The sequence below is a fragment of the Thermodesulfobacteriota bacterium genome, assembly GCA_040753795.1.
Taxonomy (GTDB): domain Bacteria; phylum Desulfobacterota; class Desulfobacteria; order Desulfobacterales; family Desulfosudaceae; genus JBFMDX01.
Map to the genome: position 1 here is coordinate 230687 of JBFMDX010000002.1, position 57671 is coordinate 288357.

General features: G+C 55.9%; 38 protein-coding genes (1 of these 38 cut by a window edge). 20 read left to right on the forward strand and 18 right to left on the reverse strand.

The genetic code is table 11. The features are described 5' to 3' along the window. The 6 genes in view from AB1724_03810 to AB1724_03835 are tightly spaced (at most 59 nt apart) and all read right to left on the reverse strand, a layout consistent with a single transcriptional unit that may run on beyond the window. On the reverse strand, positions 1-597 hold the start of the coding sequence (locus AB1724_03810) for a hypothetical protein (protein MEW6076917.1). 1197 nt of this gene lie to the left of the window's left edge; the window shows 597 of its 1794 coding nt (coding positions 1-597); it begins with the start codon at positions 595-597; its stop codon lies off the left edge, out of view. A gap of 9 nt (positions 598-606) precedes the next feature. Then, positions 607-1818, reverse strand: coding sequence for a DegT/DnrJ/EryC1/StrS family aminotransferase (locus AB1724_03815; protein ID MEW6076918.1), 1212 nt, complete (start codon positions 1816-1818; stop codon positions 607-609). Continuing rightward, a complete protein-coding gene (locus tag AB1724_03820; protein MEW6076919.1) occupies positions 1811-4444 on the reverse strand; it encodes a discoidin domain-containing protein in 2634 nt (877 codons plus the stop codon). The genes AB1724_03815 and AB1724_03820 overlap by 8 nt, the downstream gene beginning before the upstream one ends. A gap of 59 nt (positions 4445-4503) precedes the next feature. Beyond that, the gene (locus AB1724_03825) at positions 4504-6129 is read right to left on the reverse strand and encodes a hypothetical protein (protein ID MEW6076920.1); all 1626 of its coding nucleotides are present in this window, start codon (positions 6127-6129) and stop codon (positions 4504-4506) included. 42 nt (positions 6130-6171) lie between these two features. Further along, positions 6172-6903, reverse strand: coding sequence for a glycosyltransferase (locus AB1724_03830; protein ID MEW6076921.1), 732 nt, complete (start codon positions 6901-6903; stop codon positions 6172-6174). Next, positions 6890-8191, reverse strand: a complete 1302-nt coding sequence (locus AB1724_03835; GenBank protein MEW6076922.1) for a class I SAM-dependent methyltransferase — start codon at positions 8189-8191, stop codon at positions 6890-6892. The genes AB1724_03830 and AB1724_03835 overlap by 14 nt, the downstream gene beginning before the upstream one ends. A gap of 447 nt (positions 8192-8638) precedes the next feature. Between AB1724_03835 and AB1724_03840 the strand changes: the two genes are divergently transcribed. From AB1724_03840 to AB1724_03850, 3 genes are all read left to right on the forward strand, one after another. Continuing rightward, positions 8639-9334: a GNAT family N-acetyltransferase gene (locus tag AB1724_03840; protein MEW6076923.1), complete on the forward strand. Its 696-nt coding sequence runs from the start codon at positions 8639-8641 to the stop codon at positions 9332-9334. 12 nt (positions 9335-9346) lie between these two features. Further along, positions 9347-12121: a hypothetical protein gene (locus AB1724_03845; GenBank protein ID MEW6076924.1), complete on the forward strand. Its 2775-nt coding sequence runs from the start codon at positions 9347-9349 to the stop codon at positions 12119-12121. A gap of 153 nt (positions 12122-12274) precedes the next feature. Continuing rightward, positions 12275-13762 (forward strand): glycosyltransferase, encoded by a 1488-nt coding sequence (locus AB1724_03850; GenBank protein MEW6076925.1) that lies wholly within the window; start codon positions 12275-12277, stop codon positions 13760-13762. 49 nt (positions 13763-13811) lie between these two features. Here AB1724_03850 and AB1724_03855 read toward each other — a convergent pair whose 3' ends face one another. Next, positions 13812-15452: a hypothetical protein gene (locus AB1724_03855; protein ID MEW6076926.1), complete on the reverse strand. Its 1641-nt coding sequence runs from the start codon at positions 15450-15452 to the stop codon at positions 13812-13814. 232 nt (positions 15453-15684) lie between these two features. Here AB1724_03855 and AB1724_03860 point away from each other — a divergent pair, with 232 nt between their 5' ends. Next, on the forward strand, positions 15685-18099 hold the full coding sequence (locus tag AB1724_03860) for a hypothetical protein (GenBank protein MEW6076927.1): 2415 nt from the start codon (positions 15685-15687) through the stop codon (positions 18097-18099). Here AB1724_03860 and AB1724_03865 read toward each other — a convergent pair. Continuing rightward, positions 18050-20647 (reverse strand): discoidin domain-containing protein, encoded by a 2598-nt coding sequence (locus AB1724_03865; GenBank protein MEW6076928.1) that lies wholly within the window; start codon positions 20645-20647, stop codon positions 18050-18052. The two genes, AB1724_03860 and AB1724_03865, sit on opposite strands and share 50 nt — an antisense overlap. A gap of 287 nt (positions 20648-20934) precedes the next feature. Between AB1724_03865 and AB1724_03870 the strand changes: the two genes are divergently transcribed. Further along, positions 20935-22053: a DegT/DnrJ/EryC1/StrS family aminotransferase gene (locus AB1724_03870; protein ID MEW6076929.1), complete on the forward strand. Its 1119-nt coding sequence runs from the start codon at positions 20935-20937 to the stop codon at positions 22051-22053. Here AB1724_03870 and AB1724_03875 read toward each other — a convergent pair whose 3' ends face one another. From AB1724_03875 to AB1724_03885, 3 genes are all read right to left on the reverse strand, one after another. Then, positions 22054-22947, reverse strand: a complete 894-nt coding sequence (locus tag AB1724_03875; GenBank protein ID MEW6076930.1) for a glycosyltransferase — start codon at positions 22945-22947, stop codon at positions 22054-22056. A 1-nt stretch (position 22948) separates the two neighbouring features. After that, positions 22949-23959 (reverse strand): radical SAM protein, encoded by a 1011-nt coding sequence (locus AB1724_03880; GenBank protein MEW6076931.1) that lies wholly within the window; start codon positions 23957-23959, stop codon positions 22949-22951. Between the two features lie 64 nt (positions 23960-24023). Beyond that, complete coding sequence (locus AB1724_03885; protein MEW6076932.1) at positions 24024-25412, reverse strand: glycosyltransferase; 1389 nt, start codon at positions 25410-25412, stop codon at positions 24024-24026. Positions 25413-25645: 233 nt separating this feature from the next. Between AB1724_03885 and AB1724_03890 the strand changes: the two genes are divergently transcribed. After that, complete coding sequence (locus AB1724_03890) at positions 25646-26896, forward strand: IMP cyclohydrolase (protein ID MEW6076933.1); 1251 nt, start codon at positions 25646-25648, stop codon at positions 26894-26896. On the opposite strand, the gene AB1724_03895 is transcribed toward AB1724_03890, so the two are convergent. Beyond that, positions 26893-28893 (reverse strand): ribonuclease R family protein, encoded by a 2001-nt coding sequence (locus AB1724_03895; protein ID MEW6076934.1) that lies wholly within the window; start codon positions 28891-28893, stop codon positions 26893-26895. The two genes, AB1724_03890 and AB1724_03895, sit on opposite strands and share 4 nt — an antisense overlap. Positions 28894-29082: 189 nt before the next feature. Between AB1724_03895 and AB1724_03900 the strand changes: the two genes are divergently transcribed. The 6 genes from AB1724_03900 (at position 29083) to AB1724_03925 (ending at position 37432) form a co-directional block, all read left to right on the forward strand. After that, entirely contained in the window at positions 29083-29328 is a 246-nt protein-coding gene (locus AB1724_03900; GenBank protein MEW6076935.1) for a hypothetical protein, read from the forward strand. A 57-nt stretch (positions 29329-29385) separates the two neighbouring features. Beyond that, a complete protein-coding gene (locus AB1724_03905; GenBank protein MEW6076936.1) occupies positions 29386-30858 on the forward strand; it encodes an arylsulfotransferase family protein in 1473 nt (490 codons plus the stop codon). A 59-nt stretch (positions 30859-30917) separates the two neighbouring features. After that, positions 30918-32246 (forward strand): arylsulfotransferase family protein, encoded by a 1329-nt coding sequence (locus tag AB1724_03910; GenBank protein MEW6076937.1) that lies wholly within the window; start codon positions 30918-30920, stop codon positions 32244-32246. Positions 32247-32303: 57 nt separating this feature from the next. Next, complete coding sequence (locus tag AB1724_03915; GenBank protein MEW6076938.1) at positions 32304-33644, forward strand: FAD-dependent oxidoreductase; 1341 nt, start codon at positions 32304-32306, stop codon at positions 33642-33644. Positions 33645-33705: 61 nt separating this feature from the next. Continuing rightward, positions 33706-35448 carry an ABC transporter ATP-binding protein gene (locus AB1724_03920; protein MEW6076939.1) on the forward strand — a complete coding sequence of 581 codons (1743 nt, stop codon included), beginning with the start codon at positions 33706-33708 and terminating at the stop codon, positions 35446-35448. Beyond that, positions 35441-37432 carry an ABC transporter ATP-binding protein gene (locus AB1724_03925; protein MEW6076940.1) on the forward strand — a complete coding sequence of 664 codons (1992 nt, stop codon included), beginning with the start codon at positions 35441-35443 and terminating at the stop codon, positions 37430-37432. Before AB1724_03920 ends, AB1724_03925 begins: the two co-directional genes overlap by 8 nt. On the opposite strand, the gene AB1724_03930 is transcribed toward AB1724_03925, so the two are convergent. From AB1724_03930 to AB1724_03940, 3 genes are all read right to left on the reverse strand, one after another. After that, positions 37412-38428 carry an alpha/beta hydrolase gene (locus AB1724_03930; protein ID MEW6076941.1) on the reverse strand — a complete coding sequence of 339 codons (1017 nt, stop codon included), beginning with the start codon at positions 38426-38428 and terminating at the stop codon, positions 37412-37414. The genes AB1724_03925 and AB1724_03930 overlap by 21 nt on opposite strands. Before the next feature lie 56 nt (positions 38429-38484). Then, on the reverse strand, positions 38485-39330 hold the full coding sequence (locus tag AB1724_03935; protein ID MEW6076942.1) for a nitroreductase family protein: 846 nt from the start codon (positions 39328-39330) through the stop codon (positions 38485-38487). 90 nt (positions 39331-39420) lie between these two features. Then, positions 39421-41985 (reverse strand): ComEC/Rec2 family competence protein, encoded by a 2565-nt coding sequence (locus AB1724_03940; GenBank protein MEW6076943.1) that lies wholly within the window; start codon positions 41983-41985, stop codon positions 39421-39423. A 503-nt stretch (positions 41986-42488) separates the two neighbouring features. On the opposite strand from AB1724_03940, the gene AB1724_03945 reads away from it, so the two are divergent. The 6 genes from AB1724_03945 (at position 42489) to grxC (ending at position 51248) form a co-directional block, all read left to right on the forward strand. Then, complete coding sequence (locus tag AB1724_03945) at positions 42489-44012, forward strand: tetratricopeptide repeat protein (GenBank protein MEW6076944.1); 1524 nt, start codon at positions 42489-42491, stop codon at positions 44010-44012. A gap of 19 nt (positions 44013-44031) precedes the next feature. Then, on the forward strand, positions 44032-45015 hold the full coding sequence (locus AB1724_03950) for a FecR family protein (GenBank protein ID MEW6076945.1): 984 nt from the start codon (positions 44032-44034) through the stop codon (positions 45013-45015). 61 nt (positions 45016-45076) lie between these two features. Further along, positions 45077-48052, forward strand: a complete 2976-nt coding sequence (locus tag AB1724_03955) for a right-handed parallel beta-helix repeat-containing protein (GenBank protein ID MEW6076946.1) — start codon at positions 45077-45079, stop codon at positions 48050-48052. A 90-nt stretch (positions 48053-48142) separates the two neighbouring features. Then, the gene (gene asnB / locus AB1724_03960) at positions 48143-50035 is read left to right on the forward strand and encodes an asparagine synthase (glutamine-hydrolyzing) (GenBank protein MEW6076947.1); all 1893 of its coding nucleotides are present in this window, start codon (positions 48143-48145) and stop codon (positions 50033-50035) included. Positions 50036-50050: 15 nt separating this feature from the next. Continuing rightward, entirely contained in the window at positions 50051-50998 is a 948-nt protein-coding gene (locus AB1724_03965) for a hypothetical protein (protein ID MEW6076948.1), read from the forward strand. Then, positions 50982-51248: a glutaredoxin 3 gene (gene grxC / locus AB1724_03970; protein ID MEW6076949.1), complete on the forward strand. Its 267-nt coding sequence runs from the start codon at positions 50982-50984 to the stop codon at positions 51246-51248. The genes AB1724_03965 and grxC overlap by 17 nt, the downstream gene beginning before the upstream one ends. A gap of 118 nt (positions 51249-51366) precedes the next feature. On the opposite strand, the gene AB1724_03975 is transcribed toward grxC, so the two are convergent. Then, the gene (locus AB1724_03975; protein MEW6076950.1) at positions 51367-52143 is read right to left on the reverse strand and encodes a hypothetical protein; all 777 of its coding nucleotides are present in this window, start codon (positions 52141-52143) and stop codon (positions 51367-51369) included. Positions 52144-52372: 229 nt separating this feature from the next. Between AB1724_03975 and AB1724_03980 the strand changes: the two genes are divergently transcribed. Next, positions 52373-53113, forward strand: coding sequence for a PAS domain-containing protein (locus AB1724_03980; protein MEW6076951.1), 741 nt, complete (start codon positions 52373-52375; stop codon positions 53111-53113). Here AB1724_03980 and AB1724_03985 read toward each other — a convergent pair. Then, positions 53106-54281, reverse strand: a complete 1176-nt coding sequence (locus tag AB1724_03985) for a saccharopine dehydrogenase NADP-binding domain-containing protein (GenBank protein MEW6076952.1) — start codon at positions 54279-54281, stop codon at positions 53106-53108. The two genes, AB1724_03980 and AB1724_03985, sit on opposite strands and share 8 nt — an antisense overlap. 199 nt (positions 54282-54480) lie before the next feature. On the opposite strand from AB1724_03985, the gene AB1724_03990 reads away from it, so the two are divergent. Next, positions 54481-56241: an acyclic terpene utilization AtuA family protein gene (locus AB1724_03990; GenBank protein MEW6076953.1), complete on the forward strand. Its 1761-nt coding sequence runs from the start codon at positions 54481-54483 to the stop codon at positions 56239-56241. A 141-nt stretch (positions 56242-56382) separates the two neighbouring features. Here the strand turns inward: AB1724_03990 and AB1724_03995 are convergent, their stop codons facing one another. Then, a complete protein-coding gene (locus tag AB1724_03995) occupies positions 56383-57633 on the reverse strand; it encodes a DEAD/DEAH box helicase (protein ID MEW6076954.1) in 1251 nt (416 codons plus the stop codon). Positions 57634-57671: the final 38 nt, after the last annotated feature.

Consider the following 57671-nt stretch of genomic DNA (forward strand, 5'->3'; position numbering starts at 1 on the left):
GAAAAAACCTCCCCAGGCAAGGATAGGTATTTCGATCCGGCAGAACATGGCCATGGACATGAAGAAGGCCCAGAGGCCGAGGAATCGGTTTTGCCCCGACTGGAGGAACCGGAGAAAAAAATAAAGGGCATACAGGATGAACAGCAAAAACAGCGTGGAAGCGAAACTGTAGGGAAGAATGGCGTTGAAATTGTTGTTGTCGGCGTAATAGCCGAAAGCAAAGACCAGAAAGAAGACAATGACGGTCAGGGCGGAGACGGTCGCACTCAAAAACATCCGGGGAATCAGATAGACCGCCGCGGCGATCAGGAGGGTGGTGACGATGCCAAGGCCCGCCAGTGTATAAAGATGAACGCCGAATATTTTAAATAAAATCGCCTGCAGATATGGAGGGAAAAAGCCATATTCATAAAAGATATCGCGATAGAGGACATGCCCTTCCAGCAGTTTCATGGGTACCCAGAATTCCCGGAAGGTATCGACGATCAGGTCACCCCACTTCATCCATGTCCGGCTCAGCAGATAAAGAAAGCAGGCGCCCATGGCCGCCAGGGCGATGGAGAATTCATTTAAATGGCGGGGCAGTCTTTTTATCATTCTTCTATTTCAGCCATGATGACGGCCTGTAAACCGCTTCAGTACATCCAGCAGGTATTGCATTTCCTCAATGCCCAGACCGTCATGAACGCCGACATGGAGGCCGTTGTCACCGATATATTCAGCCTGGGGAAAGTCCCCGGGCGCGTGTCCGAGAAAAGCAAAACTGACGCATTGGGTGGGCATGGCTTCAAAAAGGGTCCGCGTTTCAATGCCGTTTTCCTCCAGATAACGCATCAGGTCGTTCCTTGAAAACGGCGCTTCTTTTCCGACAATGATGGGAATGGCATGGGGACCAATGCGTTCATCGGCCTGTTCACTGATGGTGGTCAGCCAGGGGTGAAACTGTTCAAAATGTTCCAGTACAAACATCAGATTGGCCCGGCGTTTTTCAAGTATGGCCGGATAGGCCTCCAGGCAACCGATTCCGAGAGCGGCCTCCAGCTCATTCATTTTGCTGGAGAACCCCGGCCGGCGGGTGACAAACCGGATATCCCGGCCTTCCCGGAACCGTTCCGGGCAATATCCCGAGGAGACATTCAGCCGGCACACCCGGCAGTCGCAGGCCCGGCCGTGGGAACGGAGTGAGCGCAGGATTTTCGCGTACGATTCGTTATCGGTCGTAACGATGCCGCCCTCGCCGGTGGTGACCAGATGGGCCACATACAGGCTGAAGGCCGCCATATCACCAATGGAGCCGGCGGTTTTCCCCTTGTAAAGGGCGCCGTGGGCCTGGGCGGCATCTTCGATGACGACAAGACCGTATCGATCGGCGATTTTCCTGATCGCGACCATGTCCGCCGGTTTGCCCATCAGATGAACCGGCATGATGGCGCGGGTTTTTTCGGTAATGACGGCTTCGATTTTTTCCGGATCAATATTAAGAGAGACCGGATCAATATCGACAAAAACCGGGGTGAACCCGGCGTGAATCACGGCATGACCGGTAGCGACAAAGGAAAGGGCCGGGATGATCACTTCGTCCCCCCGGCGGGCACCGAAATCATAAAGTACGGACAGGGCCAGGATATCGGCATCGGTGCCTGAAGAAACGGCAATGGCTTCCCTGACGCCGACCAGTTCAGCGAACCGCTCTTCAAAACGCCGCACCAGATTACCGCTGCTGATTCGTCCCGCGGCGAGCGCTTCGTCAATCAGGCGCCTGGATATATTCTGAATGGTGATGTTACCAAAGGGAAGATGCTTTTTCATTTCAGACATCGGGTCGATAAACCTCCACTTCGTTCAAAGACAGGATACATTCCCCGGACGCCTGGATGGTGATATGGCGGAGCGTTTCCGGAGGTGAAAACACAATTTCCATGGGCCCCCCATCACCTGCCCGCTCGACCCGGGCTTTCCGCCAGCGTTCTCCATCGTCGGATATGGACACGATCAGGGGCGGACCATTGAACCGGGGGCCGGAAAACCCGGTGTAAAGAACAATTTTCCCCACCGTTTCCGGCTGCCGCAGATCCACCCGCCACCAGGGGTTCCCTTCTTTATCGGTGAAGAAGCAGGAATCAACGCCTCGGCCGCCGTCAACCGCGTGCCGGCTGTTATAAAGATAAGGATAACCGGGCGCATGGCTGCTCATTTGCGTCGGTTTGCCGAAAGCAAGATTCACAGGGGTGCCCGGGGCCGGTGACTGCCATTCGTATCGCGTCCCGAGATTGTCGCCGGCGTAAAGGCTGGTATACCATATACCGAACAACCCGGCGGCGCATACCAGCGCCGCGGCAGCAACCCCCATCCCGCGCCGTACGCCGGCGGCTTTAATGCCGGCCAGACCGATGACCAGCGCAAAGGTCAAACAACTGGTCATCATCCCGTAAAACGCCGCGCTGCTCCAGTAACGGAATTCGATGGTATGCTCTCCCGGCGGTATCAGGACGGCCTGGGCCGCGCCATTGGCCCGGTATATCGTTGCCCTGTTTCCGTCCAGCCAGGATCGCCAGCGGCCGGAAAAGGGATAGGACAGGACAAAAAAGGATTCCCGGCAGGCCTGGGCGGAAAATATCAGCCGGTTATAAGAACTGTAGGTCAATGTGACCCGGTCGGATGTATTCAGGCAATTTCCCGGGTCGACCACTTCCGGGCCGGCGGTAAAATTTTCAACCATGACCTCGTCGGGTTTCCGGTCGCTGTTCAGCCGCGTATAGGCCGTCTCGGTATCGGCGACCGAATCGTATCGGCGGTAAAGGGACGCCAGGCGCGGCTCCATGAAATAGTTTTTGAGTTGCTCATCCACCACCCGGCTGCCGGCATGCTGGTTCAGGAAGAAAACCGGCTGAAAATTGATGGCTTCTTTTTTTTGCGCCAGGATCTGGTCACAGGTCGGTGTTTTTTCTTTATCGGCTATGGAGTAAGCCCCGTATCTGAAGAGTATCGTCAACTGGCAAATCGTAACCGCCGCCAGGAAAAAGCCTGACACTTTCCTATGGTCAAAGGCTGAGAAATACAGAAAAACGAGGAGGAGAGCGATCAGGCTGGCGGCCAGAAAGGCCGGTTCGAACCAGCCCGGAATGGGACGCAGGTTGTAAGGACAGCTGTAGTGAGGATTGACGAAAAGGCTGTCCGGAAGGCTGATATAGACGACGGTTATCACCAACGCGGCCATGGCCGCCCGCGTCATGGGATGAGGCTTGGGACTTTTGGCGGAAACAGGCGGATGGGGGCCATGCCCGCTCCCGGCTGCCCAGGCCAGGGTCATCATGAACAGAAGGGGCAGCATCAATGCGATGCGGACCGGGCCTCTCAAAGTCGAGGCCAGGGGAACATGTTGCCAGACCCAGGGATGGACCGGCGTACGGTTTCCCTGCATGTAAAGGGAGCAGAGGATGATGATGCCGAGGATGATCCAGATCACGGCCGGCACGCGGACCCGGAACAGCGTCAGGACAAAGGGGGCGACTACCGCCGCCAGGAAAAGCGGTGATCCGCCGAACATGGAAAACCCCGCCCCCAGGGGCCAGAAGAAATTATTGAAAAATCCGGGCAGCGTATCCGTCCACTGGGTGGACCACAGGTAGGGCTGATCGATTCGTCCGGAACTGTTTTTCATGTAATCCCAGAAAAATGGCCACAGGTAGTCGGACGAGAGCAGGATGCCCGCGGTAAGGAAAAGACCGGTTCGCCCCCAGAAGGAGACAATTTTGCTTACGGGTTTTTTCTCCGCGTCGGCAACCATGGCGTTATAAAGAAAGGGCAGCAGCATCGTGAAAAGGACTGACCCGATGGCGCCGAAAAAGACCATGGGAGCAAACCCGCTGGTGAGCAGCCAGTAGGCCGCGCCAATAATCAGTAGCGGCCCCTGACGCCGGGTCGTCTTCAGGAAGTAGCAGCCGATGGCGGAACAGAGGAGGAGCGTTCCGGTGTATGCCTCCAGAGCGATGACGTTCCAGAACAGGTCGAGCATCCGGAGGTTGTACACGGTGATCAGGGAGATGATGAAGGCCATGAAACGGCTTAAAGGCAGTCTGGCCAGAAATTGATACAGACAGAAATGACATAACGCCAGGATAATCAGCCGGAAAAGGGTCAGCCATTCCAGGGAGTAACCCTGCCAGAATCCCGGCATCAGGGAAGCCAGATAACCCAAGGGGTGATAGAGCTGGGCATGCGGGTAAGCGGATGACTGGCCGTAATAACAGGCGGGAGCGAAAAGGGGAAAGGCCCCGGTTTTGACGGAGAAGAGAAGATCGAGCTGGTGATAAATATGATAATTAATGTAATCGCTGCCCAGTGTCTGGTCGGAGACAAAAGGCGTCAGCCAGTAAAAAAAGAGAAAGGGCAACGCCAGCATGCCCGGCTTTATCAAGAACTGTGGCGTGAATACTTTTTTCACTGTCGGGCCCCTGATGATGGTTTAAAGCGGGCTCATGCGGCTTCGGCGATGCGTGTATATCATTTGTTCTGGCCGTTAATGGCAATATCGTACCAGAAGAACTTAAACCGGTCGCCCTCCAGAAAAGCGCCCAGGATGCGGGTTTTGTTTTCCCGGTTAAAAACAATCGGCGGATCAATCTCTTGTGACACCACGAAATCAAAAGTTTCGACGATGTTGCCGTTTATTACCAACTGACATTGAAGCAGTTTTGGCTTGACCAGATACGCAAGATGACGGCTGTCCGGGGAAAAACAGGGCCGGGAGATTTTAGGAGAGATCCCCTCATTTTCCTGGAATTCAACCGGATACGATTGTTCCTGGCCGTTTACCACCATCACCGCCTTGTTACCGCTCATCGCCTGATAAGCAAGGATCCTGGAATCCGGGCTGAAATAGGGCGGTCCGACAGAGTCATAAAATTTCTGGGGTTTTTCATCCAGTACCATGGCCCATAGCCCGTTCTGACCGATCCGGTAGGCAAGATGGCCCGAATCCGGACTGAAAGTCGGCTGGTCAATAAAATCATAGGCCTGGCCTGATGTTTCATTGTGGACCATCTGCATGGTTGCGCCAGCCGTCTTTTCGCTGACACCGGTATATGCATAATGTTTTGAATCCGGGCTGAAGACCACTGACGTGACCAGATTAAAAGGCGGGCCTGTCTTGCTTCCGATTACTACCTGGTATTTCCCCTGTTCCATTCTGGTAAATGCCAGTAATGACGAGTCCGGGCTGAAAGAAGGCTGGGTGATCTGGGGAATGATGGTGGCGAAAAGCCCTCCTTCATAAAATACGGTTTGAGGGGAGCAACTGCCGACAGGGATTACCCGACCGTTATGGACCACCAGGAATTCATCGTTTCGGATGGCGATGTAAGCCAGTTTTTTGGAATCAGGGCTCCAGGTCAGCCCTTCCGCCTTGTCGTACGGACCTTCTTCCCTGGCGCCGCGGATGACAAACTGCTTTTTGCCCCTGGTGGCAATATAAGCGACTGTTTTGCCGTCCGGGCTGAAAAGAATTTCCGTGATAGCGTCACAGGGAGAGGATTCCTGACCATTTACGATCAGCCGGACATTGTTTTCCGCGTTGTTTTTTGCCACGTAAACGATTTTTTTTGAATCCGGGCTGAAAACCGGGCCGAAAACAATATCGATCATATCATACGCTTTCATCCGGTTGCCGTTAAGCACCAGGTGCTGTTTGTCTTTGTCCTGGACGATGTAAGCGGTATACGAGCCATCCGGGCTGAAACGCAGGCAGCAGACGCTGTCATAGGCTGCTGACTCTTTCCCGTCGATAACGACAAAATGTTGATTCCCCCTGGCGGCTATATAGGCGGCCCGGTTCCGGGAAGGCGAGAAGACAGGATATCCTTTGGCGATGCGGCTGTATGTTTCCCCCATCTTGTCATCAATGGCCACGCGCATGCCTTCCCGGGTGATCACTGCAACAGCGACATGATTCATGTCGGGGCTGAAGGCAATGGAGTCGGAAAATATTTGCCAGTCATCGGATGGCTTGCCGAGAAATGTCTTTTGAATGGAAACTCCCCCTGGCAGGGCCCAGCCTGTCCCGGCCAGAAGAGACAGGAAAAGAAGCAGCCACAAGCCGCTCCGGAGGGAAAGAAATAACCGTTCACGCATTTATCCGAACTCTCCTGCTAATCGTTTTCGGTGTACATGATGTTAATTATATTTATCTGCCCATCGCAGTGACATCAATTTCCCTCCCCACCATAACATATCCCTGAAACGCATTTTGGATTTTCCAGACAATCTGGCGGACAGGCTCACGGGATATTCCACAATCCTGACGCCTTTTTTTTCCAGGGCATATATGCTTTCGATAAAAAACGCGTAATCATCCGCCTGAACCCCGGAAAAGGCAGCCGGATCAATGGTGTCCAGATGATACAGCCGAAAGGCATTGGTAAGATCATAGGGCAGCCCTAACATGAAAGATGTCGCCAGATGGCTCAAACGGCTGGCCAGTTTTTCTCTTTTCGTCCTTGAGTCCGAAGCGCCCGTGAGGAAGCGGGACCCCACCACCACGTCAGCCTTCCCTGTTAACTGTAAAAGTCCGGGGATATCTTCAGGAGCGTGGGTTCCATCAGCGTCCATGGTGATCAGTTTTTTATAGCGTTTTTGATATGCATATCGCAGGGCCTGGCGATGAGCACTGCCGATACCGCCCCGGCTTGGCCTGTGAATCACGTCAATCCCGCCTTCCTGCCGAGAAAGACGGTCAAGCATCGTTCCCGTGCCGTCCGGAGAGTTGTCGTCAATGAAGAGAATATCCGCGCGGGTTTTCATCTCTTTTATCCGTCGGATCATTTCCTCCACATTGCCTGCCTCGTTATAAGTGGGAAGAAAGACCAGTAAGTCATTTCGGGAAGGAGAGGGCTTAACGTCGGTCATATTCGACTTCCCCGTTTGCTCCAATTATCCGTACCTTTGGCAGGGGCAGAATGAACCTGCCGCCCCTCTTCAGGAAAACGGCTTCCCTCGCCTTGAAGGCCGTTATGAAAGACCACGGCAGCACCAGAAAGAAATCGGGTTTTTCCTCTCTGGCCTGCTGCTCGGATATGATTTCGATGCCGGTGGCCGGTGTCCGGCATGACCACTTGTCCGGATTCCGGTCCGCCGCTTTGCTGACCAGCCGGTTGTTGATCCCGCAGAACTGCAGGATGATATTCCCTTTGGTGGAAGCGCCATAGGCGTATATCGTTTCTCCCCGTGATCGGATACCCTGGAGCAGATATTGTAATTCATGACGAACGGCCAGGGCCGCCTCGTAAAAAGAATGGTACGGCGCGCTGGTATCAAGGGCCAGCGACCGTTCTTCCTCTCTGATTCGTATTAAGGCCTGAACGGTTTCCAGGGCAACGTCGCCGCCGGCGGTCTGTTTGCGGATAAACAGCCGCAGGCTGCCGCCGTTGATGTCATTGAATTCAATTCGATGGATGTTTAATTGTTCCCTGGCAAACAGCCATTCCAGTTGGCGCAGGCTGTAATATGCCCGATGTTCATGGCAAATGGCGTCAAAGGCCGTGTTTTTCAACATAAAGGGAAGATAGGACATTTCCATCGCCCAGACGCCGTCATCCGCCAGGATGGACGCGATATCCCGGACAAAACTGACGGGATCGTCCAGGTCATAGAACATGGCGATGGTGGCGATGATTTTCGGTTTGATCCCGGGCCGCGCTTTTTCATAGACCTCTTTTGAGAAGAAATCACAGACCACTTCCAGACCCTTGTCTCTTGCCAGCCTGACAACATTGGCGGCCGGATCGATGCCGATTTTATCCACGCCTTTCGTCGATAAAGCGTCTAAAAAGGTGCCGTCATTGCAGCCGATGTCACAAACCGTATCCCCTGGACGCAGTCCGACCATATCCTCAGCGATCCGAGCGATCTCAATCAGGTTCTGGCGCATCAGCTCATTAATTCCGGAACGATAACCATAATGGCTGTAAAGCACGCGGGGTGAAATACTGTGACCAAGCTGGACCAGGCCGCACCCATCCGGCGCGGCGCATCGCACCAGGTCCAGGGGATAGGGTTGTTGCAGCCAGTCCGGGGGCGATCCTGATTCAAATATGGAGGCCAGGCATTGCTGCCCGAGGTCAAGGACCGGCTTCAGCGTGCTTGCCCCGCAGATACGGCAGGTTTTGCGTTTCTGGCAGATATGGGTTGTTCCCATCGGCGATAGGAGTGACTCTTGTTTGCTCTTATGCATTTATTCCCGGGTACGGTTCCTGGCAGCGCGAGTTGAAAAAACCGGAGAGGCCAACCGGCAACATATTATCCATTATATCAGTATATTGAAAAGATTATAGCAGGGCCTTTTCCATTCGTATGTCGCAACTCGCAAAACCATTTAAATAAAATAGCGAAGTATCCGGATTAGGCTTGGTAACTTCATCGGGAGCCGGAAAAAGTTCAGCAAACACCATACAATAATGAATCAGCTATTGTACATAAAAATTATATGGGTAGGGCATATCAGACGCTGTTTGTCCCGCGGGGATTGATAACCCTGACCCGGACAATTGATTCGCTTTCATGCCGGATGATGATGTTGTTGGCAATGGTGTATGAATTATGATATTTTTAATAATTATAAATATATTCGCGATAAATCGGGTCAATGCTTCCAACTTCGGATAAACCACCAATTGCCGGCGGCGTCAGGCCGCCTTCCTTTCTGGACAGACCGTTTGGAAGCGGTATTGAAAAGAAACTTCTGGAATCGATCAACGCCATGACGCTGGCGGATATCGACACCGTGGTAGCCATGCATAAAAGCGAAATTCCCGCCGGTATCATGGTGGAACTGGGAACGGAGTTTTTGCGCCTGTTTTACCGGCAGGTGGTCATGGATCCCGGAGCCCGGGGATATGTGGCCAGGCAGAATGGCCGCATAGTGGGTTTTATGGTCGGCAGCAGCGAACCCGGTGTTTTTTTGAAAGGGTTGTTTTCCCGTAATTTTTTCCGTATCGGAAAAATCGTGGGCAAACGGATTGTTGTCCAACCCTCATTTTTGCTGCGGTTTGCGCAGGTCGTTCTTGCCAATCTGCATCAGGAAACAGTCGCCGAATCCCTGGCCGGAGCCGTGCTGAAGGAATACCAGGGCGGCGGTTACGGATTTATTTTATTAAAAAAACTGTTTCATGACTTCCGACAATCCGGAGTCCGCCGTGTTCAGTGCGTTGTGGCTGGAGACACCAGTGATCCCGCCGTCATCGCGCTTCATCATATCTATAAAAACAACGGTTTTTTCCAGAGCGGGAAGTTTCGGGTGGGCAAAACCCTCTACAGTCGATATCGAAGAGATCTGGTTTAATCGGGGCCAGCTATGATCGCGTCTGCTCTCCAGGCTTCTCCGGTTGCTGTCATTCGGTTATATTTACGGAAGCTGTCGCTGCCGGTGCTTTTACTGCTGCTTCCCGGCCCGCTGTTTCATTTCATGCTTCCCTTCACCAGAACCGTGATCGCACCCGGCCGTGACTTTATCCGCTACTATCTGTGGCCGCAGATGGAGTATATGGTATCAGTCAAATTCGGCAGCTTCCCGATTTACTCTCCCTTTGTCTCCTGTGGCGATTTTACCAGCCTTATGGCGGGAATCGGTCAGTTGTATCTGCCGCTGCCATACCTGGCCTCGCTGCTGCCGGGCTACTGGACCGGATTCGCTTTCGACTGGCTGCTGCTGCTCAATTTGTTGATGATGTCGGTGTCCGGCATCGTGCTATTGGTTTTTTTGCGGCGATTGAGTGTAAGCCCGCTGGTGGCTTTCGCCCTTACCTCGGTAACCGTCTTTTCCCCGCGCTCTCTGGTTTGTCTCGGCTATGGCTTCGGCAGTGCCGCCTGGGCAGGCCATATCCTGACCTGCGCGGTGCTGGGTTTGTATTTTTTGAATCCGGACCGTATTGGCAAACCCCTGCTGATTGTCGGCGCGTCTTACTGGACGATCAGCAGCGGCCACCCGGAAGAGGTATACTACTGTGTGCTCGGCACCTGTCTTTTCGCCCTGCTGTTGCCTTACATTGTCGAAACCGTCCTGCCTCAACGTCGCTGTTCTTTTAAAGAGAAACTCCGGTTCTGGGGTTTCTGGGTCGTCTGTTGCGGGCTGTCTTTTCTTCTCTCCGCGGCCTATATCGCGCCTCTCTATGCGGAGGTGATTCGCAATATGGATTTTGCGAACATGACGTTTGAACAATCGGCAATCTCCCTCGATACGCTGCCGGGTTTGATCTATAATTTTTTCCTGCCGGTGAGAACCGGTTTTTTCGGTTGTTTCGGCGGTACATCCATGTACCTGATGGTGCTGCTGATCCCTCTGATCAAGCTGCTCCGTCAGCCCGCCGGCAGAGGAAACTGGCTCATACTGACGTTTATCGGCCTTGTTTTTTTATATATGGCGGGCGAAGCCACGCCGGTTTTTTCAGCCTTCTGGAAGATTCTGCCGTTTGCTTCGTCAACGCGCAATCCCTCCCGCGCCAGCCTGATCATGCCGATTCTCTTTTTGCCCGGCCTGGTCTGGCTGTTTACCACTGAACAGACGGTTTCTCTTGTTGTCTTCAAGCGGCGGCGATCGATCCCTGTCCGCTCCGTCCTGGGGGCGGCCGCGATCATTATGCTCCTTTCCGGGCTCCTGTCGCTTCACCTGATGTCGCCGCCGATTTCTGTCCATGTGCGGCTTAAGGCGTTGTTCCTGCCGGCCTGGGTTGAACCCCTGCTCATATCCGTTGGTTTTTTAACTTTGCTGACCGTCGTCGTCCATGGCCTGTCGCTGCGCTACAAAACCACGGCGGAGATTTTTTTGTGTGTCCTGATCTGCCTGGGGCTGACCCTGATGATGAGATACGGGTCACTCCCTTTTGACCAGAAATACGACAAGGGGGTGCTGACCCTGGACCGGCTCCTGGCCCAGAAGCAGAAGACATTGCGATTGGTGCCCGGATATCTCTTTTTGTTTGAAACCGGCGCTCACTGGGCGGAACGGGAGCAGTTCAAAAACTATTTTGTCGATCCCTATCTGGGGCAGATATTCCGCAAATACCGGGTGGCGGAAAACCGCCAGGATGCCTACCGGATTTTAAACCAGCAGCGTCAGCGGGATGAGGTGGTTGTCGAGGGCTATCAGCCGGATGAGGCCGGCGGCGGGATGACCGAGGCGTGCGCGGGCGGACCCGACCGGGTCCGGCTGGTTTACAGCACCTATAACCGGCTGATTTTCGAGGCCGAAGCCTGCCAGCCGGCGTTTTTCTTCCTGTCCTATCCGGACCCGGACAGGCATTGGCGGGCCTGGGTAAACGGCGAGACGGTCAATATTTACAGCGCCAACGGGATATCCCAGGCAGTCCGTATCCCAACCGGGAAATCCAGAGTCGAATTCCGGTACTGGAGCGCCGCGGCGTTCTGGGGTATGGCGGTCAGCTGCCTGACAATGGCGGTTATCGGCATTCTGGCCGCCGTCCGGTGTCGCGGAAAGGCGGCCGGTTTTTTACTCGCGGCCGCGGCCGTGTGCCTTTCCGGCGGGCTGTTTGTCCTCTGGTCCAACAGCCTTTACAGCGGAAGGAGCTTTCAGACGGCTTATACCTGGCAGACGCCGACAGACCGGGAACTCACCAATCTGGCCTACGGAAAGCCGGCCGAGATCAGCCTTTACAACAAGATCCATCCGGCCTATTTGCATGCCCGGCGGGGGGTGGACGGCGACCGTTCCTTTGATTCCTGCTTTGTTACCGCCAGTCATCAAAATCCCTGGTTCAAAATCGATCTTGGGAAGGTTTCAACGGTCGGTTCGATCGTCATCACGGCCACCCTGAAGGGATATGAAGAAAACAAAATGTTTCTTTATTTTAACGACAATGCGGCGGCGACGGAAATAGACGGGATTTTCCTGTTTACCCAGGTGCCGGTGCTGTTCAACAACCTTCCGTTGATTCTGGCCATTTCCATTGACGACAAAAACTGGCAATACACCCGAATAGACAATTTTGAGCCGGATGCGCCGAACCGGTTTCAGTTGGCACAACCCGCCGACATCCGTTATGTCAAGGTTATCGCGTCCGGGACCTGCCGGCTCTGCCTGAATGAAGTCGAGGTTTATCCCCCTGAAGACTGAAGGTGTTGTTTAAAAATTGTCCTGGAATAATTCCGCTGCCGCCTTTGAGCCAGGCTGTGTTGACATCATCCGAACCCTTACATATACTCACCCTAAAAATCCGATCAACCCTCTTAAACAGAGCCACAAACTTCCAGCGTGGATATCCGCCGTATGTCTCCTGAAATTGGATATGATAACAATCCTTCCTCCTCGGGAGGCCCGCTGACCGGTGTTATCCTTGCGGCCGGTCGAGGCGGCCGGGCCTACCCCTCCTCGCACTGCATACCCAAGGCGCTCATGGAAGTAGCCGGCCGGCCGATTATCGATCGCACCATCGATATAATGACAAGGCAGCTCGGCGTGTCACGGATCATTGTCGTCATCGGGCACTGCGGCGATCAGATAGTGTCCCATCTGTCCAGGCGGGATTTCGGAGTGGCGTTTGTTTTTGTTGAGCAGAAACAAATTAATGGCACCGGGCATGCGCTACTGATGACAGAACCTTACGTCGGAGTTGCCCCGTTCGTGGTTATGCTCGGGGATGAATTCTATTCTGAAACCAACCATGACATTCTGCTCGAAAGTGATATGAGCGCCTGTGCCGGCGTATTGATGTTCAAGGAGGAAAAGGACCGCCATAAAATCACCGCCAACTACACAGGTGAAATCCGGGACCGGCGCGTTTACGCGCTGCTTGAAAAACCGGTCAACCCCGGAACCGGATTGATGGGGGTGGGCACATATCTGCTGACGGCAAAAGTGTTCGATTATATCCGCCGGACGCATCCGTCTGATTTGAGAAACGAGATCGAATTGACCGACGCCCTTTCAGAGATGGCCCGTCGTGAAATCGTCATGGCGGCAATGCTCTCGGGCATCTATGTCAATGTTAACAATATGGACGACCTGAACAGGGCCAATTGTCTTGCCCGTACGCGCGAATTCAGCCAGAAAAAGGTAACCGTGCTGATACCGGCCTGCAACGAGGAGGAGACCATTGGCGGCGTTATTGATGAATTTGGCGCATATGAAAGAGCGAATGAAATTCTGGTTGTGGACAACAATTCAAATGATCGCACCCGTGAAATTGCCGTAAAGGCAGGAGCGCGGGTTGTGACTGAAACCCGTCAGGGATACGGATATGCTCTCCGGCGGGGGCTTGAAGAAGCGACGGGGGATATCATTATCGTCACCGAAGCGGATGGCAGCTTTACCGCCGGCGATATCCCCAAGTTTATGGAGTACCTGAAGGACTGTGACATGGTTATTGGAACGCGAACCACCCGCCAGATGATTGAGCAGGGCGCCAATATGGGAACTATGGTCCGCTGGGGCAATGTCCTTTACGGTAAAATCATTGAAATCCTCTGGTGGGGTCAGGAACCGCGGTTTACGGACGTGGGTTGCACCTATCGCGCGCTTTGGAAAACCAGCTATGAAAAAATCCGACCCTATCTTAACGCTTCCGGCCCCGAATTTTCTCCGGAGATGATGATCGCCATGCTGATCTGCCGAAAGCGTATTATCGAAATTCCCGTTACCTATCGTAAACGCCTGGGCGGAACATCCAAACACTCCGGCCATTTTATTCCGTTAGCCCGCACCGCCTTAAAAATGATGGGCATGATTTTAAAGCTCAAATACAGATACTGCCGATAAAATCGTCTCCGGAATGAGGGGCCTGAATTTCCGGCCCGGAAATATATGATTATGATACCGGACGCAGGATAAGGCAATCTCTGCTTCGAAGGTATATCTCAAGATGAAGCGAATCCATGCACTCCTCCAGGCTCGTGGCCGCGCATGCCCCCTCTTTTGGCAAGTAAACCCAGGGATTAAAATACAGTACGATACCATTGTGCTGATGCAGCAATGTCCGCAATCGCGCCATTTGTTCCTGATAGCGCGGGTTGTTTTGCGCCTTGAAAAAATCATAATGAGACGGCAAGGCAAATACCGGTGTGTTTAAATAATGAAAAACTTCACCCGGCATGTTAGTCACAATCCACGGCACCCCATCGATTTCTTGCGCAACCGCCAGGGCCGGCGAGTTTTTCCAGAGTTTGTTCGGCTTTTCGGCGATATCCGGGTTTTTGAGAGCGTTTATGGTTGATCCGGCAAGAGAGCCGGTTATCAATATGGCCGTAAAAATTAAAGCGGAGACAGCCATGAAACGGCTCGAATTTTTCGTGCCGGCCGCCCTGTTTTCCGGACCGGTCAAGGCGATCAGCACCACGGCCCAGACAAACACCGGCGCGAAATGACGGGGAGTAAGGCCCGTAAAGCATACCATATGGTCCAAAAACAAGGCGAGCAAAGACGCCATCACCAGGTAGATCAACAGGCATGATTTTATGAAGTTTTGAAGCTGAAGGACAGCCCTTGCCGGTGGCTGCTGACGTTGTTGTTTTACCTGATGGACAAAGAAAATAACAATAGCCGTAATCGCCAGTAAGGCCAGAAATACTTGTATTTGTGGGGGCCACCCCTCCGGGGTTAAATAAATTACCGGCGAGTTGAGGCTTTTTTTAAAAAATATCAGCGCCTTGGCTATGGGCCAGTTCCAGGCTAAAGATCGGCCGGCGACATAGAGGGTTTGGCCGTAAATAATTGACGAGAACATGTAAAGCGTGACCGGCAATACGCTGAACAGAATACATGAAAGACTTAATGCCATTCTGCGATAAAGCGGAAAATCCGCATTGACTCGCCACAGGGTAACGGCCAGAGCCAGGGCCATGGCAGCACCGATATACCGGGTCAGACAGGCCAGGGCGATAAAAATGATGGCCATCACCAGCCAGAGGCGTCTTTTGGCGCGCAAATAATAACTGATCGCCAGCATCGTCAATAGCTGCAAGATTAAAAAAAGACTCTCTGAATAGACGAAAAAGTTTAGCCGGAGGATAATGGGAGACAGAATGATTAATGCGATCGCTACAAAAGCGCGGGTATGTGTTTTTTGATTCCGGTAAAGAATACCCCAAAGCAGGCTTCCGATAATGAGAGGAAAAACAAGATGCAGCCAGCGACCTGCCGGGTATGGATCGGCGGTTAAGCTTGCTGCTGCAAGAAGGGCGGGATAAAACGGCGGCCACAACTCCATGGCATAGGCATAGTAGCTGGTTATCTCCCGCAACAGATTTTTATCTATGCTGGCTTGATCACCCAGCCCCAGATGGGATGCAATAATACGGGCGGCATTGATGTAATAGTAACCATCTCCTTCTATCACAAGGCCATTCACTGTTGCGATGAAGGTGAGTATCGTCCCCAGCGATATGACGGCAATAATGCCGATAATCGAAATTTTTCGGACGGTACGGCTTTCAGCTGTCAATAATGTCATAGGGTTCCCGACCACGGCGATTACATGCCGGTGATTTATAAATCGCAAATATCATACTTGAACACATTGTTTTTGACAACGGCTGCTGGCGCAGATAACCGGGCACGACCCTGCCCACCGCCTTTCCCCTTGTCTTTTCCCCCGGCATCAGCATATATTCGGGGCCATTAGCCCGGATATTTCTTCACCATAATGTATTTTATATGCACATTAATCCATGCCGGAAAATTTCATGAAATACCCGTTATTCCAGATGGCCGGTCTCTTTTTCGTCTCCGCGGCGCTGCTTGCCCTTGAAATCTGTCTGGCACGAATTTTTTCCACCATGATATGGTTCCACTTCTCTTTTCTGGCCATCGGTATCGCTATGATGGGATTTGCTTTTGCCGGGATACTGCTGGTCGTGTTCCGGAAAAGCGGGACAACAGCGCCGACCGCCGCCACTGACAGCCTGAAGTTTGCCCTGGCCATTGGCCTGGGGACGGTCCTGCTGCTTTTTCAGTCTCCCTGCCTGCAAGCACTCTCCTCGATATTTACCTCCATCGGGTGCCGGATTGTGTTCGCTGTCATTCTGATCACTGTCTTCACCACCGCCTTCACCTTTGCCGGGCTGTCTGTCTCCACCATAATCTCCGGCAATGCGCGTGATATCGGGCGTTTCTATGGCGCCAACCTGACCGGCGCGGGTGCAGGCGCAATGCTCGTGCTGCCCCTTCTGTCTGCGGCGGGCGCGCTAGATGCCGTACTGATTATTCTTTTAATGGCCCTCTGCGGAGCGATCTGCCTCATGCTTTCCCGGCCGCAAGGCGCAAGGCGGGGGCTTGCCGCCTGCGTCCTGACAGCGACGGTAACGATTGTCGTCATGGGAATGACTGACGGCAACACCCCGTTTGCCGAAAGCCTGCTGACCCGTCAGGACGTCACCAGGGAAAACCGGATCTTTCGAAAATGGAATTCTTTTTCCTGTGTGGATTTTTACACGGTCGATAAAAACCTAAAGCCGCTATACTTATACCGTGAGCCATTATGGGGCTTGAGCTTGAAATACGCCTACCAGGGAGAGTTGCCGGAACTCGTAAAAATAATCATCGACTCCTGGGCTGTTACCGCGACCTATAAAATAGATCAGACAACTCTTGAGATGCCGTTTTATGATTATTTGCCCACCAACCTGGCCTATCAGCTGCTTTCGCATCCATCGGTACTGGTTCTTGGCGCAGGCGGAGGGGGAGACATCCTCTCCGCACTTCATTACAAGGCATCGTCTATCACCGGGGTGGAGATCAATCCATCTATTGTCTCGTCTGTAAAAAATGAACTGGCCGATTTTTCCGGAAATATATACAACCGGCCGGATGTACCTGTTCATGTTGCCGAGGGGCGCCACTGGCTGAGCCGAGACCGCAGCACCTACGACCTGATTCATCTTTCCGGGGTAGACTCCCTGTCCGGCGCCCTGTCCGGGGCCTATTGCTTTTCGGAAAGTTACCTTTACACCATCGAAGCTTTCAGTGAATATCTGACTCACCTTACTGATGACGGCATCGTCACCTTCCTTCGCTTCGCCTTTACCCCGCCCATGGAGATGCTGCGGCTTTTTACTACCGCCACCGAGGCCCTTGGCCGCCATGGCATAAATGATCCCGAGCGCCATCTGATGGTTGTTCACTCCAACGTTGGACTGTTTGCCGTGCTGCTGATGAAAAAAAGCCCCTTTACACCGGAGCAGATACGCGCCATCGATACCACCTGCCAGGACAAGGGCTTTTCCCTTCTCTACAGCCCGGACCGCCAGATGGGAAATGCCTTTTACGCCTTTGTCGAATCATCTGATAAAAGCGACTTCTGTAAACGGTATCCGTTCAAAATAGCGCCTGTTACAGATAACAGCCCGTTCTTTTTTAACTACGCAAAACTGTCCACCGTTTTCAAGCCGCCCGACCCTTCTTTCTTTCTATACTTTGTCGGGCAGATGGTCCTTTACGGCGGATTTTTTGTTGTCCTGGCCTTCTCTTCCGTGTTCATCTTATGGCCGGCAGCGATTTACAGGAAACGAAAGGTGCCCGTCAAAAACGCCCGCTTTATAATTTTATATTTTACAGGCATCGGCATCGCATTCATGCTGGTGGAAAACCTTTTTATCCAAAAATATTCGTTGTTTCTGGGGCAACCGGTCTACTCACTTGCTCTTGTGTTGTTCTGCGCGCTGGTCTTCGCCGGCGCTGGAAGCTACTGGTCCGGGACGTTTCAAAAAACAAGACACTGGCGAGCGCTGGTATCATGGGGCCTGCCTGCCTTCCCGCTGGCAACCTTTTTCGGCTCAGACGCTGTTTTCCCGGCCCTGCTCCACACCGGGCTTTTTACACGTGTCATGGTTTCCGTAGCCATGCTGGCCCCATGCTGCTTCCTGATGGGCATGCTTTTTCCATGGGGCATCCGCAGAATGGAGAAACACGCGCCACAGGCTATCCCCTGGGCATGGGCGTTGAACAGTTATGCCTCGGTTTTAGGCGCCTTTCTTGCAGTGATAGGCGGCATCACGCTGGGGTTTGCCGCCACGTGCCTGATCGCAGCGGTCCTTTACGCCTTCTGCGGCTTTATGGCGGATGAACAGAAACCGGGGCGGGATATACCTCCACCTCCATGAGGCTTAGAACGCATCTCCCGGCCGCCTGGATCTTTAAGTACCGCATTTTAACCGGCTCTTGAAAATCAATGCGAACCACCTGCCCATTTCCCCCGATAAGAGCGGATTGCCAACCCTCCCCGTTTATTGAGAACGAAACGCTTAAGGGCCTCCCGTTAAACGGCAGAAAGTCGTAGGGAGGCGTCAGGTAAATAATAATGGATCCCACCTCGACCGGCGATTGCAGATCCACCTGCCACCAGGGATTTTCTTCCAGGTCGGTGTGTGAAGAAGACGTCAGCGCGCTAACGCTGTCTCCATCAACAGCGTGCCGGCTGTTGTAAAGATCAGGAAACCACAGATCTCCCTTTTTATAGCTGCTCATGGTCGTGTGTTTACCGTAGGCGATATTCGGAACAGTCCCCGGCGGCGGAGATTCCCAGGTGTATTCTGTACCAAGGTTTTTGCCGGAGTAAAGACTGCCGCGCCAGAGGGCGAACACTCCTCCCGCCAGAACAATCGCGGCCGCGACGATCAGGTATCCATATGGTTTACGAATTCGAAAAAAAGCCAGCCAGCAACCGATCAGCGCCAGGGTGGCGCAGCTGACCCCCATGCCCAGAGCGGCGGCCCGGCTCCAGTACCTGAATTCAACCCGGCTGGTGCCAGCGGGAATGCGGACGGCATGTGAAACCCCATTGGCCCGGAAAGTCGGGCCTGGATGGCCATTGACCCACGCCCGCCAGTGGCCGGTATGGGGATAGGCAAACACAAAAAACGCCGGCTGGCCGGTGGTGGCTGAAAAAACGAACCGGTTATATGAACTGTATTCTAAAACTACCCGGTCGGGGATATCGGACAATGGCGCTCGCGCCTGTTCAGGCAGATCAAGACCGACTATGGTTTCGAGTACCACCTCGTCCGGCTGACGCCGTTGATTTAAAATCCGGTAAGCATCGGTTAAATTTCCGACGGTGATATGGTTCCTGTAAATTTTCCCGAGATGCGGTTCGACAAAATAGTTGCGGAGCTGCTCCGTGACAGCTTGATGGCCGCGGCCGGGATTGAGATAGTAATGATCCATGTGAATATTCATGGTGTTTCGTTTGTGGGCCATCATTTCGTCCAGGGTCTGCGATTGCTTCCTGGCGGCCAGGGGGGAATAATAAGGCGGTGCAAATTTGAAAATAAGGCCAAGATGCACGAGGGTAACCGCGCATAGAAATATCATACTGACCTGTTTCCAGGGACAGGCCGCCATGCCGTATATAACCAGCGCGAGCAATGACAGGACACTCGTGACAAAGATCAAAGGTTCCGGCCAGGCCGGAAGTCGCGAAAGGTTCAAACGAGCATGCGGAGCAAGGTCTGTAGTGATCGATTCCGGAGCCGACAGCACGAACAGGGCGAGCAGGGCAAGGGCGGTTATGCCCAGGACAGCCGGAGCGGTCGCCCCTTTTGTCACCCCGGCGATGCCGGCGGAAACGCGTCCGTCGGTTTGAAAAATCCAGGCCAGCACCAGCATGAACAGCAGCGGCAAGGTAAACGCCAGCCGCGCCGGTCCTCTTATCATATGATGCAGGGGAAGATATTCCCAGACAAGCCTGTGGACTGGCGTGGCGCTGCCCTGCATGTAAAGAAATACGAAAAGGATAATTCCCAGGATAGCCCATATGGTGCCGGGTGTTTTTGTTCGAAACAGCGCCATCATTGGAATCAGCAAAACAGCAAGAAACAGGGGCGTGCCGGCAAACATGGCGTAGCCGGTTCGAAGCGGCAGGAAAAAATTGTTCAGGCATTCTCCGAACGGCTCCGGCTGAGAGGTGGCCCAGGCATAGGGCTGATCCACAATGCCGGCGTTGGTTGAAACAAAATCGATATAATAGGGAATAATATAGCCGCCGGAGAGCAGCAGCGCCAGGGCGCAGAAAAGCGTTATTTTCCCCCAGAAACGCAAGCGGGTCTGAAAACTGGCGGCGCTGTTTTCAAAACGCATTGCCGGAGCATAAAAAGGCAGAAGAATCGTAAAGAGCGCGGCGGTTATCAGGCCGTAATAAGTCCAGACCGGGTGCCCGCAGGTAATCAGCCAGAAAGCGGCGCCGATGATCAGCAGCGGGCCTTTGACGGCGGTGGGCTTTAAATAATAGCAGCCGATGGCGCTGCAAAGCAGAATATGCCCGGACCAGGCCTCCATCGGGGAGCCGAACCAGGACAAAAAGACCATGCGCAAATTATAAACAGCGGTGGTAGATAGAAAAAAGGAAATCATGACGCTCATGTTCAGCCGCCGCAGAAAAGAAAACAGGGCCAGATGCGCCCCGGCCAGCCCCAGAAGATGGAGCAGCATGGACCAGTCCGCGGCACGACCCTGCCAGTATCCGGGCAGATGGCGGATCACATGGAAAAACGGATGGAGCAACTGGCCTTCCGACAGGACAAAGGCCGTCTGGCCGTGGAAATAGCCGGGTATAAACAGTGGGAAGGTCCCTGTTTTAAGGGCAAAAGCCAGTTCCATCTGATCCTGGATGTGATGGTGCCAGTAATCAAAGCCGTAATTTGTCCGGGACAAAAACGGATACGGCCATAGCAACAAAAGAAACGGCAACAGGATAATGATAGGACAAACTATCCATAAAGCCCGGGATCGATTTGTTTCTTGATTATTCATCGCCACGGTCGGTGAAAAGTGACGGAAGACATTGATTGGTTTTTGTGCCCATATGTTTGCTTTATTAAGCCAGGGGCTTTACATACCATATATAATTAGCGATAATTTTGATTGTTTACAAACGATTTCTTGCAAAGCGCTTTTTTAAACCCATTAAAATATAAACCGAAAAGCCACTAAGGATAACCGTGAAAAAAATTATACCTCAAATAGAGCCCTGGATAGACGAACAAGAGACAAAAGCGGTCATGGAGGCGGTCCGATCCACGTGGCTGACCGAGGCAAAAAGGACCGAATCGTTTGAAGCCCTGTTCCGGAAAAAAACCGGGGCAAAATACGCCCGCGCCTTCTGTAATGGAACGATGGCCCTTTTTGCCGCCTTGAAAGTCGCGGGCATAGGGAAAGGGGATGAAGTCATTCTGCCTGACCTGACCTTTATCGCTTCCAGCAACGCCGTTGTTCTCTCCGGAGCCAGACCGGTTCTGGCGGATGTCGATCAGACCTCTTTTACGCTTTCCCCGGACGGAATCCGGCAAAAGATAACCCGGCGGACCCGGGCCATCATGCCGGTTCATCTGTATGGGCAGGCGGCTGATATGGACGCGATCATGGAGATCGCGGGCGCACACCGGCTGGTTGTCATAGAGGATGCCGCGCAGGGCGTGGGCGTGAAATTCAACGGCCGGCATGTCGGCACCTTCGGGGATTTCGGCTGTTTCTCTTTTTACGGCAATAAAACGATAACGACCGGAGAAGGAGGGATGGTCATAACCCAATCCTCCACGCTTGATGCCAGAATTTACGCCCTTAAGAATCACGGCCGCGGCCGAAGAGGAACGTTCATCCATGATGAGATCGGTTATAATTTCAGTTTTAACGAAATGGCCGCCGCCGTCGGCATCACGCAGTTGAAAAAATTGAATCTAATCATAAAAAAGAAGGCTGCCCTGCGGCGGGAATATATGAAACAGTTATCAGACCTGAGTGAAATTGAGTTCACCCGGGCAGACGAGCGGTGCGCGCCCGTGCACTGGTTTATCAATATTCTCGTCGAAGACCCGGAATCACTCCAGGCTTATCTCGGCCGGAAAGGCATCGGCACCCGGCGGTTCTTCTACCCCCTGCACCAACAGCCCTGTTATCGATTAAAAGGACGGTTCCCATGCAGTGAGTACGCCTATGCCCACGGCCTGTCCCTTCCTTCTTCAGCCAGGCTTGAACCCGAATCGGTACATCGGATTTGCAGCGAGATTCACCATTATTACCGGCACCATCCGGCACGGCGTAACCGCCCGAGGCGTTGCTGATTATTCGTTTCCGGGCTTAAGGGAGTTTTTGATTTCCCAGGTGTGAACAATTTTACCGGCCAGGATCAGCGGGGTATAGAAGATAATGCCGGGCCTGAACCGCAACCACTGCTTCAGGATAAAGAGCGTCAGCAGGCAGGCCAGGGGAAGGATATAAAGAAAGGCCGGATAGTACGCCGTCGGGATCAGAAAAGAATAGTCCATCTTTAACCGTGAGCGGATTTGAACCATATATGTCCCCATGCTTTTCTGATGCCGGAAATAGTCCCGGCAATTATCCCGGTCGAAATGATAAACCACGATATCGGATTGAAAATAAATTTTCTCCCCCAGCCGTCTGGCCCGGAAGCAGAACTCCGTGTCTTCGCCGCCGTTTGTCAGGGTTTCATCAAACAGGCCGATGCGGTCAAGCGCTGTCTTTTTGACGGACATGTTGTTCGAGGCGACATGAAGTTTTCTGATGTAATAACTGCCGCTGAAGGGAACGGAGGCATACCAGGTGCAGAAGGCGTCGGCTTTGCCGAAAACGGTCCGGGATACGCCCTGGATACCGCCGCCGATGATGGCCGCGCCCGTTTTTTCGTGCGCTTCAACATGCCGGGCGATCCAGTCTTTCTCGACATAGGCATCCGAATCGAGAAAGAGGATAATCTCTCCGCCGGCTTTCTTTGTCCCGGCATTTCGGCTGTACGATACCTTTCGGTTGGTTGAATTCCGGAAATAATGCAAACGCTGGTCGCCTATCTTCTTGATGATATCGGGCGTACCGTCACGGGAACAATCATCCACGACAATCAGTTCATAATCATCGTATTCGTTGGCCAGTATTGACGCCAGGCACTTTGCGATGGTCTGTTCGGCATTATAAGCGGTAACGACGACGCTGACTTTCATTTCAAAGGCCCAGGAGAAGTTTGGGATACTGCCAAAGATTGAGGAAATAATTGTCCATCAGGTTGCAATTGTGATAGCAGAAGCATCCCCCGATTTTTATCCGCCGGACTTGTTCGATGGCCTTTTCTTGCCGTAAAAGCCGCGGCAAGGCGGTCCGCAGGATATTGCCGAAGGGCTCCAGCATTTCACAGAAGGCGGCATCGCCGTTGGGGTAGACGACCAGATGGTGCTTGTGGGCCAGGCACGGCGGGGTTTGCCTGCTTTCCCGCATTACCCGGAGCGATGACGCGTACATATTCCGGTGGTAGTTGCGCAGGAAAAACTGATCCAGCCCTCGCTGACCATAGCCATAGGTTTTCCAGATGGCCAGCACCTTTTCCTTGATATCGGCCAGTTCTTTGACCGAGGGGCATTTTACGGATTCGTTCCGCGGCTTTCCCCTGAGAAAGATGATGGAGTGAAAATCGGGGGCCAGGGTCCGGGTGTATTCCATGAAGGCAATAATTTCAGGGTAGTTCCGGTCACTTAAGACCGTATTTATTTTCAGGTAAATGCCGGGAATTTTTTTCAAGGACAGAATGGTCTGGAGCGCGTTTTGAAAACTGCCGGCGCCCCTTATGGCATCATTGGTTTTTTCAAAACCATCGAGGGATACCGAAATACTCAGGATGGCGGCCGCCTTTTTCTGAATTTCGGTTATGGTATGATGAATCCTTTCCGGATCAAAACCGTTGGTCGGGATGGAAAGATACCGGGTTTTGAAAGCCGCGCAGATTTCGGGCAAATCGCTCCGCAGAAACGGTTCGCCGCCGCCGATGTCGACAAAAATAAGATTGTTTAAGCCCTCTGCCAAAGTTTTTATCTCCGACAGGGAAATTTCTCCGGTTGGCGCCGCGTCGCGGGTACGAACAAAACAGGTCTGACAGCTGCGATTGCACCGGCTGGTGACATGCAAAACCAGATGAGACGGGCCTTTATGGAACAATTGATTTTTTAATAACTGAAGCTTCATCTTATTTGTTCATCAGAAAATTAATCGGCAGGGCCATCCACGCCTTATTCAACAGGCGGGCCCATCAGCGCAATCGGAAATCAATAAACGCCAGCCGGCATATCTTTAATAAAATTCGGGCATGGCGCAACAATCCCCACCGCGAACGGCCATAGGACTTGGGTTCCCCATATGTTCTGGGATGGTAATGGACGGGGACCTCCGCTATGGCCAGGTTGAATTTCACGGCGCCGAGGATGAGTTGAAAATCACCGAAGGGATCCAGTGCGTCGAAACGACTGGGGTTGCGGACGATATTCAGGTAGTGGGCCCGGGTGATCCCCTTGAAGCCGCACAGGGTGTCCGTCAATCGCCGGCCGGTGATCAGCGACAGGAGCAGGCTGAAAAAGCGGTTGCCCAGATTGTTTAAAAGGGGCATGGCCTTCGGCGCCATGGGGTAGATAAAACGGGTCCCATTGATGTATTCACCATGCCCGTTGATATAAGCTTCCCAGATCAGCCGGGCCTCCTCCGGAGGAGTCGTCAAGTCGGCTTCGAGCCAAATCAGGAAATCACCTCTGGCCCTGTCGCACCCAAGCCGGAACGCATCCCCCTGCCCTTTGCCGGTCTGGTGGAAGATCTTGATATCTTTTTCCGGATATTTTCTCATCATCTCCACGATTTTATCGGTCGTTTTATCAACCGAATGGCCTTCCACGAAAATAATTTCGGTTTTTTCCCCCAGGGATGGAATCCTTTCAACCAGGGCTTCGATATTGCCTTCTTCGTCCCGGCAGGTAATCACCACCGAGGTGGATATCTCCTGGCGGTTCTCAGGAGGCCGGTGAGGCCGGGCTACCGTAAGACAGCCCCGACGGGACCGGCTGGCCACCGGCAGCCTGGCGACGAGCCACCTGATTATGGAAGGCCTGGAATACACAGGCCCGGGAGATAATAGATAATTTCTCCGGGCAATTACTTCATAGCCGGAAGCGGCGAGAAAAATTTCCAGGTCCCGGCGGGAAAACCGGTTCGGACAAGTTTCGCTGCCGGTGCCGGCATTTGTCCGGGGTTGTGGCTTTTTAACCAGGAAGCCCCGGCCGGAGTCGTCGCTGTTTATAATCAGCCTTGTCCCGGGCGTACTCATTTCCAGCAGGCGGCCGAGAAATCGCTGGACATCGGAAATGTCGGGAAGTATCGAGTTTATAATAATATAGTCAAAAGACTGGGCTATAAAAAAGGTTTCGATATCCTCGACGTGATATGTAACGACGGGCGCGCTTTCATCGTCGATACCGCATTTGCCGGCAGAAGCAGATGCAACGCCGACGCCGACGGAAGGGCTCAGCCTTTTCAGAGAATCAGGATGCGGGCAGCCGAGCATGAGAATGCGGCTTTGCTGCGGGATAACAAAACGGCAGTATTCCCCAAATCCCTTCTCCGGAAAGTCGTTTCCGGCGGTTTTATCATGCATAACGGCAGCCATAATGTTTAATTGAGAAAGGTAAGATCCAACCGATTTCCTGGCCATTATACTGCTTTTTCAAAAACAAAAAAGCCGTTTGATCTTTAAACAATAGAATAGTATATCAGCAGGCTATAGTGACGGCGGCCAGTATATCCCATTAATTTTGCGTAAGAACCTTGCGAAATCAATCAGTCCCGGTCATCCCGGGTCCCGGACCGGAATTGTAACAGGAGAAGACCATGGAAAAAGACATGAAGCAGGCCTATCGGACCATCATGGACGACCATTTTCCACCGCAGATGGAGGTGTCTTTTGTGGACGGCGGCAAGCGGCAGACGCTTTTTTTTGAAAAGGTGTCCTGGCGTATTGATAATGTGGAAAAAGGGTTGCGCTACGGCGAAAATCCCGGTCAGGAGGCGGCCCTGTACCGGCTGGTCAACGGCAATCTGATCCTGGGCGAAACGGAAACCATCCAGCCCGGCCACTACCTGGCTTCGGACGTAGAGTTGCTGCAATCCGGCAAGCACCCCGGCAAAACCAACCTGACCGATGCGGACAACGCGTTGAACATATTGAGATATTTCAGCGATAAGCCAACCGCTGTCATCGTCAAGCACAACAACCCCTGCGGTGTGGCCCGGGCGGCCTCCCTGGAAACCGCCTATGCCCGGGCCTACATGGCCGACCGGATCGCCGCTTTCGGCGGCTGCATCGCCGTCAACCGGCCCCTTGACAAGGCCACGGCCGAAGCCGTGGCCGCCCAGTACGCGGAAGTGGTGGTGGCCCCGGAGTACGAGGAGGGCAGCCTGAAAATTCTCTCCGGCAGGAAAAATCTCCGGGTCATCCGTATCCGCAACATCGGGCAGCTGCAGAATTTTGTCAACAAGCGCTGGGTGGATTTCAAGAGTCTGATCGACGGCGGCATCATCGCCCAGTGGTCTTTTGTCTCGCAGGTGCTGTCAAAAGAGGATCTGCTGCCGGCCGAGTGCGCCTTCGAAGGAAAAACCTACCGCATCAAGCGTTCGCCCACGGAAGCGGAGTACCGGGACATGATGTTCGGCTGGCTGGTGGAAACCGGGATCACGTCCAATTCGGTGATTTACGTCAAGGACGAGACCACCGTGGGCATCGGCACCGGCGAGCAGGACCGGGTGGGCGTGGCCGAGATCGCCCGGGACAAGGCCTATCGCAAGCTGGCCGACCGGTATGCTTTCGAGCTGTTCGGCCTTCCCTACAAGGATCTGGATGACCGGGAGAAGATTGACGCCGTCAACCGGAAGGTAGCCGCGGAAAAAGGCGGTCTGATCGGCAGCGCCATGGTCAGCGACGCCTTTTTCCCGTTCCGCGACGGAGTGGACGTGGGCATCCAGGAGGGCGTTTCCGCGGTGATCCATCCCGGCGGCTCCCTGAACGACTACCAGGCCATCGAAGCCTGCAACGAGGCCAGCGTGACCATGGTGTTTACTGGTCAGCGCTGCTTCAAGCACTAACCGAAGAAGATGGCGATGACATTGTTCCGGGCGCTGACATGCTGGATGGTCACCTGGATCAGGTCTTTGGGTTTTAGCCTGGTGCCGGAGGTTTTCGGCAGCCGGCATTCCAGCAGATAATCGGGGATAAGCACGGAGTAATCCTCGTTGAAACTGTCCAGCACGACGGCTTCTTCCTTGCGGCCGATCCTGGATTCCAGATATTTCAACACCCAGTAACGCTGGCGGGCCTGCTGGATCCTGGCCACATTGCCCAGAACCGGCTCCAGCCTCTGAATGATATCCTGAACCTCCTCCCGGGTGTAGGGGGTTTCCAGGCCCAGGATCGATCTCACCTGACGCTGGGCCATCAGGTCCAGGTATTTTCTTATCGGCGACGTGGCCGTCGTGTACCGCTCCAGCCCCAGGCCGGCATGGTGCCCCGGGGTGCCGGACAGCACCACCCGGGCGACCATTTTGCGCTGTACCCAGTTCTGAAAGAGGGTCCCCGGTCCGTCGGTTTTTTTCATCAGCCGCTGTTTGGGCTCCACCTGGGAGCGGAAGGCCGCCGGGACATTATGCGCGGAAAGGAAATCGGCGAACAGCCGGTTGGCTATGATCATCATTTCCGCCACCATCATCCGCGAGGGGCTGACGTCGTCAAGGCGTTTGACGGCCGGGCGGTTTCTATCAATGAACTGGATAAACAGTTCCGGTATAGTGATCTGCAGGGCGCCGGCGTGTATCCTTTGCCGGCGCAGCAGGATGGCCAGATCGTGGAGTTTTTTCAGTCGCGGGTCTTGCTCCATGGTTCGGTCGGCATCGCCGTATGATATGTGACGATCCACCCGGATGATGGAGGGGATAATCTCGTGGCTGATCAATTCGCCGGAGGGAGAGAACCGCATCTGAATGGAAATTGCCGGACGGTCGACACCCGCTTTCAGGCTGCACGCCTCTTCGGAAAGGACCGGCGGCAGCATGGGGATTTTCTGGTCGGCGGTGTAAATGGAACTGCCGCGGGTCATGGCTTCCCGGTCGATGGCGCTGCCGCGGTTGATATAGTGGGCCACGTCGCTGATGTGAACACCTACCCGGCAGCCGCCGTCCGCTTCCAGTTCCACGTTCAGCGCGTCGTCATAATCCATGGTGGTGCTGCCGTCAATGGTGAAAACAGGCAGCCCGGACAGATTGACCCGGCCGCCGTTCCGGGTTGCTCCCGTCGGCGCCCGGCCGATGGCCTCGGCCAGGGCGCTCGTCTCCGGGGGCCATGTTATGGGAACGCCATAACGGATGTAATCGGTGTTTTCGTTGACGTCCCACGCGCCCAGGCGAACCATCAGGGAAAAAACAGCGTCCCGGGAAACGCCTCCGGCCCTGGTCAGCATTTCCCTGGCCAGGACCTTGTCCGCGGCATCCTGCTCAAAAACATAGTAGTCCTTGAGGATGTCGACATATTCCCGCTCATGGGCGGTCAATGCGGTGGCCCCGCCTTCGATCGTTTTTTTCAGCCACTGGGAGCCTTCATTGACGGTACGTTTTTTCCGCTCTTCCTGCTCCTTCCGGGCGGTGATCGCCGTGATCTGTTGCGGGGAGTGGGGAAAAAACCGGTGGTGATCGAACTTGAAATAGAGCCCGTCTTCAAACATGGCCCGGACCAGGGCCGCCTCATGATCCGCCGTGGCCTGACCGGGAAAACATAACGTTCTGATGGCGGAGAGAGAGACCCAGTCCTCTTTATCTTTTAACTGGTTCCACAGGCGCTCCACGTTGATCTGCTTGGTCAGGGCGACGCGCCTGGCGGCTGTCTGTTTTAACAGTTCCAGCAGTTGCGTCCGATTCAGTTCCGTGTCCAGGCGACCGCCGGCATGGGTTATTCTGCGGGCGGAGAGGTTAACGGTTTGATCGTTTTCGGTAAGTATCTGAAACCGCCTGTCCCCGGAAGTCGTTGAATCCAGGACAACCGCGCAGATCATCCGCTGCCGGTCAATGTATTCGACGATGGTCCCTTTATCCATAGTGGGACAGCCTAACAACGGTTCCTCTGAAAGTCAATGAGATCAAACCATTGTATAGCCGGGGGACAAAGAAATATTTTGACAAAAAAAGAAAAAGCAATTATTTTGCCTGAAATTCTTCCGGTCTTTTGCCCTTGAATGTATTGACGCAGGATGTTTTGTCGGGTCGTATTACCCTGGAGAAACCCCATGTCACGTTCGGAACTGATTAAGTCGGCTGTTGTTGCGCTGCTTTTTGTGCTTGCTCCTTTTACTGTAACCTGGGCTTATGTCGGTCCCGGCGTAGGCATTACCATGCTTGGGGCTTTCTGGACCGTTCTGGGCGTTATCCTCGCCGCTGTCGGTGGTTTGCTGGTGTGGCCGATACGATCTTTCTGGCGCTGGAAGCAAGGACGCTCCAGCCGGCCGGCTGACCGGGGAACTGAACAAGAGTAAACCATTCTCGATGGTTGAAAGTATTTTCTGACCGGGCGATCGCCGCTCGGATGATAGATGCCGATACGGCAGAGCAGAGAATTGGGCTTGCCTCCGATGGACATATGGCAAAAATTGAAGCGGCAATGGGACCGGTTATTGTTTTTCGTCTGTTTTTTCTTCCTTTCCGTTGTTATTGCCTTCGGCGTCGGATTTTTTGTGGCGGATCGCCACAAGTTTCCTTACTTTCAGATCAAGCTGGCTGTCGACTCCGCGATATGTAATTACGGATTAGAACTTTCCTCTCTTATTTTTAATGAAAAATACAGGAAGTATCCTTATGTATGGGTAAAAACACATGAACCGAAATCGGGGGTGGTTGTCAATGATCCATCCGGAACATACAAGGGGTATACGCTTATTGCCGATGGGGGTACCGGCGCCAGTCTGATCGACATGAAGGGAAAGGTGATCCATAAATGGCGTAAAGATTTTTTCGATGTGTGGCCGCTGCCGGACCATGTTAACCTGATTGATACGAATGGGAAAGTGCTCCACCCCTGGCATAAGCCCGCCAACTTTATGTGGCCGCAGCCGCTGCATGTTAAACCTTTAATGAGCTCGATTCCCGAGGACTTGATCTACTGGCATAAATTGTTTTTATTCCCCAACGGGGATCTTATCGCAATATACACAGGCCCTTTTACCCCTTATGGCGCGGGGATAATCAAAATAAATTCCCGGTCCGAGCTTATCTGGAAAGCGGATATAAACGCCCATCATGATCTGACGATAGCGGATGACGGCCGGATCTTTGTATTAACACATAAATACAACTATGATTATTCCCGCCCCCGGATCGATGATTACATTACCGTCCTCTCCCCCGAAGGCATGGTGCTTGACGAAATATCAATCTATAATGCGATCCGAGAGTCTCCATATTATAATTTGATACCGGGTGAACCCTTTGACGATTATCTGCATACCAACAATATTGATTTGTTGACATCAGATAAAGTTAATGGTTTTCCTTTCTTGAGTGGCGGGGATATGCTGCTGTCCCATAGAAACTCGGTTTGCATGACGGTGGTCGATGCAAACACCTTTAAAGTCAAATGGGCTCTCACGGGTGTGGCAGGGGTCGTCCACGATGCGGACTTCCTTATGGATGGCAAGATCGCTTTTTTTGACAACAGAGCTTATCTGCAGGGAAGCGCGGTCGTTGAATGGGATTGCGGTCTAAACAAGCCTATCTGGGAATTTACCCCGGCCGATTATTATTATGGCTTTAGTCAACCGCTACCCTCCTATGATATTTTTGCCTCCGGAACCGGTGGGGCGCAGCAAAAGTTACCCAATGGTAATTATCTGATTGTGAATACCAACTGTGGTTCAATGTTTGAAGCTACGCCGGAAAAGAAAGTTGTATGGAAATATGTCTCCACAAAGAAACAAGGTAACAGCATTGCCAGACTCTTCTTTGCGGAGCGTTATTCAGAGGGCTACTTAACCTTTTTGACGCCGTCTGACCAAGCCGCCTCTGAATAGCCTTCCATTAACGGTAAAATAGTTCATAAGGCTTGCCTCCGATGGAGATATGGCGAAAGTTGAAACGACAGTGGGACCGGCTATTGTTTTTCGCCTGCCTCGCATTCCTTTCCATCGTCATTGCCTTCGGGGCGGGAATGTATGTGGCGGACCGGCATAAGTTTCCCTATTTTCAAGTCAGAATCGCCACCATCGCCGCGATATGCAACTACGGTCTGGAATTCGCCTCCGTATTTTTCAAGGAAAAACATAAAAAATATCCGTTTGTATGGGCCAGCACCAGGGAAACCACCACCGGCGTGGTGATCCATGACCCCTCCAGGACCTTCCGGGGATATACGCTGATCACCGACAACGACACCTCGGCCCGGCTGATTGATATGCAGGGAAACGTGATCCACCAATGGTGCAAGCCGTTTTCCGAGGTATGGCCGCAACCGAAACATGTGGAACCGTTGATTGATCCGGTTCCCCGGGAACTGATTTACTGGCAGAGAGCCTTTTTATTCCCCAACGGCGACCTGATCGCCATATACGCGGGACCTTTCGCGCCATACGGCGCCGGGATCGCCAGGCTGAATGCCCGGTCCGGGTTGATCTGGAAAGCGGACATCAACGCCCATCATGATCTGGCGGTGGCTGAAGACGGGCGGATTATCACCTTGACGCATAAGTACAATTATGAGCAGGGCCGTCCCCGCATCGACGACACCATCGTCGTCCTGTCGCCCGACGGCACCGTCCTGAATCAAGCGCCAATATATGAGGTGGTCAAGAAATCGCCTTACTACTACCTGATACCCGATGCGCCTTACGGCGATTATCTGCATACCAACAACATTGAACTGCTGACATCCGACAAGGCTTCCGGATTTCCTTTCCTGAAGGCCGGCGACATCCTTTTATCCCACCGGGAGGCGGTCGGCATAACGGTGGTCGACGCTGAAACGATGACGGTAAAATGGGCGCTGACCGGCGTGGCCTCCAGCGTTCATGACGCGGACTATCTTGAAAACGGCCGCATCGTTTTTTTTGAAAACAAGGCCTACCGGCAGGGAAGCCAGGTTCTCGAGTGGGATTGTACCCGGAATCAACCGGGCTGGCGTTTCACCCCGGCCGACTATGCCGGGTATTTTGCCCAATCGGGTATATATCCGCAAAGCCAAGACGGTTTTTTTTCCTATATCGGCGGGCGGCAGCAGAAACTGCCCAACGGCAATTACCTGATAGTGGAGACGACGGGCGGGACCGTATTTGAAGTCACCCCGGAAAAGGAAGTCGTCTGGAAATATGTTTCCACCCATTTTGACGGGGAAAGCATCGGCATGGTGTATGATGCCCAGCGGTATGCCCCGGATGATTTACCCTTTATTCTCAACCATCCATAGAGACGGTGGTTTGGATCTCAAGTGGTAATCGGACGGAATCTCCGCCCGAAGGAGTTGATGATGCGTTTTCTGATTATCGGCGGCGACGCCGCCGGCATGAGCGCGGCCAGCCGGGCCAGGCGGCATGAGCCTTCCCTGGACATCACCGTGCTGGAAAGGACCGCCGATGTTTCTTACAGTGCCTGCGGTATGCCTTACAACATCGCCGATCCGGCAAACCCCATGGATGTGCTGGTGGTCCGGCGGGCGCAGGTTTTCCGGGAAAAGCAGGGAATCAACCTGCTGACCGGCCATGACGCCACGGCCATTGATCCGGCCGCGCGGCGGGTGTCCGGCGTATCCGAAGGCGGGCAGCCGTTTACGATTGACTATGACAACCTGCTGATTGCCACCGGCGCCCGGCCGATCCTGCCCGATGTCCCCGGGTCCGACACGCCCGGCGTCATGGCCTTGAAAAGCCTGGGAGACGGCCGGGCCATTAAAGCCTGGATCGAGACCCGTGACGTGCGGCACGTGCTCATCCTGGGTATCGGCTACATCGGTCTTGAGATGGCCGAGGCCTTCCGGGCAAGAGGCATTGCCGTGACCATGATCAAAAACCGGCCGGGTTTTCTCCCCTGGCTGGAGGAGGAACTGGCGGCCGTGGTTCAGCAGGAAGTGGAGGCCAATCAGGTGAGCCTGCGACTGGGGCCTGTACTGCAGCGCATCGAACCCGGGGGCCGGCTGACCGCTGTTTTCGACACCATGACGGTGGATGCCGATATCATTCTGCCCGCCATCGGCGTCACCCCCAACAGTGATATCGCCGCCGCGGCAGGCATCGCCCTGGGGCCCGGCCGGGCCATCGCGGTGGACCGGCAGATGCGGACCTCCATCGAAAATATTTACGCCGCCGGAGACTGCGCCGACGCTTATCACATGGTAACGGGTGAACGGGCCTGGGTGCCGCTGGCGCTGAGGGCCAACCGGGCCGGGTGGGCGGCGGCCGATCATGCCTGCGGAAAGCCGGTCGAAGTGCCCGGCATCACCGGTACGGCCGTCTTCAAGGTCTTCGGCCTGCAGGTGGCCCGCACCGGCCTGAACGTCGCGGAAGCCCGCCGGGCGGGGTTCGATCCGGCCAAAACCGTGGTGACCTCCCGCTCCCGGGCCCACGCCCAGCCGGGCTCGTCTCCCATTTACGTGCAGATGGTGGGCGACCGAAAATCCGGCCGCCTGCTGGGCGCGCAGATGGTCGGAAAGGATGGGGTGGCCCACCGCATCAACGCCGCGGCCACGGCCCTTTTTGTCCGCATGACCGTGGAGCAGTTCTCCCAGTGTGATCTGGCCTACGCGCCGCCTTTTGGGCCGGTCTGGGATCCGCTGCTGACCGCGGCCAACCAGCTGGCCAAATTGTTGTAACCGCCATGACGATTCCGGATGAATCTAAACTTTAAACCCTCTGTCTGAATCGATTGTTTCATTGTCTCAAACCAGCGCCAGAAGCCTGTTAAAGGAAAATATCGTCCTTATTGCCGCCGGGGTCGTCAGCCTGGTGGTGGTGGATATCCTGCAGCTGCTGATTCCCCGGGTCACCAAGCATGCCATCGACGATCTGGCCGGCCTGACCCCGGATGCCGGAAAACTGCTGGAGTACGCCCTGCTCATCCTGCTGATGGCGTCGGTTATCGCCGTTTTCCGCTATGCCTGGCGTCGCTGTCTCATCGGCGCTTCCCGGAAGATCGAACAGGACCTGCGGGACCGGGTCTTTTTTCATCTACAGACCCTGGACGCCGCCTATTTCGACCGCACCAGTACCGGCGATCTGATGGCGCGGGTCACCAACGACATTAACCATATCCGGATGGCCAGCGGTTTCGGGCTGGTGGCCCTGACCGACGCCGTCTTCCTGGGAACGGCCGCCATCGGGTTCATGGCCTATATCAACGTCCATCTGACCCTGTACAGTCTCATTCCCATGCCCCTGATCGTCATTTTTACCCGGCTGTTCGGCCGCAAGATGCACCGGATGTATCAGGAGGTCCAGGCCGCCTTTTCCGATATGACGGAAATCGTCCGGGAACGGTTTTCGGGCATCCGCGTTATTAAGGCGTTTGCCCGGCAGAACGCGGAAACGGCACTGTTTCAAACCGTTTCCGAACGGTATATCCGGAAGAACATGGGCCTGGCCCGGGTCACCGGCGCCTTTTTCCCCCTGATGGTCTTTTTCGCCAATACCAGCACGGCCATTGTTCTCTGCCTGGGCGGCCGTCAGGCCATTACCGCCGTCATCACGCCCGGCGATTTCGTGGCCTTCATCAGTTACCTGGGCCTGCTGACCTGGCCCATGATGGCCCTGGGCTGGGTCACCAATCTGGTCCAGCGCGGGCGGGCCTCCCTGGATCGGATCAACCAGGTGCTGGCCGCGGTGCCGGGCATCACCGACGGGCCGGACGCGGTTTCCATCGCCGGCGTAAACCGGGAAATCGTCCTTGATCGGGTTTCCTTTATCTATCCCGGCGCGACCGCTCCCGCCCTGAAGGACATCGGCCTGACCTTGCCGGCGGGTAAAACGACCTTTGTCCTCGGCCCTCCCGGCAGCGGCAAAACCACCCTGGCGGGTCTTCTGGCCAGGAAATACGACCCGGACCACGGCGCTGTCCGCATCGACGGCCGGGATATCCGTCATATCCGGACGGATGACCTGCGGCGCCTGATCGCCTTCATGCCCCAGGAGCCGTTTTTGTTTTCCGCGACCATCAAGGAGAACATTACCTTCGATGACGCCGTGCCGGACGATGACCCGAGACTGGTGGCGGCCTGCCGCGACGCCGGGCTGTACAAGACGATCCGCGCCTTTCCCGGCGGATTTGACACCCTTACCGGAGAAAAGGGGGTCATCCTTTCCGGCGGACAGAAACAACGCGTGGCCCTGGCCCGGGCCTTTTATCACGCCGCGCCGGTTCTGATCCTGGACGATCCGGTCAGCCAGGTGGATCCGGAAACGGCCGATGAAATCCTGGCTGCCCTGCGGCAGGTCACCCGGGGGAAAACCGTGCTGCTCATTTCCCACCGCCCGTCCCTGGCCCGGTTTGCCGAATCGATCGTGGTGCTGCGGGACGGACGGATCACCGAGCACGGCGATCATGAGGAACTGTTGCGCCTGAAGGGTTACTATGCCGAGGCCTGGCGTATCCAGCAGCTGGAGGAGAGACGCGATGAATAGCCGGGCCGACGCCTTCCGGGAAAAGCAACCGGAACGGAAAAGGGATCTGCGGCTGCTGGCGCGGCTCTACCCCTTTATCCGGCCCCAGCTTCTCATCATTGGCGGCGCCGTGGTCATCATCATTCTGGTCACCCTGCTGGATCTGGCCGCGCCCCTGATCATCAAAACCGCCATTGACCGCTACATTGTTCCCCGGGAAGCGGCGGAAACCGGCCCACCGGACCGGTATGTGCGCATCGCCCTGGATACGCCGCGACAGAGGGAAATCGTCAACGCCTACCGCCCCCTGTTCACGGATATCGATCAGGCATCCGCCCTGATCCACCCGGATCGGCTGCGGGAGATGAACCCGGCGGATATCCGCGTGCTGCGGGAATCCGACCTGACCCGGACGGCCCTGGCCGCCGGCCTGATCCTGGTCATCGCCCTGGCGCTGTTTTTTCTCAACGCCGCCCAGGTCCTGGTCATGGAATACGCCGGGCAGAAAACCATGCACCACCTGCGCCTGAAGGTGTTTACCCATATTCAGGACCAGAGCCTGGAATATTTTTCCCGCAATCCCGTGGGACGGCTGGTGACCCGGGCCACCAACGACATTCAGAACATGCACGAAATGTTCACCTCGGTCATCACCTTCGTGTTCAACGATCTGTTTCTGATCTTCGGTATTATCGTGGTGATGATGATGCTCTCCTGGCAACTGGCCCTGGCCTGTTTGATGGTCATTCCGCTGGTGGCCCTGGCGGCGACCTACTTTGCCACCGCGGCCCGGGAACCGTACCGACGGATGCGGGTAAAAATCGCCGAGATCAACGCCAGGACATCGGAAACCATCGAAGGCATGAGCGTTCTTCAGCTTTTTTCCCGGACCACCGACAACTACCGGCGGTTTCAGGCCATCAACCGGGACCATTATCTGGCCGGGATCCGGCAGATTCATGTTTTTGCCGTTTTCATGCCGGTCATCGATATGCTCTGGGCCGTGTCCCTGGCTGTTATCATCTATTTCGGGGGGCGGGGGGTTCTTTCCGAGACCATGACCATCGGCGTGCTGGCGGCGTTCATCAGCTACATCAAAATGTTTTTCCGGCCCCTGCGGGACATGGCCGAAAAATTCAACATCACCCAGAACGCCATTTCATCGGCGGAGCGGATTTTCCTGGTGCTGGACACGGACAGCCGTCTGCCGCAGCCGGCACCGGAAGCGGAAGCGCCAGGGCCGGCGCCGGATTTTCGTATTCACCGGGTCCGTCTGGAGAATGTTTCGTTTGCCTACCAGCCGGACGAGCCGGTGTTAACCGATATCTCTTTTTCGGTGGAACGGGGGCAGACCGTGGCCCTTGTCGGGCCCACGGGCGCCGGGAAGACATCGATCGCCAATCTGATACTCCGGTTTTATGACGTCAACCAGGGCCGCGTTCTGATCAACGACACGGATATCCGGCGGATCCCTTCTTCGGTTCTGCGGAGCCGGACGGGCCTGGTATCCCAGGACCCGTTCCTGTTCACCGGCACCATCCGCGACAATATCGCTTTCGGGAGAACGGACATAAGCGACCGGGATCTGGAAGCGATCATCGACATGGCCCGCTGCCGGTCACTGGTCAATGGCCTGGAGGGGGGCGTCAATGCCCCGGTAACCCAGAAGGGAAGCGCTTTTTCCAGCGGTCAGCGGCAGTTGCTGTCCATCGCCCGGGCCCTGGCCAATGATCCCGACCTGATTATTTTTGATGAAGCCACTTCCTATATCGATCTGGAAACGGACCGGATGATCCGGCAGGCCCTGGCCAATCTGACCCGGGACCGGACCGCCATCATCATCGCCCACCGGCTGTCCACTGTCCGGGACGCCACCGTCATTCTGGTGCTTTATCGCGGCCGCATCATCGAGTCCGGCGCCCATGAGGAACTGATGAACAGAAAAGGATATTATTTTCAGCTGTATCAGCTGCAGCAATCCGGCTCATCGGCTCCCTCGTATTGACGCCGGTTCCGGGTCCGTGGCCTGGAGAAAGGTCAGCAGGTCCATCAGCGTCCGGGACGGAATTTCCTCCATGGGGACATGGCCCGCGTCCGGGTAGACCGCGTGGGTCGCGTCGGGATAGGCCGCCTGCCACTGCTTGCCGACTGGATCGTAGGGAATCCAGGTGTCTTTTCCGCCCCACATGGTCATCAACGGCTGCCGGACATCACGAATCCCGGCTTCCGGTTCCGAACCGAAGGGCTTTTCGGTTGATATGACCCAGTCCAGCGCCTCAAGCATGGCGTCCCGGTTGCCCTCCCGCAGCAGCAGCCGGTGATAGCGTTCAATGGTCCCCGGCGCCACCCGGCCATCGTCCCCGTAAGCCTGGTAAATGCCGATGGCGATCGTGTAACGGGGCGTAATCAACGGGGCCAGTTGCCGCAAGGGGAACCAGGTGGGCGCCTTGACTATCCACGTCCATTGCTGCGGGAACGATACGGCGTCAATGAGGACCACCCGGTTCACCAGGTCAGGACGATCCACGGCCAGGCGCCAGCTGATATAGCCGCCCAGGGAATTGCCGATAAACGTGGCGGACGTGACCTGCCGGTTTTCCAGTACCTTGATGACCGTATCCTTAACCAGATCCGGACTGAACGCCGCTGAGCCGTCCCCGGGCAGGCCGGTCAGGCCGAATGCCGGCAGGTCCATGCGGATCACCCGGTAGTCCTGTGACAGGACGGGTACCCACTCGTCCCAGGTATGGAGCGAAGACAGGGCGCCGTGAAGGAGCACCAGCACCGGGCCTGCGCCCTCGTCGCGCACATGAACCATCATGTTGTTGACGGGAATAAATTCCGATTCGGCATTGGCATACGTTGCCTTCAGTTCCTCCACGGAAATATCTTTGAGCCCGTAATAATTCGTGATAGCGGCGCAACCGCCGGACAGAAACATCATTATCGTCAGGGCGGGCGCAATCAGCAGGCGCGGCAGGTTGCGGCAATTTCGCGGCATGGCCTCTTTTCCTCCTTAAGATTAATAATGTTAATCATTTTGATCGGGCCCGGGTTTCAGGCGCCGATCCAGCTCATGGTATAGAATGTGTCCGGCGGCAGGCTGGCCAGGACCGGCTCCTGATATCGCCAGGCGCCGGGCAGACCCAGCTCTTTTGCCGCCAGTTCAAAATGGCACATGGCGATTCCCAGGTCGATATGATGCAGGCCCGCCCGGAAATAGAGGGCCTTGGCCTTGTGCAGGTAAAAATGATAGACGGATCCGTCCTTGTCCCTGACCACCCGCCAGGGCTGGGAGTTGCCGGAGGAGGGCGCCAGCCGGACCATTTCCAGGGCTTCCCGGTAAGGGTCTTTCGCGGGCAGTGACAAGGGAACGCTGAACCCCCCCTCGAAAAAAAGCGTCTCCGGGTTTTTCCGCTGGTCCGCCCGGATGGCCGCCCGGCTGATTTTCTCAAACAGCCGCCGGTCCGCGGCATGGCCAACGGTGCAGGCGGCCGGGAACAGTTCGTCGGGGGCCGTCTGAAAATCTTCAAAGAATTTGCGGTCGAAGAATCCGAGCCAGCAGGTCCCCAGCCCGAGCTCGGTGGCCTTGAGGACCAGTTGTTCCATCAGATAGCCGTAACTCTGGCGGGCCATTTCCGATTTTTTTACGGCGCCGGCAAAAAAATAGCGGGGATTCTTCTGCAGGCCATAGTTGCCCAGCCGGACTTTGGCTCCTTTGACAAAGGGCTTTTCAATGATGGTAAAACGGGCCGGTTCTTCCGCAAGACCCCGCTTCAGACGGGCGCAGTCATCAGTGAGCTCGGCCAGCACACCGGGCGGAATGGGGTCACCGGTGTGCGTTCTGGCGGATTGCCGCACGCGGATCAGGTCGCAAACGGATTTCCGGAATGTCAATGCCATGGAGTCCTCCCTGTCAGCCTGTTCTTCTTTATGAAAAGCGACAATTACGTTGTAAGGGCCATGCGGGATGTTTCCGGTCGTTATAGCAAGTTATCGGGTGATAAACAACGATGATCGAAAAAAATCCGGCGGACGCCCGCAGGCAGTGGCTATGGCCAGATCGGTCCCGCCGGTTGTCATCGTCACGGCGCCCTGAAGATCGGTGCGGTAAATATCCGCTCCGGTCGCTATATACCGCTTCAGGGCGTCCGCGGAAGGGTATCCGAAACGATTCTGCCGCCCGGTGGAAATAACAACGATTTCCGGATTTACGCGGGAAAGAAAGAAGGCCGTGCCGGATGTTTTGCTGCCGTGGTGGGGCGCCATCAGTACCGTGCTGGCCAGGCGGCCCCCGGCCAGGGCCGTCAGTTCCCGTTCGCCTTCTTCCATCAGGTCGCCGGGAAAGAGAAAAGAAATCCGTCCCCGGCTGATCCGCGTCACCAGGCTGTTGTTATTGGTATTCCGCCAGGGCTGGGTTTGCCTGCGGCGCATGAAGTCATCGGGCGGATACAGGAATTCAAAACAAACGCCGTTGATGACGCGGGCTTTTCCCGTCCGGGTCAGGTCGAACTTTTCAATCCCTTTTTCCCGGATGATTTCCATAAACTGGCGGTAATGGTCCGTATCCGCCGGTTCACCGCCGGACCATACCGTCCGGACATGAAAATGGTCGGCGATATAAATCAGGCCGGACAGATGATCCGTGTCCGGATGGGTCAGGATCAGCGTATCCACGGTCCCGATTTTGTGGCGCCATAGAAATGGCGCTATGATCATTTTACCGGTGTCAAAAACGGAACGGCCGGTAAAACCGCCGCCGTCGATCAGCAGGCATTTACCGCCGGGAAGTTCCGCCAGGGCGGCGTTGCCCTGCCCCACGTCCAGGACCGTTATCCGCAGTTCGTCATGGAGAAAGCGCCGGTTGATCCACCAGCCGATGTCCGCGATCAGGCCGGCGGCGGCGATGACGGTCAGCGCCAACGCGGCTCTGGTCATCGATTTTTTGGGGGCCGTTTCCTCCTGACCCGGCCCGGCGGAAGGGACCGGTTTCTGTCTCAACAGGATTCCCGCCGCGCCGACCAGGGCGTAATAACAACCGATTTCAAAAGGACTCGGTGTCACCGTGTGAAAAGCAGCGCCCGGCAGGGAGGCGACCTTTTCCGTGAAGAAGCACCCCAGGCGGAGAAGCAGGCCGCCGGCCTTGAAGATCATCTGGGAAAGATCCGGGGCCAGACCGCACAGGGCCGCCCCGCCCAGACCCAGCGGCACGGCCACGAGTTCCACCAGGGGGATCATGACGCAATTGGCCAGCAGGCCGACCCAGGACACCTGATTGAAATGGTAAGCGGTCAGGGGCGTGGTACCGATAATGGCCAGGAATGAAACCAGCACGAACCCCGTTCCTCTCCTGACCCATTTGTTCGGCAGGACGGTGAGCCGGTCTTTCATGGTATTCATGCCGGCCACGATAAAAAACACCGAGGCAAATGAGAGCTGAAAGGAAATGGAATAGAGGGCCGGCGGATACGCGGCCAGAATGGCCAGGGCCGCCAGCGCCAGGGTGTTCATGAGCTGATGCCGCCTGCCCGCCAGGATGGCCGCCAGAAAGACGACCGCCATGACCGTCGCCCGCTGGGTGGAAGGGGACAGGCCGGCCAGCAATCCATAGGCGACTACGCACGGCAGCGTGCCGGCGGCCGCGACTTTTCTGACCCATCCTCGCCAGGTCAGAGCGGGAATGAAGGCAAGCCCTCTGGCCAGGAGAAAAAAGACAAGACCGGCCACCACCGCCACCTGCATCCCGGATATGGCCAGCAGATGGGCCACCCCGGCCCGGCTGAACGCTTCCCGCAGGTCCGGGGAGATATCCGTCTGGCGGCCGATAACCAGGGCTTTTAATATCGCTACCGGTGGACCGGCGCCGCTTTTCTCGATTTCCCCCGCGATTTTTCCGCGGATCATCTCGACCAACGGCCATAAGCCGGAGAAACGGCCGGAGGAGAGAACCTCGACCTTGTCGCCGTCGGTGTAGGCCAGATCGAAAATTTTCTGGAAAGACAGAAACCGCTTATAATCAAAGCCGCCGGGATTCTTGAAGTTGTCGACTCCACGAATGCGGCTTCGAAAGCGGATGAGCGCACCGCAGGGAAGTTCCGGACCGCCGGCGCCAAAGACGGTAACCCGCAGGCGGCCGACGACCGGGATTTGTCTCCGGCCGCTGTCAAGGCAGTGGACCTGCAATACGAAATGGCGCCGTTCCGGTCCGGCCACCGGCTCTTCCAGGATGGCGCCGGTAATGTCCCAGGACGTTTCCCCGGCAAAGCGGCTGACATGATGATCCGGGAATGTCGGAAAAGAGAAACCGGTGATACAGAACCAGCCCAGAAAGAAGAAAAGAAGAAGCGGAACCACCGCGGCCGCCCGCGCCCGGAGGATGGACCACGCCGTTCCGAACAGGCAGATGCCGATCAGAAGGACTGCCAGCGGTGGCGGCAAATAAATCCATTCCCCGCACAGGATTCCGGCGGCGAAAACCAGTAAAAGGGGAATGACGGGTCGCTGATACGCATCCCGGCTGAATAAAAAGGAAGAAACAGTCGTTCGCCAGGCATCCATGCCGTTGATTTCGCTGTAATTTCTATTTCGCAGGCCGATCCGTCGGCCGCATTCGTTGTTTCCTTACCATACATCAGGGGAGGCCGGACTTCAATTTTTTTTAGGGCGCCTGGAGTGTTTTTTCAGGGTAAAAAAAGCGAATCCGCCACAAAGCAAATGACCGTTGCCGGCCGATCGTCCTGACCCGGTCGGGATGAAACATATTGACTCATAACCTCGGCCCTGTTATAGGTTGTCGATAATAAGGGACAAACATATTTTTAGAATTGAAGCGCCGTGAACGGTCATTTTTTCTCTCCGGGATCGCCATGGAGGGGGCAGGCATCTTTTTGCGACGGCAATCGGATTGCCGTCGGCCGTTTTCCCAAAAAGCCCGCTCAACATCATACCCGGAAACCATAAAAAGCCGTTCGCGGGAGAGTGGTCTGGCCTGAATAGATATGACTGTGTCTGGTAAACGACGCGCTGTCGCGCTAATTTAATAATGAATGATGGGGGTGGCCATGGCTAAAAATCGAATTCTTTTCGTCTGTCTGCTGCTGGTTGTGCTGCTGGCGGTATGGACACTGCCCGGGCTGGCCCGGGATGCCCGGGACAAGGGGCAGAGCCAGTTTACGCTGGGCGTTTTCGCCTTTGAGAACGGGGACTATCAGGCCGCGGAAAATCATTTCCAGCAGGCCCTTTCCGCTGACGGCGGTAATCCATACTACAATTATTATATGGGAAAGGTGTGCCTGCAGAAAGAAGACTATTCCCGGGCCGCCGTCTATCTGGAAAAGGCCGCCCAGGCGGGCAAGGGGCTGCCCGATCTGGCCTATAACTGGGCCTATGTCAATTACAAGCTGAATGATTATGCCGCCGCCGGAAAACTGTTTGAGGCCCTGACCGTATCCGAACCCGGCAACGTTTTGGCCCAATATTATGCCGGCCTGTCCCTCTATAAACAGGAGAAATACCAGCCGGCCCTGACGCATTTGAACCGGGCCGCCGGCCTGGAAACTCCCGTCCGTTATAATGCCGACTATCACGCCGGCCTCTGCGATATCAAGCTCGGTGATCTGGCCTCGGCCAGGGAGCGGCTGACCCGGGTTCAGCAGAATGCCGGGGAGAGTGAGTTGCGGCAGTCCGCCGCCGCTCTTCTGGAAAAAATTCCCCAGATGGAGCGGGAAGCGCGTCGGTATTCCCTGACGGCCAAACTGGGCTGGGAATATGACGACAATATCGCCCTGGAACCGATTGATGAGAATGATCTTTATGCGGATGAAGGCGATCATTTTTTCAGCGGCTATGTCTTCGGCACCTATGACCTCATCAAGACCGATACGCTGGTCATGGGGGCGGGATATGGCCAATACTGCACCCTTCACGACGATCTGGATGAATACGATTTAACCGCCAGTCTGTTTGATCTTTATGCCCGGTACCGGCTGCAAGATTACACCTTTGCCATTTCCTACAACCCCGATTACTACTGGCTGGATTCGGAAAGCTATCTGTGCCGGAACGAGATCACCACCACCATCAGCCGTGAATTCGACCGTTTTCTGACGGAATTTTCCTATAACCATCAGCGGGATAACAACATGTACGATTCCGATCAGGACGGTTATGCCAACGAAATATTTTTCAGGTGCCAGTACGCCCTGCCGGAGGAACGGGGAGCGCTTCGGGCCGGAGTCGGCTACGAAGTCAAATCCGCCGACAGTGACGACTACGACTATGATACCGTCTCCACCGAACTGGTGGCCACGTTCAGGACATGGTGGAAGGTTTACCTCGGCCTGTGCGGAGAATGCGAAGTCCAGCAGTATGACCATGCCAACTCTGTTTACGGCAAAAAACGGGATGATACCAAATATACCGGCAATGTTCTGCTGTCCCGGAATATCATCAACGAGATGATCGCGGCTCATATCGGCTACGAATACACGAAAAACAATTCGAACATAGACGACGTTACCCGGTATAATGAAAGCTTCGAATACGAAAGCAACGCCGTCAAAGTTTTCTGCACATTCCAACTCTAATATTCAGGAGTTTACCGCCATGACAGCTTTTAAAAATAATAAATATGCGTTCGTTTTTTTGCCGGTCCTGCTGGCGTTTATGGCCGTCATTCTGGTCAGTGACGTCAGGCGCGCTTCGGCCGCCCAGGACAGCGTCATCCCGGAAAATCTAACCATTGAGCAGACCTATCGGCCGGGCCCCGGACAGAGCGTGGGGGTCGCCAGGCAGGCCCGTGGCAAAGTGGTGGTTCAGCATGAAAAGGAAGACCACGGCTACGCGGTCAGCAATGGAATGAACCTGTATAATGGGGACACCCTTTATACCGCCCATGACGGGCACCTTGAGCTGGCCTTCAATGACGGCAGCAACCTGGTCCTGGCTGCCGACACCAAGCTGGCCATCGATAAAAGCATTTTCGATCCTGATTCCAAGAGCCGGCTCTCTTTTCTCAATATGGCGGCCGGGAAAGCCCGTTTCATGGTCAAGAAAATGTCCGACTACCATCATTCCCAGTTCAACGTCAAAACCGAGTCGTCCGTGGTGGGCGTCCGCGGGTCGGACTTTATCCTGGAAATCAGCCAGCAGGGCAAGAAGACGGTGATTACGGCCCTGGGCAACACGGTTCTGGAAATACTCGACCCGGCTCACCCCCTGGAGGAACCGGTCCTGGTCACCTCATTCCAGCAACTGGTGACCGTGCTGGGAGAAATCATGGGCAGGCCGGTGGATATTTCCGAGGAAGAAATCATGAAGCTCCTAAAGAAGCTGGACCTGTTGTCTTCAGGCGGTGGAGAGGGCGGCGGCCAGGGCGGTGAGGAAGGCGGTTATGTCCCGGACGGCGGCAGCATGGAATACCTGACGGGCGGAGATATTGACCAGTCGCAATTCAGGCCCGGACCCCGCAAGCCCTTTCCGGATGCCATTGAAGACGCCGGACCGGACGAAGCCGGTGATGATCCGGACCGGGAGATGAGGCCCCGCCCGCCGGTTCCCCAACTGCCGGATGTGCCGTCCCATCCGTAAACAGGGGCGCCCCGGAAATGAACGGACCAATAAAATGATCAAATAGCAGGAGATGAACGTCATGAAAACAACCCGACTGATTATATTAACCATAATTCTGGCCCTGCTGGCCGTGCCGGCCGTTCTGATGGCGGCGGCGGGACCGGGGGCCACTTCATACTATGTGGACATCGCCAACGGTGACGACGCCAATAATGGGTTGGCCGCCTATTCCCCGCTGAATGTTCCGCCTGACGGTCCCTGGAAGACCCTCCATTACGCGGCCAGCACGCTGGAGGACACGGACAACAATATCATTTACGTGGCGGCGGGTGTTTACAGTGCACTCAATGGCGAACCCGATGATACCCTGCAATTTTTCATGTCCAACTCCTCCATTCTGGGCGCTCCCGGCGGCGGCACCATCATTGATGCCAGCGGAGATCTCGCCTTCTGGGATACCGCCGTTTATATGTACGCCTGCAACAACGTTCTGTTCAGTGATTTTGAGGTGCGCAATGCCTCCCTTGACGGCATCTATGTCGAATTCGGGTCAGGCGTCGTTATCACCCGGTGCAATGTCCATGACAACTTGAGTTACGGTATTGTTTTGTATGAATGCGACAGCGCCACCACGGTGAACCGGAACCGGATTTACAACAACCCGGACGGGATTGAGGTTTCGTCCTTCGGTTCTATTTTTTCTTCTTCTCCCTGGATCGTCAACAACCTGATTTTCGGGCAATCGGAAAACATGGGCCGGGGGATTGTCGTCCAAGCCATGGGCTCCACGACCAACGTCTCTCCCACGATCTTCCATAACACGATCGACCGGGGGATGAGTTACGGAATAGAGTTAAACAATCCGGATCTCGGGACTATGTCGCCGAGCATCCAGTACAACATCATCACCAACTGCGGCACGGGTATTTACGGTTATAACTTGTCCGGCACACTTGACCCCTACATTGATTATAATGATCTGTTCGGAAACGGCGTTGACTACAACGGCGTTGTTTCCGGGGCGAACGATCTGGCCCTGGATCCCCTGTATGTTGATCCCGCGTCGGGCACCAACTATCATTTAACGGCTGGTTCTCCCTGTATTGACGCGGCCGTCGGTTCGGAGAATCCCGAAGACCTGGACGGAACAACGCGGCCCCAGGGGATGGGGATCGATATCGGCTGTTACGAATATTACCTTTCCACTCCGGTGCCCCCCGTCTATATCCCCGGCATCACGGTGGTTCCTACCGAGGGCCTGGTTACCGGTGAAGACGGCTCCGGGGCCACCTTTACGGTGGTACTTAACAGCCCGCCGGCGGCCGACGTGACCATCCCCCTGTCCAGTTCGGATACCAGCGAAGGTACGGTTTCACCCGCTTCGCTGACGTTTACGCCGACCAACTGGTATACCCCCCGGATTGTCACCGTGAAAGGCGTTGACGACAGCTTAAACGACGGGGATATCCCCTACACGGTCGTTCTCGGCCCGGCGGTCAGTAACGCCAGCGATTATAACGGGCTGGACGGAGCCGATGTCGGCGTCGTCAACAATGACAATGACGGCCCGGGCTTCCGGGTTACCCCGACCTCAGGCCTGATGACCTCCCGGTTCGGCGGCAGCGACACCTTCACGGTGGTGCTGACCTGTCAGCCCGCGGCGCCGGTGAATGTTTCCCTGTCCAGTTCCGACACCGGCGTCGGCATCGTGTCTCCCCAGGAGTTGATCTTTACTCCCGTCAACTGGAATGTTCCCCAGTCCGTTACCGTCACCGGTCAGGACAACGGGACCGCCGGGAATGTGCCCTATACGGTGATCACTGCTCCGGGTGTCAGCGACGACCCGGACTATAACGGACTCGATCCCGATGACGTGGGCGTAACCAACATCGACAACCTGCCGGCGAGCCAGCCCCAGTATGTCTATCCGTTGCCTTCTCAACGGTTCGCTCCGGGCAATCCGGTTGCCCTGCGGGGCAGTGCTTTTTATGATCCTGACGGGGACAGCCACGTGGAAAGCTACTGGCGCATCGGGCTGGCGGGCCGGAACACCTTCGGCTGCCAGGATTACCCGGAATTTTTTGATCACCTTTCGTCCAGTGATCTGACGGAATATTCTCTGCCCGTCGATCTCCTGGCTACCGGCGTGGCGTATCAATGGGTCGTCGCTTACCGGGATGCGGGCAGCGGTGTTTTCTCCTGGTCCGACAGGGATGAGCAGGAAAACAACGTGTTTATTATCGGCCAGGAGGAGACGGTGGAGCTGCCGCCCATTCCGCCGGGGAACCGGGCCCGGGATTTTCAGATGCGGTCTTTCCATCATTATATCAGCGGGGATGCAAGCGCCGCGGGCGTGATCGGCGACGACCTGGTCGGCGGGTACAATACCCGTTATTATCGTATCGGCACCTATGACACCGAGAACAACGGCGCCTATCAGGAATATCCCTCATTCAGCGTTTATCCCGGCCAGGCCGCCTGGTTTCTGGCCAGAAACGGCCTGACCGTCGATCTTACGGGCGTGCCGGTGACCGTAACCGAGGACGTGGATGTGCCGCTGAAATTTTATGACGATACCGATAACGGCTGGAACATGATCGGCCCTCCCAACGACCGGAATTACCGCTGGGAGGACGTGGAGGTGGTGGTCTACGGCGGCGGCGGCAACTGCGATATCGTCTCCGGCCCCACCCGGATCGGCGATCTGGGCGACTCCAACCCTTATATTGATCTGCGACTGTGGGAATGGGTCGACGGCGCCTATGTCGAGGCCGGCATGATGATGTCGGGCTACGGCTACTGGGTGAAGGCCAGGCAGAAAGGGGTGGTCCTGCGGTTCCCCGCCAGCTCTCAGGCCACGCTGAAAAATCCGGGCGTGCTTCTGGCCGTGGCCATGGACAAAATCAGGGAGGAGGCCCGGGCGCTGGTTTCGCCGGCGGAAGCGCTGGCCGATGCCGATAAGGATTCCCCGCCCCGGCCCATGGACGTGATCGAGGATGAAGGAAAAGAGGGCTCGTCTTCCGGAGGCACCTGCTTTATCAACACCCTGGAATAATCAATTCGGCGCTTATTGTTTCATGGCGGGGGAGGGCTTGTTTTCCCCCGCCATGTTTTTTCTTGCGGCATGGTGATATGAGAACCGGTTATGTGCGGAATCAGCGGCATCATTTCAGCTTCCCTGGACGGGAAAGAAATACTGGCCCGCCTGGAGCGGATGGGCGGGCTCCAGCGCCACCGCGGGCCAGATGATCAGCGGGAACAGGTTTTCGCGGCCGCCGGCCGCCGGGCGGGCCTGGGGCTGGTCCGGTTGTCCATCATCGATCTGGCCACCGGCATGCAGCCCATTGTCTGTCCGGAAGACGGCACCGCCATTGTCTGCAACGGACAGGTCTATAATTATATCGAGTTAAGACAGGAACTGCCGGGCCAGGCGTTTGTCACCAGCGGGGACATCGAGGCGGCCCTTCATCTGTATCGCCGGAACGGCGTCGACTTCCTCAACTCGCTCAACGGGATGTACGCCGGCGCCATTTACGACCCGGTCCGGCGGCAGGTGGTGCTGTTCCGGGACCGCTTCGGCGTCAAGCCCCTCTATTACACGGAATATGAAGGCAACTTGGTTTTTGCCTCGGAGATCAAACCCCTGCTGGCCGGCAGCCTTCGGCCGGCCCGGCTCAACCGGTCGCGTCTTGCCACCTATTTTACCTATCGCTATGTGCCGGGTGAACAGACCCTGTTTGAAGGCGTGCGGCGGCTGCCGCCGGCCAGCTTCCTGGTCTACGACCTGTGCAGCGGTCAGTACGAGGTTCGCCGCTACTGGAACTACCGGCCGGACCGGCCGGAACCGGCCATGACGGAAGCGGCGGCGGAGGAAATCTTTTACGAGATTTTTTCCGACGCGGTTCGGATCCGGCTGCGCTCGGACGTACCGGTGGGCGCCCTGGTCAGTGGCGGCATCGATTCTTCGGCCGTGGCCGCTTACACGGCGGACCTGACCGGCCCGGTGCGGTTGTTTACCATCTCCTTCGCCGAACCGGACTATGATGAACTGGATGATGTGCGGGCGTTTCTGGCCGCCGGCCGGAAGCGGTTTTCCGGGTGCGAACATATGGTCCGCTCCTGCGATCGGCAGATGCTGGATCGTCTGCCCGACATTGTCGAGGCAATCGAAGAGCCCCTTTGTCTGGGGACCATTCTGCCCACTGACCAGGTCTGCGAACTGGCCGGAAATCATCTGAAGGTGGTGGTCAGCGGTGAAGGGGCCGACGAAATCTTCGCCGGATACCGCAAATTTCTGATCGAGGCGGCGGCCCATGCCTATCCCGCCCTTGGCCCGGACGATCGGCAACGGCTGGACGAGGAATACCCGGAGCTGAAGCCCTATCTGGCCGTCCGGGAGAACGATCCGGCCAGGCGCTATATTCAGAGCGAGCTCCTGTTTGACGGTGCGGCCCTGCGCCGGCTCCTGGGAAGTGATGGCGGCAATGCCGCTTTCCCGTCGGACGCGTTGCCCGATATCGATCCGGACGGAAATCCGGTGAACGCAGCCATTGCCTTTGAATGCCGGTCCCGACTGCCGGATTATGTGGCCCTGCGGCTCGACAAACTTTCCATGCGCCACTCCCTGGAAACGCGCACGCCTTTTCTGGATTACCGGCTGGCTGAATTCGCCGCCCGGCTGCCCCTGCATCTGAAAGTGGATATCGCCGCCGGCATGGAGAAAGTCGTCTGCCGCCGGGCCTTTGACCGTTTCGGCGTCCTGGACCGGGCTACCGCTTTTCGCCGGAAAAAACCCTTTACTATTCCCATGGCTCGCTGGCTGGCGGAGCCGGAACGGCTGCCCGAGTCCATTCAGCAGGTGGTGCGCGGCGACATGGTGGTCCGTCAGGGCATTATAAACCCGGATGTCTTTGCCGGGCTTGTCCGTGGCATATCGGCCGACAACGTCGGGCCCCATACCCTGGTTTCCGGGGCGGACAGGGTTTTTTCGATAATCGTATTTACGCTGTGGTATGATCGCTTTATGCGTTCATCATAAATTAAGGAAGAAGCAATGACACCGATCGATGGCGGCGATCTGATCGAAACATTTTCCGGGCAACTGCTGGCGTGTATCAGCGAGAAGCTGGCTCCCGCTGCTCCCCGAACTTACGGGTTTGAACACGAGTTTCTGGCCAGGGCGGCCCCCACCTCGGACTGCGTCCGCAAGATGCAGGGTTGCCTGGCGGAAATGGGGTTTACCTGGAGCGGCAAATACATGGAAAACAGCCGGGGCATGCACGTCACCTTTGAGCCGGGAGGGCAGATCGAATATCACAGCATGCCCCTGCCGGCCGGTGCCGATGCTGAATTTGACGCCACCCTCAAGGAGATCGACGCCGTCAATGACGCCATTCGCTGGGAATGCGGTGTGGATTATCTCCCGGTCCCTTATATGGCAGGCCGGGGGGAGGGGCCGCTGTGCCTGACCAGCGAGCGCTACGTCAATCTCCACAAGCGGCTGGCCGTTAGCGGTACCCGCGGTCATGAGATGATGAAGGGCACGGCCTCGATTCATCTCCACGCCCGGATCCTGACCCTGTCCGAGATGCCGGCCCTGTTTGCGCTCATGACCCGGATGGCCGAAAGCCAGGCGTTTTGCATGGGGCCGGACCGAAGGGACATCTGGAACAACACCGATCCTTCCCGGTGCGGCATGCCTTACCTGCGGCCCGACGACGGAACGACGGCCCACGCCCTGTGCCGGGATATCGTCCGGGTGGGCATGGCGGCAGTGGTCCTGGGAGCGGAAGTTCCGTTTCGGGAAATGAAAAATCCGGGCTTTGAATCGTTTTTATACCATCTGACCACTGTTTTCACCGATGTCCGTCTGAACATGAGCGCCCCCACCCTGGAGCTGCGCACCCTGGACGCCATGCCGGCGGAAGATTTCAAGGGGAAATGGAAGCTGTTTATCGATCAGGTTGAAACGCTGGGAGGACAACATGACCAAAGCCGTTGAAATTTACACCACGGGCGTGTGCCCTTACTGCATCCGGGCCAAGGCCCTGCTGGACAAAAAGAAGATCGCCTACGCCGAGCGCCGGGTGGATGAAACGCCGGCTTTTGCCGACGAGGCGGTCAGGCGAAGCGGTGGCCGGACCACCGTCCCCCAGATTTTCATCAACGGCGTTCATGTGGGCGGCTGTGACGAGCTGTATGCGCTGGAAAGGGAGAAGAAGCTGGATGCCTTGCTACCGATTCCAAATTAAAGCGCTCTCTTCGTTGGCTGCGTCGTCGGCTCCTCGACGTATTATCAATACGCCTGCGTCGCCTCCTTCTGGCCGCCTTGAGATCATCTTTAATTTGGAATCGGTATTAAAGGGTGCCTCATATGCCGGCAATTTTATCCAATGCCGGGGTGGGGATTCCGGCTTTCCGGGCAATCTTCAGAATCCTGGCCAGCCGGTCTTCGGCCACCCGTCCCCGGCAGCTGTGATCCGGCACCTTGAGCAGGATAGTCTCCAGGAATTTGATCATGTCCCTCCGGTCAAGCGCATTTCCCGTCAGATGCTCCATGACCGTCAGCACGTCATGAGCCACGGCTTCGGCCAGGGACCGGTGATTGGTCCACAAGGCGCCGGTGGTGCCGCCCACGGAGATCCCGGCGATATTGATGGTCAGCACATAGAGGCTTTTTTTGACCAGTTCAAGCATCAGCTGCTGCGCGTCCGGCAGGATCTCACAGGCAATATCCAGAGCCGTCAGCGCGTCGCGCACGGTCTCCGCGGCCGGACCGAAAATCTGCGTGGGCTGAAATACGGTAAACTCCCGGCCCGGTTTTTTTTCAAACCACACCGCCATGGCAGTGGGCGACGCGATCCCTTCCGATTTCCAGACATGGGGCAGAAGTTCATTCTGCAGCAGGCCCAACCGGTCCCGCCAGATGTGCGGTACCTGCCGGATGGCTTCCGCCAGGACGTTTTCCGGCACGGCCAGCAGCACCAGGACCGGGTCGGGAATACGGCCGGCCAATGCTGAAAGCGGCTTCTCCGGGGTGGCCGGGTAAACGGGATATCCCGCCTTCAGAAAACCCGTGGAAAACACCCCGCCCAATTGACCGATACCGGCGACCACCACCGGTTGTAACCTATCTTTATCGTTCATTTGTTCTTCTTTCTTCCGGTCGTCAAAAGGTTTCCGGGGGCCGCCTTCGGGTATCGGTTGCGGCAGCCGGTTCCGGTTTGTCCGTTTACTTTTCATCGGAATGACGGTATAGTGATCTTTAAAAATTTGATTATATACAACTTGTCCCGCGAGGGTAAAGACGAATTAACCGGCCATAACCGGCGTCCGTAAAAAAGTGAGTGAAGGTAGCGGAGTACCAGGAAGCGAAATGACCAGTGATGAAAAAATCGGTTTTCTTAAAACCCATCGAACCAAACTGATCGGCAGCTGGATTCTTAACGTTCCGGAGAACAAGGTCTTCCTGGGAGACACCACCGCCCAGATTCTGGAAGTGGATAAAGAGACCTTCGATAATTCCTTTGACAGCATCCTGAAGATGATTCACCGGGACGATTTCGAGCGGGTTCAGAATTTTATGCGGGAAGTGCTCAAGACCAGAGAGCCGGATTATTACCGGCTGGAACACCGTATCCGGAAAAAATTCGGGGAGGTTCGTATCCTCAGCCAGATCATGCGCACCAGTTTTGACGATCAGGGCCGGCTGACCGTCATCAACGGAACGGTTTCCGACGTGACAGATCAGCGCCTGGCGGAAAAAGCCCTGAAGGAGAGCGAGGAGCGGTACCGGTCCATATTTGAATGCTCCCTGGCCATGCTGATCACAGTGGACAATAACCGCAAAATCACCGGTTTCAACCCTGCGGCCTACAAGAAGCTCGGCTATCCGCCGGAGGAAATGCTTCATCAGCCCATCAGCATTATTTACGCCGATCCTGAAGATGAAAAAAAGGTCAGCCAGGCGCTGAAAAAAGACGGGAAATTTTACGGCCGGATAAAAAACAAGAAAAAGACCGGTGAGGTCTTTACGGTCCTTCTCTCCGCCGCCATCCTCTATGACGGAGAAGGCAATAAGGTCGGGACCGTCGGCAGTTCCCTCAAACTTATATAACTTCCCATGACCGTGTCACGATGAGCATTTCCGAGGCGTTTTTGCGCGGCGGGTCGCAGAGGGGCGCCATGAAATCGAGGAATGCCCTGGGCTCGACGATGCCTTCAGGCGCGTAGACACCCGGCTTGACTTCCTTTTGAAAAAGCGACAGGCCGGCCGCCAGGGGAACACCCGTAGCGCCGCCCATGCCGCCTGCCGGCGCGCCGGAAACAGTCACCGCCACGGACGCCGGCCGGCCGTTTTTCTCCCCTTCGGCCAGGGCAAATATCGGCGGTAGCCGCAGTTTTCCGCCTTCTTTCGTTTCCCGGATAAAATCGTCGGGTGTTCGACCCACGCCGGTGCCTTCCACCTTCTCGGCAATCCGGGCCGCCGCTTCAATCGACAGGAGTCCGGTGTTCACCATGGCGCCTACCACTCGCAGAGCGATAATATTCAGACGGGACGTCACCATCAGGTTCCGGGATGTCTTCAACTTCGGGAAATAGCGGGGCAGGGTAATGGCTTCGGGGTGGCCGATGCTCCAGGAAGGGCGGAGCCCGATGCCCGGATAGTTCACCATCACTTTGCGGACCGGTCTGACTTCCCGGTAGCCGCCGTTTTCCCAGACCCTGATGGTTCCGGTCAGCTGCAGCATGCCGTGGATCATGGCGGCGCTGGGCGTCGGGCCGATGGTTTCCGGCTTGGCGCTGTCCAGGTCCCAGACGGTGTAGATCCTGTCCGCCCGGTCCAGTTCGCGGATGGCCAGGACCGCCAGCAGGTTGGTGATGCCCGGGCTGGCCCCCAGGCCGATAACGGCCGTTATACCGGCCCGGTCCGCCGCTTCATGCAGATCAAGCATTTCCAGGGTGGGTTCCCAGTCGTCGCACAGGTCAATGTAATTCCGGCCGGTACGCATGGCTGCTTTCAGGATCGGAACCCCGAACCGGAAGAAAGGCCCGACGGTATTTAAAACAATATCGCCCTGGGCCAGGACGGAATCCAACAGCTCGGGATTTCTCACATCTACAGCCAGGCCCCGGGATTTTTTCCCCAGTTGCGAGGCAAAGGCTTCGGCCGCCGTGCCGTTTAAGTCGGCGATGACGATTTCATCAACAAAATCAAAGGCCGCGGCCGTGCGTGCGGCATAACGTCCCATCCCGCCGGTCCCCCCCAGGCAGATGACTTTCATGGATGTTCCTCCCTGCACCTTAAACCTTGAACCTCTTCATATTCATATAACAGGGTGCCGATGATCGTCAAATAAACCGTGGGCGGCGTCGGTAATTTTCACAAAACTGTGGAAAAAAACCCGCCGCCGGGCTAATAGTATGAGCAGGCCGGAGGTTTTACCGGCGAAAAACCTGTTTCCATGAAAAAGGAGAAAAAAATTGAACGCGGATCAATTGATTATTGCCAACTGCAGCGGATTTTTTGGAGACCGCATCACCGCCGCCGAAGAGATGGTCAATGGCGGAGAAATTGATGTCCTTACCGGAGATTACCTGGCCGAGCTGACCATGGCCATTCTGTTTCAGCAGAAGATGAAAAAGCCGGACAGCGGGTATGTCGGCACTTTTTTAAAACAGATGAAGGCTGTCATGCGTCAGTGTCTGGACCGGAAGATAAAAGTGGTCAGCAATGCCGGCGGCCTGAATCCGCAGGGATTGGCCAGGGCCCTGACCGAACTGGCCGGACAACTGGGTGTTTCCCCCAAAATTGCCTGGATCGAGGGCGATGACCTGATGCCGCGCTTAAAAGACCTGCAGGCGGCCGGAGAGCCGCTGGCCCATCTGGATCGGGGCATTGCCCTGGCCGATTCCGGCGGCATGCCGGTGTCCGCCAACGCCTATCTGGGCGGCTGGGGCATCACCGAGGCGCTCAAAAGGGGCGCCGATATCGTCGTCTGCGGCCGGGTGGCTGACGCGGCCCTGATTTCCGGCCCCTGCGCCTGGCATTTCAACTGGGCTGAAAACGACTGGGACCGGCTGGCCGGGGCCTATGCCGCCGGTCATGTCATCGAATGCGGCGCCCAGGCCACGGGCGGCAACTATTCCTTCCTGGATGAAGTGCCGGACTATTCCAATGTCGGATTTCCCCTGGCCGTCATGTATCCGGACGGTTCTTCGGTCATCACCAAGCATGAGGGCACCGGCGGCCTGGTTTCGGTGGGGACGGTGACGGCCCAGCTCATGTACGAGATCCGGACGCCCGCCTATCTGACGCCCGATGTCCGGGCGCGCTTTGATACGCTCAAACTGACACCCGATGGTGAAAACCGCGTGCGTCTGTCGGGCGTCCGGGGCGAGCCGGCGCCGGACACGACCAAGGTCTGCCTGAATATCATGTCGGGATACAGAAATTCCATGACGGTGGTACTGACCGGCCTTGATATTGAAAAAAAGGCCCGCATCGTGGAAGAGACCCTGTGGAAGACACTGGGCGGCAAAGAGCGGTTCGGCAGGGTCAATGTTCAGCTCATCCGGTTTGACAAGGAAAACCCTCCCACCAACGAGGAGGCCTTCGCCCATCTGAAAATAACCGTCATGGACGCCGACCCGGCCAAGGTGGGCCGGGCCTTTTCATCGGCCCTGGTGGAAATGGCCCTGGCCAGCATCCCCGGGTTCACCATGACCCACCCGCCGGACAAGGAATCGCCGGTGATTTGCCACTGGCCGGCCCTGATCGCCAACCGGCATATCTCCCAGACCGTGCACGTGGATGATCAGGTGCTGACCATTCCGCCGGTTCCGGGAAGGGCAACCGTCGCTCCGGTCCCGGTTCCGGCCGTTTCCATTCCGGAGGTTCCCGGGGGCCCGACGCGGCGGGTGCCCCTGGGACGCCTGTTCGCCACACGGTCCGGGGACAAGGGCGGCAACGCCAACCTCGGCGTCTGGGCGAAATCACCCGAGGCCTTTGCTTTTCTGCGGCAGTTTCTGACAGTCGACCGGCTGCGGGACCTGCTTCCGGATATCAGGCCGTTTGCGGTGGAGCGGCATGAACTGGCCAATCTGCTGGCCGTCAATTTTTATATTCAGGGGCTTCTGGGCGATGGTGCGGCCGCTTCCTGGCGTAACGATCCCCAGGCCAAGACCCTGGGGGAATATCTGCGGGCAAAAATGATCGAGGTCCCTGTGAAGCTGCTTTCCTGAGCGGTTTGCCGTGGCAAGCAGGCCGGTTAATCTTTTTGCGCGGGTGCAGGGACGGGTCACCGTATGCCTTGGGAAGGCCGATGCCTTCCGCTACATATGCGTCCCGTGCCCTGCGATTGGGATTCGCGTGAGATATCCGGATTAACGGACGGCCGCGCTGTAATGTCTGCCGCGTCCTTTATATCCGCTGGAAGCCTTGCGGCCCGGTTTTTGTTGAGGTCTCGTCGGGCTGTCGTCTCGAATTGACGCGGATGCCGGGGCGTTGTAATTAAAGGTTGTCAAGGTCCGTTGTTCGATTTTTGAACCGATAATCCGATTGATGGCGCTGACCATGTCCCTGTCTTCTCCGGTAATCAGCGTGAAGGCTTCGCCGGTGCGTTCCGCCCGACCGGTCCGGCCGATACGGTGAATGTACGCTTCCGGCGTCGATGGAATATCGTAGTTGATGACATGGGACACGCGGCTGACATCGATCCCGCGCGCGGCGATATCGGTGGCCACCAGGATCTGGTACTTCCCGTTTCGAAAGCCGTCCAGGGCGGCCTGGCGTTTTACCTGGGAAAGGTTTCCCTGCAGCGAGGCCGAGCGGTAACCGGCGCCGGTCAGTTTTTTTTCAAGGGTCCGGGCGCGGTGTTTGGTGCGGGTAAAGACCAGGACCGAACCGGTCGACGTGTTTTGCAGCAGATTCAGCAGCAGCGCTGTTTTTAAATGCTGGGCCACCGGGTAAAGGGCGTGGCTGACCGTTTCCGCCGGAGCGGTGTTGCCGATTTGAACCGTGACAGGGTCCTTCAGGATCTCTTTTGCCAGGCTGCGTATTTCCGCGGGCATGGTGGCCGAGAAAAACAGCGTCTGCCGCTGCCGGGGAAGGCGGGCCAGAATTTTTCTGACATCCGGGAGAAACCCCATGTCACACATCAGGTCCGCTTCATCGATGACCAGCACTTCCACTCCTGACAAGTTGACGGTCCGTCGACCGATATGATCCAGCAGTCGGCCGGGGCAGGCGACGATAATATCGGCGCGATTCAGGTTCTGCATCTGCCGGATAATGTTGACGCCTCCGTAAATGGCGACGCTCTTCAGGCGGGTCTTACGGCCCAGTTCCCTGATGGCCTGATGAATCTGCTCGGCCAATTCACGGGTGGGCGCCAGAATCAGGGCGCGGGCGCCGTCCTGCCGCTGGTCCGTCCGTGGATGTGTTACTAATCGATGCAGGAGCGGCAGAACGAAAGCCGCTGTTTTGCCGGTACCGGTCTGTGCCCTTCCCATTACGTCCTGATGTTTCATGATCGGCGGAATGGCCTGTACCTGGATGGGGGTTGGTGCCGCGTAACCGGCTTGTAAAACGCCTGCCGCGACGGTCGGGTGGAAATTAAATACTTCAAAGTTCACTGTCTACCTCTTTCCGTGTTCCAAAAAAAAAGCCCCGG

What these genes read in the sequence shown, in the direction of transcription:
- AB1724_03945 (MEW6076944.1), top strand. Translation starts at nt 42,489, where the DNA reads ATGGCTAAAAATCGAATTCTTTTCGTCTGTCTGCTGCTGGTTGTGCTG.
- AB1724_03840 (MEW6076923.1), top strand. Translation starts at nt 8,639, where the DNA reads ATGCTTCCAACTTCGGATAAACCACCAATTGCCGGCGGCGTCAGGCCG.
- AB1724_03955 (MEW6076946.1), top strand. Translation starts at nt 45,077, where the DNA reads ATGAAAACAACCCGACTGATTATATTAACCATAATTCTGGCCCTGCTG.
- AB1724_03825 (MEW6076920.1), bottom strand. Translation starts at nt 6,129, where the DNA reads ATGCGTGAACGGTTATTTCTTTCCCTCCGGAGCGGCTTGTGGCTGCTT.
- AB1724_03835 (MEW6076922.1), bottom strand. Translation starts at nt 8,191, where the DNA reads ATGGGAACAACCCATATCTGCCAGAAACGCAAAACCTGCCGTATCTGC.
- AB1724_03850 (MEW6076925.1), top strand. Translation starts at nt 12,275, where the DNA reads ATGTCTCCTGAAATTGGATATGATAACAATCCTTCCTCCTCGGGAGGC.
- AB1724_03875 (MEW6076930.1), bottom strand. Translation starts at nt 22,947, where the DNA reads ATGAAAGTCAGCGTCGTCGTTACCGCTTATAATGCCGAACAGACCATC.
- AB1724_03925 (MEW6076940.1), top strand. Translation starts at nt 35,441, where the DNA reads ATGAATAGCCGGGCCGACGCCTTCCGGGAAAAGCAACCGGAACGGAAA.
- AB1724_03845 (MEW6076924.1), top strand. Translation starts at nt 9,347, where the DNA reads ATGATCGCGTCTGCTCTCCAGGCTTCTCCGGTTGCTGTCATTCGGTTA.
- AB1724_03940 (MEW6076943.1), bottom strand. Translation starts at nt 41,985, where the DNA reads ATGGATGCCTGGCGAACGACTGTTTCTTCCTTTTTATTCAGCCGGGAT.
- AB1724_03965 (MEW6076948.1), top strand. Translation starts at nt 50,051, where the DNA reads ATGACACCGATCGATGGCGGCGATCTGATCGAAACATTTTCCGGGCAA.
- AB1724_03900 (MEW6076935.1), top strand. Translation starts at nt 29,083, where the DNA reads ATGTCACGTTCGGAACTGATTAAGTCGGCTGTTGTTGCGCTGCTTTTT.
- AB1724_03855 (MEW6076926.1), bottom strand. Translation starts at nt 15,452, where the DNA reads ATGACATTATTGACAGCTGAAAGCCGTACCGTCCGAAAAATTTCGATT.
- AB1724_03815 (MEW6076918.1), bottom strand. Translation starts at nt 1,818, where the DNA reads ATGTCTGAAATGAAAAAGCATCTTCCCTTTGGTAACATCACCATTCAG.
- AB1724_03975 (MEW6076950.1), bottom strand. Translation starts at nt 52,143, where the DNA reads ATGAACGATAAAGATAGGTTACAACCGGTGGTGGTCGCCGGTATCGGT.
- AB1724_03895 (MEW6076934.1), bottom strand. Translation starts at nt 28,893, where the DNA reads ATGGATAAAGGGACCATCGTCGAATACATTGACCGGCAGCGGATGATC.
- AB1724_03890 (MEW6076933.1), top strand. Translation starts at nt 25,646, where the DNA reads ATGGAAAAAGACATGAAGCAGGCCTATCGGACCATCATGGACGACCAT.
- AB1724_03885 (MEW6076932.1), bottom strand. Translation starts at nt 25,412, where the DNA reads ATGCATGATAAAACCGCCGGAAACGACTTTCCGGAGAAGGGATTTGGG.
- AB1724_03860 (MEW6076927.1), top strand. Translation starts at nt 15,685, where the DNA reads ATGAAATACCCGTTATTCCAGATGGCCGGTCTCTTTTTCGTCTCCGCG.
- asnB (MEW6076947.1), top strand. Translation starts at nt 48,143, where the DNA reads ATGTGCGGAATCAGCGGCATCATTTCAGCTTCCCTGGACGGGAAAGAA.
- AB1724_03930 (MEW6076941.1), bottom strand. Translation starts at nt 38,428, where the DNA reads ATGCCGCGAAATTGCCGCAACCTGCCGCGCCTGCTGATTGCGCCCGCC.
- AB1724_03880 (MEW6076931.1), bottom strand. Translation starts at nt 23,959, where the DNA reads ATGAAGCTTCAGTTATTAAAAAATCAATTGTTCCATAAAGGCCCGTCT.
- AB1724_03905 (MEW6076936.1), top strand. Translation starts at nt 29,386, where the DNA reads ATGCCGATACGGCAGAGCAGAGAATTGGGCTTGCCTCCGATGGACATA.
- AB1724_03935 (MEW6076942.1), bottom strand. Translation starts at nt 39,330, where the DNA reads ATGGCATTGACATTCCGGAAATCCGTTTGCGACCTGATCCGCGTGCGG.
- AB1724_03985 (MEW6076952.1), bottom strand. Translation starts at nt 54,281, where the DNA reads ATGAAAGTCATCTGCCTGGGGGGGACCGGCGGGATGGGACGTTATGCC.
- AB1724_03915 (MEW6076938.1), top strand. Translation starts at nt 32,304, where the DNA reads ATGATGCGTTTTCTGATTATCGGCGGCGACGCCGCCGGCATGAGCGCG.
- grxC (MEW6076949.1), top strand. Translation starts at nt 50,982, where the DNA reads ATGACCAAAGCCGTTGAAATTTACACCACGGGCGTGTGCCCTTACTGC.
- AB1724_03950 (MEW6076945.1), top strand. Translation starts at nt 44,032, where the DNA reads ATGACAGCTTTTAAAAATAATAAATATGCGTTCGTTTTTTTGCCGGTC.
- AB1724_03980 (MEW6076951.1), top strand. Translation starts at nt 52,373, where the DNA reads ATGACCAGTGATGAAAAAATCGGTTTTCTTAAAACCCATCGAACCAAA.
- AB1724_03830 (MEW6076921.1), bottom strand. Translation starts at nt 6,903, where the DNA reads ATGACCGACGTTAAGCCCTCTCCTTCCCGAAATGACTTACTGGTCTTT.